This is a genomic window from Serratia sp. PL7, from assembly GCF_945957435.1.
The window spans coordinates 1-57,671 of the sequence record NZ_CAMFLB010000005.1; the positions used below are offsets into that span (position 1 = coordinate 1).

A 57,671-nucleotide genomic window follows, 5' to 3' on the forward strand; every position below is an offset into this window, starting at 1 on the left:
AACTTCTTGCCCTGATTGTACATCACGAGTCAGGCGTAAAATCTCCTGTTGCGTTTTAGGCATTCCTCCAACACGCTTGTTCAACTTATCGCGCTCTTGCTCTAGGGTATTTCTTTTCTCCATTAAGGCTCTGTAGGCGGGATGTTCTTTCGTATATAGCTTTGAAATCTCAGCCTCTTTGAACGTTAACTCATTCAACTGAGACTCGACAGCAACCATTGTCTCTAGTACTGACTTTGCTTCTAATGATAGATCGACAGACTCATTCTGCTGACGGAATAAATTCAGTTTATTTTCCGCATCATTTAGTGAATTACGTACGTTAGGCAACTGTTCCTCTAAGAACTCCAGGCTTTTTCCTGCCTCTTCAGATTTTCGCTCAACATTCTGTTGCAAATAATTTTGGCTAATACTATTTAGTATTTTCTTAATCTCAGCAGGATCGCTACCTTCAAGGCTCAGCTGTAAAACCCCTGTATCCCTCCCCTTATCAGCAACAATAAGGGCATCTAAAAGTTTATTTATCGCTGAAAGCTCACTTGATTTTTCTGCCCAAAAAATCGTACCAACTGGCGCATTAATATCACTAACTAATAGTGTAATACCACCTTCACTTTCTAATTTTCCAACCGTACCAGAAAAATTTACAATATCGCCAGCACTAACTTCATACGTCGTTTTACTTAATACCTTTATTTCTATTGTTTCATCATCCCACGATACTGGAACGTCTAGTCTTGATAAAGCGATTCCCCCAGGTTTGTTATTTAATATTCTCGCCATGCCTTTACCAAAAATAGGAAAATATTTTTGTTCTACAATTGTATCCAATGAAAGGTCCCGAACAGTTTTACCTATAACCATTCGTGACTTAATCAGTTCAATTTCAGCACCTGATTCAGGCTTAGCTTCCGGTAGCATGCTAGATATTCCATTTAGAAGCTTGTTGCCAGAACTTTGCTCAACTTGTATCATGGCATCAGCTTTGTAAATCGGCGTAGCAAACAAAACATAAAGTAAGCTTAGCGTTGTGAAAATTGATGTAACACCAATAATCAACCATCTGTTATCAAGCAATATGCCTAATATACGGCCAAAATCAATTTCATCTGAATTTGCTTCAGATGACTTTACAGAAATTTTATCTGTCATAGGTTTCTCTAGCTTTTTCACTTATGGCTCAATGCATGCACCCATTTATGGGCAGATTGTTCAAGTTGAGAGTAAACTAATTCAAAGAATTCTCGGCTTTTACGATACGGATCAGCTATGTCTTGCTGCCCCAGCCAGTGGCCAAACAACATTGTTTTACCTCTTACCTCAGGAGCTAAACGACAAACTGAATCAATATGGCCTTTTTCCATAACCAAAATCAAATCATGTGTACGGCACATCGCTGCCGTTAGTTGTTGTCCCTGATGCCCCTCAAGGGAAAGACCATGTTGATTAGCTACATCCCTTGCAACTGAGTCTGCAGGTTTTCCAACCATAGCTCCGAGTCCTGCAGAATTAATTGTCTTACTTGGGAGAGAATCAATTAACAGCCGCTCCCCTATCGGAGAGCGACAAATGTTACCAACACATACAACCAAAATTGAATTAAACATAATTGTGACTCAGTCTAACGATTATGACGATTATGACGACTATGGCCAGTTACGAACACGCAGTACGCCTTCGCTGAGATTATTGAAACCATTAATTGTTGGTACTAACTGACTGATCAAACGGTTCCAACGCGCAACAGGTGCCGTTGTAACATAAACAATATCATAAGGTTGCAAATGGAATTCTGTACCCATTACCAAAGCAGTCGCGTCAGAGGCATTTAGCTGATAAATGCTGGCAAGCTTGCTTCCTTCGGTACCACGTAGTGGGCGGATAACAAATATCCCCGTAGCATCGGAAACCGCCTGATCCATACCCTGAGCATTACCTAGCGCTTCAGTCAACGTCATGCCACTACGATCCATCTTCAAGGTAGTCTGCTGCTTGACTTCACCCATCACGAAAACTTTCAGATCGTCATTACGCGGAACATAAAGAATATCACCAGGGTAAAGCAGATGGTTCTGCATCAGGTCGCCCTTCTGCATTAGTGCCTGTAGCGATATACGCTGCTCTTTGCCATTGTGTGTTAACACGACGTTACGCCAATCTGCATTCTCTGCAAGCCCACCAGCTGCGTTGATTGCATCCATAACGGTTAACGGCACGTTGGTAATCGGTTGTTGGCCTGATTTTGCCACCTCACCCGTCACATACGCTTTTTGCGAACGGAAGGCCGCAATGCTCACATCTACCTGCGGGCTTTCAATATATTGCGCCAACCGACTGGCAATATCGTTACGCACCTGGCTAGCAGTTTTCCCTACAACCTTCACCTTTCCAATGTAAGGATAGAAGATGGTTCCGTCGGCATTCACCCAGTTGCCAGTATCGCTAGCACTGCGGTATTGGCCTGCAGGAGTAGTCAGCTCTGGGTGATCCCAAACAGTCACCATCAGCACATCGCCGACACCGATACGGTACTCATAGCTCTGCAGGTCACGTTCCAAGGCAGGGTTGATTTGCGCAGAGACCGGCTTTGGTCGCATTTTATCAACCAGGCTAGGCGTCATCGGGTAGATATTGACCAGTTTATTCAGGTTAAAATCGCTGTCTTCCTGCTTAACAACGTTTTTCCCGCTGGTTGAGAGGTGGGTACCAGGGACCACGGTACAACCGCTGATCACACTGATGGATACCAGGAGCGGTATCAGCTTCCATTGTTTCTTTGCCATCGAATTTTCATCACTTTCAAAGTAAGTAAACTTGCAACACTAAACACCTGGCCAACCGTGGCCGCCTGGGGTGGTGTTCAGCAAAATTTTATGTTTGCGCTATGTATTGGCATCCTGCGATACACGCATGAAAGCACTCATTGAGCAAGCGTTGAGCCTGGGTTTGCTAAGATGTCTCTCAAACTCGTGGTGAGTGGCGCATGCACCAGGAGTGTTTTCATGTGCGAACTGTCTCAGACAAGTCAAAAGGCCCGCTGAGATTTCCGCAGGCCTCTAACTATAAAGATTTTTCCGCTCTTTTTCAGTACAAATTACTACAGTTTTAGCTGCTCGGCCCATTCACGGAAGGCTTTGCCCTGCGTTGGATGGCGTAGGCCATAGGTCACAAAGGCCCGGAGATAGCCAAGTTTTTCACCGCAGTTGAAAGATTCCCCCACCAGTTCCATCGCTTCTACCGTCTGTTGTTTCATCAGGTCAGCAATCGCATCGGTCAGTTGAATTCGGCCCCAGGCGCCTGGCTGAGTTTTTTCCAAAATCGGCCAGATGTCGGCAGAGAGCACATAACGGCCAACAGCAGAATAATTGGATTTCAGTTTCACTTCACGGCTTGGCTTCTCAATGATCGACGTCATGCGTGAACTTTCCCCTGGTTGCAGGGTAGTAGTCTCACATTCTGCCACCGAGTAGTCATGCAGCACATTTTCATCTGCAGGCTGCACCAGTACCTGGCTTAGCCCGTTATCTTCGAAGCGGGCAATCATATGCGCCAGGTTGTCTTTGTGCATATCCGCCTTGGCGTCATCCAGTAGCACGTCCGGCAGCACCACCACGAAAGGTGAATCACCTACCAACGGTTTGGCACACAGTACCGCATGCCCTAACCCTTTCGGCTGCCCTTGGCGGATGTGCATCAGGGTTACGCCCTTCGGCGTGATGGATTTAACTTCATCCAGCAACTGACGCTTCACGCGCGCTTCAAGCATTGCCTCAAGCTCATAAGACGTGTCGAAATGGTTTTCGATCGCGTTCTTGGAGGAGTGGGTAACCAGAATGATTTCCTTGATCCCGGCAGCCACGCATTCGTTGACGATATATTGAATCAACGGCTTATCAACGATCGGCAGCATCTCTTTTGGGATCGCCTTGGTCGCAGGCAACATGCGCATACCCAGACCAGCAACAGGAATGACGGCTTTCAACTTCTTCGACATGGTGTTCCTCTTAAATCTTGTGGTCGTGCTAACCGGCTAGGGCAATTACTTGCTGTTCAGGGTCTGTTTCATCCACTGGGTGAAGTTTTCACCTTCGGAAGGGTGGCGCAGGGCATACTGTACAAACGCCTTCATATAGCCCAGTTTGTCACCACAGTCATGGGATTTGCCGCTCATATGGAAGGCTTCAACCGTTTCCTGCTCCATCAGCATGGCAATGGCGTCGGTCAGTTGGATTTCATCACCAGCTCCCGGAGGAGTTTTCTCTAACAACGGCCAGATATCGGCAGAGAGGACATATCGCCCAACCACGGCCAAGTTAGAAGGTGCATCTTCCCGCGCGGGTTTCTCTACCACCGCAGTCATTGGCGTACTTGCACCTGCGGCTAACGCCACACCACCGCAATCGACCACACCGTATTTTGAAACGTCCTCTTCTGGCACTGGCTCAACCATAATCTGGCTAAAGCCGGTTTGCTCGAAGCGCTGGATCATTTTGGCCAGGTTTTCTTTCTGCAGATCGGCGGTAGAGTCATCCAATAACACATCCGGCAGCAGCACCACAAATGGGTTATCCCCAATCATCGGCTGAGCACATAACACCGCGTGCCCCAGTCCTTTGGCTTGCCCTTGACGTACCTGCATCACCGTTACATCTGGCGGGCAGATACTTTGAACTTCGGCAAGCAGTTGGCGTTTTACCCGAGCTTCCAACATCGCTTCCAGCTCAAAGGAAGTATCAAAGTGGTTTTCGATCGCGTTTTTCGATGAGTGCGTAACCAGTACGATATCCTTGATGCCAGCCGCAACGCATTCGCTCACGATATACTGAATCAATGGCTTATCGACCACTGGCAGCATTTCTTTAGGGATCGCCTTGGTTGCGGGCAGCATACGGGTGCCCAAACCTGCTACTGGGATCACGGCCTTCAATCTTTTTTGCATAAATTTTTTCCACCGACAAATAACAAGTAAGTGTAACAGAGCCAGGAAAAGTGGTTACCCCTAACGTCTAACTGAATTTTTAACTATAAAAATCAATAGATTAATATCTTAAATTGACGTTTTAGGCACGCTACCGCCCTTGGCTTGCAGCTACCAATGCACTGTAGACAATGTTTGAACTGACAAGCGTGCAATCGACTCCACGCATGTAGATGAACCTTGGGTTCTGCTCAGAATTTAATGAGAGGCAAGTCGCAAAGTAGGGAAAAGGCTGTGCCTTCCTGGCCAAGTGGTCAGTCTTGCTATCATTTATAGGATGCTAAGATTCTTATACTATTGACCCGGTGAAACAAGTCTTAGTGGCCTCATTAAGACCTTTTCAGAATAAGACTACTAAGGATACTCGGTTTTTAAGATTTTACTTGTTTAACTACTCCATAACAAATTGATTATAATCATAATTATCTAAGTGCAGGATTTATAAGCAGCTATTTGTTCTCTGTTTTCTGGTGTTAGCCTCCTAATGACAAGATCCTGGCACAGTTAAAATATTCTACTAACATGGACTACCCGCACTCAGTGCGGATTTAGTGTTGAAATCCCCTCCCTCAGCGTCCATCATTCTCAATGCGGCATAAGCCGTCGAACTAAAAGGTGAAATTAGGCGTATGGAATGGATCGCAGATCCAACAATTTGGGCCGGCTTGGCCACCCTGGTTGTACTGGAAATCGTACTGGGCATTGACAACCTGATCTTTATCGCCATTTTGGCGGAGAAATTACCTAAGAAACAACGTGATAAAGCCCGCATTGTCGGTCTTTTACTGGCGCTGGTGATGCGCCTGGCGCTGCTTGCCTCAATATCCTGGCTAGCTACCCTGACCAAACCGCTGTTTGTGGCCATGGGGCACGCTTTCAGTGGCCGCGACCTGATAATGCTGGTCGGTGGTATCTTCCTGCTGTTTAAAGCCACCATGGAGCTGAACGAACGGCTGGAGGGTAAAGACGAGGAACACCATGGGTCACGCAAAGGAGCGCGTTTCTGGCCGGTGGTCGCGCAAATTGTGGTGCTGGATGCCGTCTTCTCGCTGGATTCGGTGATCACCGCAGTCGGGATGGTCGATCATCTGGCCGTGATGATGATCGCGGTGTGTATCGCCATTGGTTTGATGTTACTGGCCAGCAAACCGCTCACGCGCTTTGTGAATGCCCACCCCACCATTGTTATTCTGTGCCTCAGCTTCTTGCTGATGATTGGTTTCAGCCTGGTGGCCGAGGGCTTTGGCTATGCCATTCCGAAGGGTTATCTCTACGCGGCGATCGGTTTCTCGGTAATGATCGAAGCCTTGAACCAGTTTGCCCAGTTTAACCGCCGCCGTTTTCTCTCCAAGGTGCGGCCTTTACGTGAGCGTACCGCAGAAGCCGTATTGCGCATGTTGAGCGGCAAGCACGAAGAGGCCGAGATTGACAGCCATTCGGCACATCTGCTGGCAGACAGCTATAACGATAATGGTGAAATCTTCAACCAGCAGGAACGCCATATGATCGAGCGGGTGCTTGGCATGGCACAGCGCACCGTCAGCAGTATCATGACTTCGCGTCACGATGTGGAATACCTTGGGCTTAACGGCCCGCTGGATAAGTTGACGCAGCTGTTGGAGAAAAACCAGCATACGCGCATCGTGGTAACAGAAAATAGCGCCAGCGATGAGCCATTAGGGGTGATCCACACCATCGACGTGCTGAAACAGCAGTTGCAGCAATCACCGCTGGATTTGCGAGCCTTGGTGCGCCAGCCGCTGATCTTCCCGGAGCAGTTAACGTTGCTGTCTGCGCTGGAGCAGTTCCGCCAGGCCAAAACCCACTTTGCGTTTGTGGTGGATGAGTTTGGTTCGGTCGAAGGTGTGGTGACGTTAACCGACGTGATGGAAACCATCGCCGGTAATCTGCCAGAGGCCGATGAAGAGGTTGATGCACGCCATGATATCCAGCAAACCAGTGAAGGCTACTGGATTGCCAATGGCCATATGCCGCTGGAAGATCTGGTGCTGTATGTGCCACTGCCGATAGAAGAAAAGCGGGAATATCACACCTTGGCAGGGTTGCTGATGGAGCATTGCCAGCGCATTCCACGCGAAGGGGAACAGCTGAAGATTGGCGACTATCTGTTTGAACCGTTGGAAATCAGTAGCCACCGCATCGTGAAGGTGAAGATCACGCCGTTAGTGACACCTAACGAAGAGGACGAAGAGTAAATCTTTGCTGGGCACCCGCTTGAGGTGCCCAGCATTGATGTCAAACGGGGCTGCATGCAGCCCCACCTGCATAGCTTACAGGTGCACAGGCACCAGCAACTCCGTAGCCACAATCACCACCACCAGACCGACAATCACCGGTACCGAGGTGCGTTTCACCACTTCGAACGGTGAGATTTTTGCCATACCGGAAACCGCAACAACCACGCCAGAAACCGGCGAGAGCGTACGGCCCAGGTTGGAAGCTTGCAGCATCGGGATCACCAGGTAAGCCGGGTTAACCCCCATCTGTGCCGCCAATTTTGGGATCAGCTCCACAAACGCATAGAACGGCGCATTACCAGAGCCGGTCGTCATCGCTGCCAGCATGGTGATCACCACCAGCACCAACATCATGATGATGCCGCCGGTGCCAAACGACTGTGCCAGGCTGATCAAGCCGCTGATAAAGCCAACGGTGCTCAAGCCTTGGGCAAATACCCCAGCCGCGACCAGCAGCATCACCACGCTGGCAAACGCATCGGCCATGCCACGGTAAGCCACTTCTAAACCAGCAAACACCGTTTTGGCATTGAAGCTGCGGATGAACTCGATCACCGCGGCCATGAACATACAAATCACCAACACGGTAATGATGTGCAGCTCCGGCCCCCATTTACCATCAAAGACCAACACCCCCAGGATCGGGGTAAACGGCAAGATGGCGTAAAAGCCAGGGGCGTTGGTGGTGATTTCACTCACGTCCATGATGTGGTGCTGTTCGTTGGCTTTACGGTCGAGATAGCGCTGCCAGAAGAAGTGGGCAATCGCCATACAGATAATGGCGGCGATGGAGATCGGCAGCGTGGTTTTGAAGGCGAAATCCACCAGCGGCATTTCGGCCGCCTTGGCTGCCAGCACTACATCACCTGAAGTGGGCGAAAGGATAATAGCTGCTGGAGAAGCACAGATAGCCGCAGCCGCGCCACGGCTGATCCCGACGTTAACCATCAGCGGGAACAGCGTCGCCATCAGTAACACGCCCAGCCCTGTCGCCGAAGAGACGGCCAGTGACATCAGGCAGGCAACAAAGTAGGCCGCAATCATCAGCAAATACGGGGAGTTGATCATCTGCAATGGGCGGGAGGCCAGCTTGACCACCACGTCATTGGCACCAATGTGTGTCATATAGGCGGCGAAGCCACACAGCATCATGATCATCATGCCGAGATCGCCACCGCGGCTCATCAGCAGGATTTTGACATATTCGAAAATATCGGTGGCGCGCCACCCGGTCGAAGTCGCACTGGCGGGCAGCAGATTTTTGCCCATAAATGCACTCACCGCCAGCAGCACCAGGCCGCCAACCATTAATACCCCAGTGGCAGAATAGCCCTTGATGATGTAACGGCCAACGAACACCGCTACCAAGGCTCCAATCAGAAGTTCCATTGTTATTCCTCGATTTAATTATTTTACTTCAGCTCATCGCCCGATAGCAGCCGAATAACGCCACACTCTGCCGAAAAGCACTACAAGATATTATGACATTCATCAATGTTACGGGGGGAAACTATCAACAAATCGTGAAATTCCAAGCCAGCTCGCTTTGGCGATCCCCTTCCTCCTGGCCAGTAGATACCGCAAGCCGCAGCCAGACAGTCCAGATCTGGTAAACATGCCATCAAGACGGAAAATAATTGATTTAATTTCAATAAATTAAATGACTCACCTCGCCCCTTACCTTACATACAACCGACATAACATTGTGATCATGATCTGAATTTGTAGAATCTTTACGCCAGATGTTAACGATGTGTGAGTTTGATCAAACAAATGTTTTCTCTAGTTTGGTTATATGATCGCGAATGTTCACGTTGTCATTTTTAACCAAGAGTTAAAATAAATTCATAAGATCATGAATAATATAACTTAAATAAAAACACACCTTTTTATTTTCTCAAAAATGACAACGTCAACATTTGTTTCGTATCGCTATCTAGCCTGATAATGGAGAGGAAAATGAGTCAGTTACCCGAAAAGATGAGCGCGGTAGTTTGCCATGGCCCGCAGGATTACCGGTTTGAACAAGTCCCTACCCCACTACCTAAAGCCAAGGAGTTGGTGATCAAGGTCGAAGGCTGCGGGATCTGTGCCGGCGATTGTAAATGTAAAAACGGTGCCCAGATGTTTTGGGGGGAAAACCCTTGGGTAAAACCGCCGGTCGTGCCCGGCCACGAGTTTTATGGCCGCATTGTTGCCATGGGGGAAGGCACAGAGCAGAAGTACAAGATTGGCGAACGCGTCATTGCCGAGCAGATCGTACCCTGCTGGGAGTGCCGTTACTGTAAGTCCGGTAGCTATTGGATGTGCGAAACGCACAATATCTACGGCTTCCAAAAGGACGTTGCCGAGGGGGGAATGTCGGAATACATGCGTTTTTCCGCCAATGCCATCGTGCACAAAATCCCGGAAAGCCTCAGCCATGAAGATGCCGTGCTGATCGAGCCGATGGCCTGTGCCATTCACACCGTTGCCCGTGGAGATATCCAGCTAGACGACGTTGTGGTACTGGCCGGTGCTGGGCCGTTGGGTCTGTGTATGGTACAAGTTGCCAAGTTGAAGACGCCGAAAAAGCTGATCGTGATCGACGCCATCGACGAACGTTTGGAACTGGCAAAAGCGTTCGGTGCCGACGTGGTCATCAACCCGCTCAAGGAAGATGCCGATAAAATCGTCAAGGCGTTAACCGACGGCTACGGTTGTGATGTTTACATCGAAGCGACCGGCGCACCGATCGGCGTGACCCAAGGATTGCAGATGATCCGTAAGCTCGGCCGCTTTGTCGAGTTCAGCGTATTTGGCAAAGAAACCACCGTAGACTGGTCAATCATCGGCGATCGCAAAGAGTTGGATATTCGCGGTGCGCACCTGGCACCTTACAGCTATGAAATTGCCATCGACCTTTTTGAACGCGGTCTGGTGACCTCCAAAGGTGTAGTAACCCACAGTTATTCATTAAACGAATGGGATCAGGCATTCGCCCTGGCTGATTCAACGGATTCCATCAAGGTTATTTTGGTTCCTTAATATTGAGTGATTAGTTTTAAGCAAATAATGATAACGCGCTTTTATAGCGAGGCCGACTTCTGGCCGATAACCACCTAATTATTATAAATAACACTGAAAGAAAAACATCGCCCCTACAACAGGAGAATAAACTATGTTTTCATTATTCAAGAAAACCTTACCCGTAATGCTCGCCGGTGGCATGCTGCTGGCCAGCCAATCGGCATTAGCCAAACAGATCACCATTGGCGTTTCATTCCAGGAAATGAATAACGACTATTTTGTCTCCATGAAACAGGCATTAGAACAGGCCGCCGGTGATATTGGTGCCAAGCTGTATATTGCGGATGCCCATCATGACGTCTCAAAGCAGATTAATGATGTGGAGGATATGCTGCAAAAGAAAGTCGATATTTTACTGATTAACCCGACAGATTCGGTTGGCGTGCAGTCGGCGGTGATCTCGGCCCACAAGGCCGGAGCGGTAGTCGTGGCAATCGATGCCCAGGCCGAAGGCCCGTTGGATTCCTTTGTCGGTTCGGAAAACTATGATGCCGGTTTCCAGGCGGGTGAATACCTGGCCAAATCCCTGGGCAACAAGGGCAAAGTAGCGATCCTGGACGGTATCCCGGTGGTGCCGATCCTGGAACGCGTACGTGGTTTTGAGGATGCCATTAAAAAGCACCCAGAAATGCAAATTGTCACTAAGCAGAACGGCAAGCAAGAGCGTGATACCGCACTGACCGTAACCGAAAACATGCTGCAATCCACTCCCGATCTGGCCGGTATCTTTAGCGTCAACGATGTAGGTGCCTTGGGTGCCTTGGCAGCCATTGAGAGTAACGGTGCCAAGGTCAAGTTAGTCAGCGTCGATGGCCAGCCTGAAGCGATTAAGGAGATCCTGAAACCTGGCTCACCGTTTATCGCCACCTCAGCACAGTTCCCTCGCGACCAGGCACGTATTGCCTTGGGGATTGCCCTGGCCCGCCATTGGGGTGCCAACGTACCGAGCACCATTCCGGTGAAAGTGAAACTGATCGACAGCAGCAACGCCAAAGGTTTCAGCTGGTAAACGCCCGGCCTCGAGTTTGATGACCACGCGGCAATGCTGCTGAATGTGTAGGGGCGAATATATGTTTGCCCCAAACCAACGCATTGATTATCAAAGCGGGCGCAGAATACGGCGCCCCTATAACACAACGAGCCGGTTGAGGTTTGTACCCGACCCATTTTGCAACGGTGGGTATAAAACCCGAAGGAGTTAACCGTGACGGCGTTATTAGAATTAAAACAGATCAAGAAGTCCTTTCCGGGCGTGAAGGCGTTGGACGGTATTGACCTCACCATTCAACACGGCCAAATACACGCCTTGCTAGGGGAAAACGGAGCTGGTAAATCGACGTTGGTGAAAATCCTGTGTGGTATTCACCAACCGGACTCTGGCGAAATAATCATGGAGGGTACCAGCCGCCAGTTTGATAATTATCGGCAGGCCATTAACGCCGGAGTGGGGATCATATTTCAGGAATTCTCGCTTATTCCTTATATGAACGCCCTGGACAATATTTTCCTCAACCGGGAAATCAAGAACCGCTGGGGATTATTGGATCGTAAAGCCATGCGCAAAAAAGCCGAGGCTATTTTCAAACGGCTGACGGTGAATATCAATCTGGATTGCCCGGTGGCGCAGTTGAGCGTGGCGCAGCAACAGTTTGTCGAGATTGCCAAGGCGCTGTCACTGGACGCCCGCGTGCTGGTGCTGGATGAGCCTACCGCCACCCTGACGCCGGGTGAAGCCGATCACCTGTTCAGCGTCATGAACGATCTTAAACTGCTGGGCGTCGGCATGATTTTCATCTCGCACCACCTGGATGAAATCTTCACCATCTGCGATCAGATCACCGTCTTGCGCGACGGCACCTATGTGCAAACGCTGCCCACGGCCGATACCAACGTGGATGAACTCGTGAAGCTGATGGTCGGGCGCAAAATCGAAAATGCCTTCCCGGTGAAATCGCACCCTGTCGATACCTCGGTTCGCCTGCTGGAAGCCACCATTCAGCGCACCAAGCATCAGCAGGAAGATCGCTTCCACCTGTTCAAAGGCGAGATCCTGGGATTTGCCGGATTAGTGGGCTCGGGCCGTACCGAGACGGTCTCCGCGCTGATCGGTGCCAGCGCCTGCTATCGCAAGCAGGTCAGCCTTAGTGGGCAACCAACCACGCTGCGTAACCCGGCTTTGGCATTGAAGCAAGGCATTGGCCTGCTGCCGGAAAGCCGTAAAACCGAGGGGTTGGTGCTGCCCTTTTCCGTGGCGCAGAACATCACTCTCAATCGCCATGAGCGGTTCGGCAAGATATTCGTTAACGCCCGCAAGGACGACGATATCGTTCAGCGGCTGATCCGTGCGGTAGGCGTGAAAACCCCGGATGCGGATACCGCCGTCAGCACCCTGAGCGGCGGCAACCAGCAAAAAGTGGTCATTGCCCGCTGGCTGAACAATGACTGCAACATCCTTATTTTTGATGAGCCTACCCGTGGCATTGACGTCGGCGCCAAATCCGAAATCTATCAACTGATGCAACAGCTCACGCAGAAAGGCATTTCTATCATCATGATTTCATCCGAATTACCGGAAATTATCGGCGTTTGCGATCGCGTGCTGGTGTTCCGTGGCGGCCACATTGTTGCCGAATTGGCAGGGGATGAAATCGAATCTCATAACATCATGCTTCATGCAACCGGGAGTGCATTATGATCGGAATTGAACAATCCCCACCTACCCACGCGGCCCAGAAGCAGAGCCTCGGCAAGCGCTGGGAGAAGTTGCTGCACCACCCCGCGATGCTGCCTTTTATCGGCTTCGCCATTCTGTTCCTGCTGATGAGCGGGCTTAATGACAGCTTCCTGACGGTCAACAACCTGACCAACGTGGCACGCCAGGTGTCGATCAACGCCATTATTGCCGTGGGCATGACTTGCGCAATCCTGACCGGGGGCATCGATCTCTCGGTCGGGCCAGTGATGGCATTGTCCGGTTCGATTGCCGCTGGCCTGATGCTGGGAGGCATCCCTATTCCACTGGCGATGGTTGCCGCGTTGGTGATTGGCGCCCTGTTTGGTCTGGCCAACGGTGCCTGCATTGCCTATCTGCGCATGCCACCGATTATCGTCACCCTCGCCTCAATGGGTATCGCCCGTGGTTTGGCGTTGCTGTACACCGGCGGCTATCCGATTTCTGGCTTACCAGACATGTTCTCCTTCTTCGGCCGCGGTTCCGTATTGGGTATTCAAGTACCGGTGCTGATCATGGTCGGCGTTTATATTCTGGCCTACCTGATGCTTAATCACCTGCCGTTTGGCCGCTATGTCTACGCCATAGGCGGCAACGAAGAGGCCGCGCGCCTGAGCGGTATTCGCGTACCTCGCTACAAAGTCCTGGTGTATGTGGTGAGCGGAACAACCGCCGCACTCGCTGGCTTGGTACTCACTTCACGCCTGATGAGCGGGCAGCCCAACGCCGGTGAAGGTTTTGAACTGGATGCCATCGCCGCCGTAGTGCTTGGTGGGGCCGCCATCTCCGGAGGCAGAGGCGCCATTATCGGCACGCTGGTAGGCGCCATGATGCTTGGCGTACTGAATAACGGCCTCAACCTGATGAGCGTATCGCCTTACATCCAGAACGTGGTCAAAGGTGGCATTATCCTCGCCGCTATCTACCTCAGTTCCAGCCGCCGTAAATAAGCTAGGGAGAATCGATATGGGATATTTTCTGGGCATTGATATTGGCGGCACGCTAATCAAGGCGGGGCTATACCGGGCTAACGGTGAGGAAATTGCCGTAGCGGAATGTGATGGGGAAACCGTATCCCCACAGCCTGGCTTCTCTGAACGCGAGATGGAGCCCTTGTGGCGTGACCTTTGCCAGACCATTCGCCAGGTACTCAGCTTCGCGGAGATAACCGGCGATCGGGTGCGTGGCGTAAGCTTCTCTTCACACGGCAAAGGGCTATATGCCATTGATAAAAAGGGCCAGCCGGTCCGCAACGGCATCGTTTCTTCAGATACTCGTGCCGGGGCGATGGTGGTTGAGTTACAGCAGCAAGGTATCGAAGCCGTCACCTACCCGCGTAGCCTGCAACCCATCTGGAACAGCCATCCGGCAGTGCTGTTACGTTGGTTGAAACAGCATGAGCCCGCGCAATATGAGGCGATTGATCGGGTGCTGATGGCTCATGACTACCTGCGTTTCCGCCTGACGGGCGAAGCGACGGCGGAGATCACCAACATCTCCGGCAGCAACCTGTTCAACCAGCAAACGGCCGACTACGACCCAGTATTGATGGCGGCATTCGGTATTGAGGAAGTGGCCGATAAAACCGCGCCGCTGCTAGGTTCCGCCGAGCTTGCCGGGCAAGTGACCGCCACTGCCGCCGCCCAATGCGGATTACCAGCCGGAACGGCGGTGTATGGCGGCCTGTTTGATGTGGTTGGTGCGGCCTTGTGCTCGGGAGTGGTCGACGATCGCACCCTGAGCGCCGTGGCGGGTACCTGGTCGATCGCTACCTGCGTAACGGAGAACCTAATCCCCTCCTCCCATCCTTTTGCCTGGGGTCGTTATTGCATGGAGGGCCGCTACTTTGTTCACGAAGGCAGCCCAACCTCAGCGAGCAATCTGGCCTGGTTCTTACGGCAGTTTTGCGACAACGATCATCAGCGCTATGCACAGTTCAATCGTTGGGTACAAGAACGCAGCAAGCAGCCGAGCGACATCACATTCCTGCCCTACCTGTTCGGCTCCAACCTCGGTAGCAACCTGCCGGGCGGGCTGATTGGCCTGAGCGGGCACCATGACATGGCCGATATCGTCCATGCGATCTATCAGGGCATCGTGTTCTCTCATCTGGTTCATCAGGATCGCCTGGTGGCGCTGAATCCACGCGTAGAACGTATTCGCATGACCGGCGGCCCCACGCAGTCCGACGTTTGGATGCAGATGTTTGCCAACGCCGGTAATTTGCCGCTGGAAGTGGTGAATATCCAGCAAAGTGGCTGCCGTGCCGCAGCGATCTGTGCCGCCGTGGGTGCCGGGGAGTACAGCAGCTTTACCGAGGCCGTGCAGGTTATTCAGCCTGAAGTACATACCTATTATCCCGACGCGGCAGATAACCGACGCTTACGCGATCGCTTTGAAGGCTACCTGAATATCGCCCAAGCATTAAATGAGGCCAACCAGCATGCAAACCACTAATAATGTCTCACTTGGGCTGTATGAAAAAGCCTTGCCGGCAGATCTTGATTGGGCACAACGCCTGGGTATCGCCAGCGAACTGGGTTTCCAGTTTATGGAGATCTCCATTGATGAGCAGCCGGAACGCCAGCTGCGCCTGGACTGGGATCGTCAACAGCGGCTGGCGCTGATCAACGCCCGTTTTGACAGTGGTATCACGGTGCCCAGCATGTGTTTATCCGCCCACCGTCGTTATCCGTTTGGCAGCCATGATGCCGCCATCCGCCAACAGGCGCGCACGTTGATGGAAAAGGCGTTGGATTTCGCCGTCGACGTCGGGATCAGGAATATTCAGCTAGCGGGTTATGACGTCTATTACGAAACTGCCGATCGCCATACACGCCAGCGTTTTATCGAAGGTATGCAATGGGCGGTAGAGCTGGCGGCCAAGGCACAGGTGATGCTGTCCGTGGAGATCATGGATACCACCTTTATCAACAGCATCAGCAAATGGCGCGAGTTTGCCAGGCAGATTGAAAGCCCATGGTTTACCGTCTATCCCGATATCGGCAACCTCAGCGCCTGGGGCAATGACGTCGATTTTGAGCTGGAGCAAGGCATCGACAAGATCACCGCCATCCATTTAAAAGACACCCTGCCGGTGCTGCCGGGCACTACAGGGCAATTCCGCGATGTGCCTTTCGGCAGCGGCTGCGTCGACTTTGCCCATACGTTTGCCGTGTTAAACCGGCTCAACTATCGCGGCCCATTCCTGCTGGAAATGTGGACGCGCAACGATGGCCAGGATATCCAGCATATCACCCAGGCCAAGAGCTGGATCGAGCAGCAGATGAAACAGGGAGGCATCACATGTTAAGCGAGTTGAAGCAGCAGGTGTTGGCGGCCAATCTCAGCCTGCCGGGTTATGGTTTGGTGACCTTTACCTGGGGTAACGTGTCGGCGATCGATCGCCAGCAGGGGCTGGTGGTGATCAAACCTTCGGGGATCGCCTATGAGGTAATGACGGTGGATGACCTGGTGGTGGTGGATTTGGACGGTGTGATCCAAGAAGGGCAGCGTAAACCGTCCTCGGATACCGATACCCATTTGGCTCTGTATCGTGCATTTCCTGCTATCGGCGGCATCGTCCATACCCATAGCCGTAATGCCACCATCTGGGCACAGGCTGGCCAGGCGATCCCGGCTCTGGGCACCACCCATGCCGACTATTTTTATGGTGACATTCCCTGCACCCGCCCCATGCGTGAGGACGAGATTGCTGGCGACTATGAGCGGGAAACCGGCCAGGTGATTATCGAGACGTTCCAACAGGCGAAGCGCGATCCACAACAGGTGCCGGGGGTGTTGGTCTATTCTCACGGGCCTTTCGCCTGGGGAAAAACGGCGGCGGATGCGGTGCATAATGCGGTGGTGATGGAGGAAGTGGCGGCCATGGCGATGGCCACGCGGCAATTGACTCCGACGATCCCGCCAATGCAACCCGCGCTGCTGGATAAACACTTTTTACGCAAGCACGGTAAAAATGCTTACTACGGGCAGTAATTGGGTGGGATTAGCCTGATATTTCAACCAATTGCCCCTCACCCTAACCCTCTCCCACAGGGAGAGGGGACCGAACGTGCCACAGATTAATCCAGGATGCCTACTTTGGCTAGGTCAGAACATAGCCCCTGCTCGGTACTAATTAGGCCACAGACAGCCCCTAAACCTGACTGGCTACCCTTTTTTGGGATCACAGATTAGCTTCCGTACCCAATAACATCGCCGGAGCAACTCCCTCTCCCTGTGGGAGAGGGTTGGGGTGAGGGGCCACATCACTCGACAAGCAACATCCCGGTAAAGAATTCACGCCTTAACGGCTGATCGCTGTGATTATTTTTAATCGCATTAAATAATAACTCCGCCGCGATTTCCCCTAACACCTGCGTATCGTGATAAACCCCGGCAATATGCTGCCCATAATCCCGCGCCTTGGGCGGTTCATCGATCGAGAAGAATTTCACCCGATGGTAAATATCCAACTGATGGCATAAAGAAATAGCACCCAACGTGATAATACCGTTGAGGCCCACGATATAATCCGGTTGGTGCTGTTCATCGGCAAGATATTCTCTCACCCGTGCCGCCTGTGAAATAAAATCATAGTCACCATTGATAATGGTGACTTTACTCCCCTTCTCCTCCAGAGCATCAATAATCCCCTGGGTTCGGGCCAAGGTAATCTCCGAGTCTGCCGGGCCACCCAGGATCAGGATATTACTTTCCGGTTGCTCGGCCAAATATTTCCCGGCCAGTTTGCCAATCTCTTGGTTGTTGAGAAATACGCCGCTAAGCTGTTGATTATAAATATCTCTGTCGATCAGGATCAGCGGAGTGTGGTAGCGTTCGGCCTGATCAAGGTAGGCGGGTTGATAATGCCGATCGTCGCGTACCGCAGAGAGCAAGATGCCCCGCGCTTTATAACCGAACAGCGCCTGCACCGCCTGCATTTCAGCCTCTTCGCTACCGTCGGTATCAAACAGCATAATCTGATAGCCCTGCATTCGGGCAATACGCGAGACGGTTTGGATCAGGTTAGAGTAAAAGGGGTTATACATGCTGCTGGTAACAATGCCGATAATTTGGCTGCTGCTTTTCTTTAATCCCTGAGCGAAAGCATTGGGAACATAATTAAGCTCTTTGGCAATAGCATGAATTTTCTCGAGCGTTTCAGACTTTACCAGTTCAGGTTTATTAAAAGCACGGGAGACAGTGATATTGGTCACGTTGGCTCGGCGGGCAATATCCACAATGGTGGCATTAGAATTCGCTTTTGACACCGTCAATCCTTGCTTTATTCATTAACAGATCCCTTATTGTAGGGAAGCCATCAGCAGTATGCCAGATGAATGTGAGCGGAGTTGATTTTGTCTATCGGAGGGGCAAACCCGCGCTCATCCAACCTAATGAGAGCGCGGGCAGTGTTTGATAAGGTTTACAGCTTATCGAGCAGCTTTTTCAGATCCTGGCCATCCTGGGAGCCTTTATTCTTCTCGGCCCACTTGTTCAAGGCGTCTTTGGCACGATCTTGCAGCTTTTTACGCAAGAGTTGATCGACCTGCAGTTGATAATTGAGCTGCTCCCAAGGGCCATAGACGCGCAGTGGGATCGGCGTTTCGCGCAGCTGTGCGATCAGCGCATTGTTGCCCTGCCAACCTCCCGTGACCAGTACGTTCATGGTTAAATCGCACTGTTTGCCAGGCATATTGACCGTACCGCTCCCGGTCAGGCTCATCACCGGAGACTCTGCCTGTAGCTCGCTGAGCGTGATCTGCCCCTTGCTCAAACTGGCCTTGGCGCTCATTTGTTGCAACGTGGTGTAGCGCTGGTTGTTATCCTCACCGCGCACGCTACTGTCATTACGCGCCACGGCTTGCTGGATAAGCTGTTGAATATTCAAACCATGAAGCTGCGCATTCTGCATGGACAGTTCCGCCGTCCCTTGCCAGCGACGCTCAAACGCCGTGGCGTTGAGGCGATCGCCACTCAAGTCGCCCTGCATGTTGAACGTGCCGGTCAGAGCCAATGGCATGTCGAAGGCCTTGAGTACCTCACCCAGCTCTATGTGCCGTAACTGCGGCTGCAGATTGATCAGCGGTTTATCAGCCCGCACATCCATCGAGCCAGGCAGGGAGAAATCACCGCCAGCCAACTTGCCAGACAGCGTAGTCACCGTCATTAATCCCTGTTGGTTGGTTGCCTGCACCGCCAACTGATTAATCGACATCCCACGATAAATGACCTGATCCGCCTTCAGCTTGAGCTGCGCATTAAAGTCACGTAACACCTGTAAATTCTGTTGCGGATCGTCCGCCTGATTGGCGATCACTGGGGATGCGGTCACCGGCTGCGGCAGCTTCTCCTCATCAGGGTTTTTTGTCTGCCAGCCGGAGAGTGTATCCAGATTGAGCTGTGTGGCACCGAGATCCAGGATATAGGCAGGCACTGGCCCCAACTGCGCGCTGACACTCCCCGTCAACTGGCTATCATTGGCACTGAGCATCAGTTGGCTCAAGGCAATCTGCTGCGAAGCCTGCTGATAAACCGCCTGTACGCTCCCTTCCCCCTTGATGGCACCGGCAAGAATATCTGCCCCCTCAAGCTGGTAGCTAAACTGCGTGACCTGCGCGCCTATCTGGCGGGGAAACTGTTGCAGATCGAGATTGGCCGCCAGGTTGAAGCTCAGATCGCGTTGGTCGCGATTCACCCGGCTGGAAAGCTCTATTTGCGCCTGATGCTTTTCATTCTGCTGCAAAGTTAAATTGATATCGCGAACGTTAATCTGCTCGTTGTTGGCCCGCTGCCAGATAAGCAGGCTATCCACCACCCGCAGGTTGTCGATATCAAATTTCCACAAGGATCCCGAGCTATCATCCGCCTGGTTACCACCGGGGGCGATAGGGGCATCGGGTTGGCTTTGCTCTGCGCTATCGGGGGTCAGGCGGATGACGGCATTTTTCAGCATCACCTGCTTGACGTAAAGCTGGTGGGAAAGGAGCGGCAGCAGTTTGACATCCAGACGCATATTATCTGCGCTGACCGCAGGAGCCGCTGCCCCAGGCGCCGTCAGCGTCATTCGCCCGGCAAGAATGCTCAATTGCGGCCAGACATGCCAACGAAGGTCGCCTTCCAGCGTCAGATGATAGCCACTGCTCTGCTCAACCTTCTTGATCATATAGCTGCGGAAATCATTCGGATTAACCAACAGCACCAAGGCAGACATTCCCGCCACCAGCACCACCAGCAAAATCACCAAAGTCGTCAGTAGTCTTCTCATGCCATCCTCGTGTCAGCGTAATACCGGTTCGCTGTTAATCCTTGTCAATACGACTGGCCACGGCCCCTTGCTGATCCCTGTATTTCGCGTCCTGGCGGCTATTGTATGGCCGTGCAGCAGGCCCGGAAAGCGGTTCGAAACTCAGCGCACCGATCAACATGCCAGGGCGTAATGCCAACGGCAGCTTACCTGAATTATAGAACTCCAGCACAATACAGCCTTGCCAACCGGGATCGATACGGTGTGCGGTAACGTGCACCATCAATCCCAGGCGGGCTAACGAAGAGCGGCCATCGAGCCAGCCAACCAGATCGTTAGGGATGGTGACCGACTCCAGCGTCACCGCCAGCGCCAGTTCCCCCGGATGGAGGAAGAAGGCTTCGCCTTCCGGCAGCACGATTTCATCGCTCATTACGCGGTCGAGGGCAGCACTCACTTCATCCTTTGGGCCACTGAGATCGATAAAGGCAGCGGTATGGCCACGGAACACGCGGAACTGATTGCCCAGACGGACATCCACTGTGGCCCCGTTAATACGCTCAATGGGAGGACGCGGTGAAATCACCAGTTTTCCGTTATCCAGCCAGGCTTCGATATCGCGGTCGCACAGTCTCATTATTTTCTCCATTCCATCAAGGCGCATAAACTTATACGAAAATTGCCACACAACGGGCTCAAGGTCTATGTCGGGGCTCAAATAGTTCGTTAAAGGCCAGCAAAAACAGGCTGGCCTGTTAATGACTTATTCAAAGAATTGGCTGATTTTTGCCTTCAGGATATCTATCGCGATACGGTTTTTACCCCCGCGCGGTACGATAATATCGGCGTATTGCTTTGAAGGCTCAATAAACTGCAGGAACATTGGGCGGACGGTTTTCTGATACTGCGCCATCACGGAATCCATGGAGCGGCCACGTTCATTCACGTCGCGCTTCATACGGCGCATCAGGCAAATATCCAGCGGGGTATCGACAAAGATCGAGAAGTTCATTTCCTGGCGCAGGCGGATATCCGTCAATAACAGGATCCCTTCCAGGATGATGACTTTCTTGGGTTCGAGATGGATCGTCTCTTTCTTACGCGTATGTTCGGTGTAGCTATACAGCGGCAGCTCAATCGCCTGGCCGGATTTCAGCATTTGCAGATGCTGGAACAGCAGATTGTGATCCATGGCGCTGGGGTGGTCATAGTTGGTTTTGACCCGCTCTTCCATGGTCAGGTGCGTCTGGTCTTTGTAGTAACTGTCTTCCGGGATCACACCGATATGTTGATCGCCAACCTGATCGCGGAGTTCGCGGTATAACGTACTGGCAATAAGGCTTTTTCCGGAGGCTGATGCGCCAGCTATACCAATAATGACGCACTGATGCGACTTGTCAGTCATAAAATTAAAGACCTGATTTCAATGTGGGGAAAGGGGTGTAAAACACGCCAATTATAGGGAGTTAGCGCCTCAGGCGCCAGCGTTTAGACGGTAGGACGGGAGATAATCCCCAGATTAACGCTCAGATTTTCTTTGGCCGGGGGATTTAAGATTTTTTACGCTACTGCAAATCGGCGACTCAGGGTACAATTCACGCCATCATCAAGACCGTCTTCGATCCTATTTCTTAGAGTACAACCGCACATGAACTGGCATTTTCTGACTTTTTTTGGTGACAGCATGCTGCTGCTGCCCTGCGCAGCCATCGTCTTTATTATTCTACTCCTGTCCCCTACCAGCAGAAAACCAACCTGGCAATGGATGCTGCTGTTTGGCGGCGTGGGTGCCGTAGTCTGCGTATCGAAGCTGGCGTTTATGGGCTGGGGCATCGGCAGCCGCCACTGGGATTTTACCGGGTTCAGCGGCCACTCGGCTCTGTCTGCGAGTATCTGGCCGGTTTTGCTGTGGTTACTCTGTGGGCGTTTCTCGTCGCCAGTCAGGCGTACTGCGGTGATCGTCGGCTATCTGTTGGCCGCCGTAGTCGGTTATTCACGTTTGGTGATCCACGCCCATTCCACTTCTGAGGTGATCACGGGTCTGGCGCTCGGCTTTATCGTCAGCAGCACCTTCTTGATGCTGCAACGTGGCACGCAACCACCGCGGCTGTCCTACCGCAAAATCGCCGTTACGCTGGCGCTGCCCATTGTCCTGATCAATTCAGGCACTGCGGCACCGACCCAGGGGTTACTGGAAAGGATTGCCGTGACCATTGCGCCGGTAGAAAAACCTTTTGTCCGGGCTGATTTGCACAAAAACCCACAGGTTTCAGCACCTCTGAGCCGTTAATGGCCCCTCACCCTAACCCTCTCCCACAGGGAGAGGGAACCGATCGAGTTAGGTTGAAAGTGTAGTGATTCTTCATCAGTACCAGCTGACTGACCCTGCTCATCCTGGTTAAAGTGACGGTCGAGCTGCCTGATCACCTTATTACTTCCAAAAGAGCAGGGGCTATCAGCTCCCTCTCCCTGTGGGAGAGGGTTGGGGTGAGGGGGAGACGAGAACACTAAACTAACAATTTAATGCAGGGCAATCACAGAGCGCGGAAGGAGATCTCGGTAGGGATAGCTTCCCCTTGCCAGTACATCTGAGCCGCGACACGCCCCGCAAGTTGACGGTACATCTCGGCAAACTCGCTGTCCGGGCGGCTGACCACGGTCGGTTGCCCGCGATCCAGATCTTCTCGCAACGAGATATGCAACGGCATCTGCCCCAACAGGCGGCTATGGTATTTCTGCACCAGCTTCTCTGCCCCACCGGTGCCGAAAATTGGCTCGTGATGCCCACAGTTGCTGCACACATGCATGCTCATGTTCTCAACGATGCCCAATACCGGCACATGCACCTTTTCAAACATCACAATGCCTTTGGCGGCATCAAGCAGGGCGATATCCTGTGGTGTCGTCACCACCAGCGCACCGGTCACCGGGATATTCTGCGACAGGGTCAGTTGGATATCCCCGGTGCCTGGCGGCATATCCAGCACCAGATAATCCAGGTCCGGCCACAGCGTATCCTGCAACAGTTGCAGCAGCGCCTTGCTGGCCATCGGCCCACGCCACACCATGGCGTTGTCGTCGGTCACCAGGTAGCCGATAGAGTTGGTCGCTAAACCGTGCGCCATGATCGGAGCCATATGCTGGCCGTCCGGCGAGGTTGGGCGCTCATGTTCAGTGCCCAGCATGTTAGGGATCGACGGGCCATAAATGTCCGCATCCAGGATCCCCACTTTGGCACCTTCGGCGATCAGCGCCAGTGCCAGGTTGACTGCGGTACTGGATTTCCCCACACCGCCTTTGCCGGAGCTGACGGCAATAATGTTACGCACACCTTTCACACCGGCCTGGTCGTTGGCACGCTTCAAGGTGGTGATATCGTGCTTCAGCTTCCATTCGATAGCCTGAACGCCGGTCACACGCAGCAGTTCGGCGCTCACCGATTCTTTCAGCGCCTCGAACCCGCTTTGCCAGGCAAACGGCATGACCAATTCGATATGCAGGACATTGTCCAGCAACGTGCAGTGGTGAATGGCTTTCAGTGCGGTCAGATTGTTTTTTAACGTCGGGTGTTCGAAGGCGGCCAATACTCCGGTCACCAGGGCGCGCAGAACTTCAGGGTTGGTCTGCTCAGGGGATTTGGCGTTCATCCCGGCTCCTTGATTTTGAATGGGTAGCAACCCGATAAGCATATCAGAACTGCAGGGTAACTCGCTCGTATAACCCGAAAGAAACCGCCCTAGCAGCAGAGAGCGCGATCGGGTAACATCAAAGACCCTTTTCACTCATTAAAGAAAGCAACTTTTCATTATGGCTCAAGTCGCGAAAAAATTATTGGTGACGTGCGCGCTACCGTACGCAAATGGTTCCATCCATCTCGGCCACATGCTCGAGCACATCCAGGCAGATATCTGGGTTCGTTACCAACGAATGCGCGGCAACGAAGTTCATTTCATCTGTGCGGATGACGCGCACGGTACGCCAATCATGCTCAAAGCACAGCAGATGGGTATCCCGCCAGAAGAGATGATCGCGGAAATGAGCCGCGAGCACCAACAGGATTTCGCCGGTTTTGGCATCAGCTATGAGAATTATCATTCGACCCATAGCGAAGAAAACCGTGAACTGTCAGGTGTGATCTATGGCCGCTTGAAAGAGAACGGCCATATCAAGCGACGCACCATTTCTCAGCTTTACGATCCCGAGAAAGGCATGTTCCTGCCGGATCGTTTTGTGAAGGGCACCTGCCCGAAATGTAAATCTCCGGACCAATATGGCGATAACTGCGAAGTTTGTGGCGCAACTTACAGCCCAACCGAGCTGATCGATCCTAAATCCGTGGTTTCCGGCGCTACCCCGGAAATGCGTGATTCTGAGCACTATTTCTTCGACTTGCCCGCTTTCAGCGACATGCTGCAAGCCTGGACACGCTCCGGCGCACTGCAAGAGCAGGTGGCAAACAAGATGCAGGAATGGTTCGAATCCGGCCTGCAACAGTGGGATATCTCCCGCGATGCGCCATATTTCGGCTTCGAAATTCCGGATGCGCCAGGCAAGTATTTCTACGTCTGGCTGGATGCACCAATCGGTTACATGGGCTCGTTCAAGAACCTGTGCGATAAACGCGGCGATCTGGATTTCGACGAGTTCTGGCGTAAAGACTCCACTACCGAGCTGTATCACTTCATCGGTAAGGATATTGTCTACTTCCACAGCCTGTTCTGGCCGGCAATGTTGGAAGGCAGCGATTTCCGCAAGCCTACCAGCCTGTTTGTGCACGGCTATGTGACGGTGAACGGCGCCAAGATGTCCAAGTCGCGCGGTACCTTCATTAAAGCAGGCACCTACCTCAAGCACCTGGATGCCGATTGTCTGCGTTATTACTACGCCGCCAAGCTCTCTTCACGCATCGACGATATCGACCTGAATCTGGAAGACTTCGTGCAGCGCGTGAATGCGGATATCGTGAACAAAGTGGTCAACCTGGCTTCCCGTAACGCTGGCTTTATCAACAAGCGTTTTGCCGGGCAGTTAGCCGACCACCTGGCCGACCCTGCGCTGTACCAGACCTTTGTTGATGCTGCCACCAGCATTGCGCAGGCCTATGCCAGCCGTGAAACCAGCCGGGCGATCCGCGAAATCATGGCGCTGGCCGATCTGGCCAACCGCTATGTCGATGAGCAGGCCCCTTGGGTAGTAGCGAAAGAAGAAGGCCGCGACGCCGATCTGCAGGCTATCTGTTCGATGGGCATCAACCTGTTCCGCGTGCTGATGACCTACCTGAAGCCGGTACTGCCTGCGTTGACCGAACGTGCCGAAGCGTTCCTCAACTGCGAACTGAGCTGGGATGGCATTGAGCAGCCGCTGCTGGGCCATCAGGTGAGCACCTTCAAAGCGTTGTTCAACCGTATCGATCTCGACAAAGTGAATGAAATGGTAAATGCATCAAAAGAAGATCTGGCCGCCAGCCAGAAAGTTGTCAGCGGCCCGCTGGCAGACGATCCGATTCAGGACACCATCAGCTTTGACGATTTCGCCAAGGTCGATATGCGTATCGCGCTGATCAAGAGCGCCGAGTTTGTTGAAGGTTCCGACAAGCTGCTGAAGCTGCAGTTGGATCTGGGCGGTGAATCACGCCAGATCTTCTCCGGTATTCGCTCTGCCTACCCTGATCCTTCACTGCTGGAAGGGCGTTTGACGATTATGGTGGCCAACCTGGCGCCGCGTAAAATGCGCTTTGGCGTTTCCGAAGGGATGGTGATGGCAGCTGGCCCTGGCGGCAAGGAAATCTTCCTGCTCAGCCCGGACAGCGGCGCACAGCCTGGTATGCAGGTTAAATAAGTTTTTGTAATATCAAGCAAAGTCCCCTCACCCTAACCCTCTCCCGCAGGGAGAGGGGACTGATCGAGTTCGCTGGTTTCTCTGAGTCATACCCAACCTTTCTTCTTACCCCATAATTTCCTAAGCTACCGAAGCAGCACGGGCTAACTATATGCTCCGGACAGCTCCCTCGCCCTACGGGAGAGGGTTGGGGTGAGGGGTATCTCAGAAGCTAGAATGAGGGGAAACACGATCCTGCAAATGCCATAAAATCACCTGCCTCACTCCCTCCCAATTGCGCAATACTTCATCGTTCCAAAAACGAATCACGGTAAAACCCTGCTGCTCTAGAAAGCTTGTGCGCTGCTGGTCATAAGCCACCTGTCCAGAATGCTGGCCACCATCCAACTCAACAATCAGCTTCGCCTGCCAACACGCAAAGTCGACAAAGAAAGGCCCAACCGGAAATTGCCGCCGAAACTTAAACCCCGCCAAGCGGCGATCGCGCAGCTGTAGCCACAAGGCTTGTTCTGCCTCGGTCATATCAGATCTTAAACGGCGCGCCTTAATCAGCGTGATTGCATTCTTCATCAGCCAAGATTACTGCTACCAGCACCGTCGATCTCCCGGCTTCTGCCAAAACTGCGTACCTCATCCAAACCAATCGTTATAACACCTGAGAAAAATTCATAAGCCGGTGGATTCCCAATTGCCGGGCATCTGGTTATGATGCTGCATCGCACAGAATAGACATCCAGACATAAAGACAGCCATACATCCAATTTTACCAGGAACTCTTCACCTGCTTCGGAGCCAATAATGAAAATGATAAAGACCTCACTGCTCGCCCTCAGTCTGCTGACCTGCCTGCCCCTGCTGGCCGCTGAAGCCACGCTTGCCCCCGTTCCTGACGCTATTGCCCAGCATCAAGGGCAGATCCGCGTCGCGGTGATCCGTAACCTGGGTTCCGATGACAACACCACCCAGTTTTTGGCCGGAGCAATCCAGGAGGGGCGCAAGCTCGGTTTCAAGGTGGATACCTTCCTGAGCAACGGTGATGACGCGCGTTTTCAGGACTTCGTTAACCAGGCCATCAGCCAAAAGTATGACGGCATCATTCTTTCTCAAGGCCGCGCGCCCTATTCCACCGATCTGGTCAAGCGCATCGCTGCGGCAGGTATCGCGGTATCGGCCTTTGATACCGACGTTAGCGGCGAGATCCCCGGCGTCACCGTTTCCCAACAGGATGATGTCTCGCTGGCCAATGAATCCTTCGGCCAGCTGATTAAAGACTTCGATGGCAAGGCCAACATTATCAAGCTGTGGGTTGCAGGCTTCCCGCCGATGGAGCGCCGCCAGGCCGCTTACCAGCAGTTACTCAAGCAAAATCCGGGTATTCATGAGTTGGAATCGATCGGGGCGGTATCTTCCGACGTCCAGGGCGATACCGCCAATAAAGTCGGTGCGGTGCTGGCCAAATACCCGAAAGGTAAAATTGATGCCATCTGGGGCACCTGGGATGCCTTCAGCCAGGGAGCCTATAAGGCGCTGCAAGAAAATGGCCGCACCGAGATCAAACTCTACAGCATCGATATCTCCAACCAGGATCTGCAACTGATGCGCGAAGCCGGTAGCCCGTGGAAGGTCAGCGTTGCGGTAGATACCAAGCTGATCGGGGCCGTCAACCTACGCCTGATTGCCAACAAGCTGGCGGGTGAGCCAACGCCTGCCACCTATCAGTTTAAAGCCGCCGCCATCCCGCAGGCCCTGCTGGTCAGCCAGACCGGTCCGATCAACGTAGCTTCACTGAGTAAAATTATTCCAGGCTGGGGCAGCAGCGAAGATTTCATCCAACCCTGGTTTGCTACCCTGCAGGCTAAATCCGGTAAATAATGCTGTTTTACCGAGGGGCTACAGACGTAGCCTCTTTTTTTTAAACAATTTTTCCGTTCCCCCCTTCTCTGCATCACAAAATAAGCTACTGTAGTTGCACTGGCGTAATAACTGTATGCATCAACAGGTTTGGTTATGAAGGGATTCCCCCCACTGATTAAGATATTGCTGGCAAGTTCGCTGGTGCTGACCATAGGCCGTGGCGTCACGCTGCCCTTTATCACCATTTACCTGACCGAGCACTTCCACCTGCTGCCGAAAAGCGTGGGCATTATCTTGGGCGTCAGCCTGACTATCGGTATCATCAGCAGCTTTTATGGAGGCTATCTGGTCGATCGCTTTAATAAAAATCCGTTGATCCTGCTCGCCATCCTGCTATTTTCGCTGAGCTTTTTTGCTATCCCATGGGTCACGCACCCCGCTGGCGTTATCTTGGTGCTAGCCATCTTACATACCGCCTATGCGGTGCTCAGCATCGCCATCAAGGCCTGCTTTGCCAGTTGGCTGCCGGTAAACCAACGTATCAAGGCCTTCTCGATCAACTATACGCTGGTGAACGTTGGCTGGGCCGTCGGCTCATCATTGGGCGTGATGGTAGCCGGTTACAGCCCACTGCTGCCATTCTACCTGTCCGGCGGGTTGGCATTACTGACGGTGATCACCCTGAGCTTCCGCCTGCGCAACTATCCATCGCCACCGATAGAAGACACCGGCAACACTCCACCGTCGGTTCTCAACTTCCGCCAGACGTTGAATGTGCTACGCGGCGATCGGCGGCTGATTTATTTCACCCTTGGCAGCACGTTAGGCGCGGTGGTGTTTGGCCAATTTACCGGCTATCTGTCGCAGTATCTGATCATCGTTAGCGATGCCGAATTTGCATACAAAGTGATTGGCGTGGTGATGATCGTCAACGCCTGCATCGTAATCGCCCTGCAGTATCTACTGAGCCGCGGTATGCGCCAGGACAACATGCTGCGCTGGCTGATGCTGGGCACGCTGTTCTTCGTCCTGGGGCTGATCGGCTTTATGCTGGCAGGCCTTTCGATATGGCTATGGGTGCTGGCCATGGCGATTTTTACCCTGGGGGAAATCATCGTCATTCCGGTCGAATATATGTTTATCGATTTTATCGCCCCGCCGCACCTGAAAGGCAGCTATTACGGCGTGCAGAGCCTGAGTAATCTGGGGGGAGCCATCAACCCGGTGATGTGCGGCTTCCTGCTGAGCTATGCGCCACCGCCGGTAATGTTCCTGGTGTTGATCGCCGCTGCGTTGTTCAGCCTGCTGTTCTTCTTCCTCGGCCATCGGTTGGCGGAACAGCAAAAGCCGCTTGCCAGCCTGAGCAGCGCGGAATAGCCTGGCCCGCTACACTTAAAGCGGGCCACAATCTTGCCAAAATGGCATGATAGGCATAGCGAGAATTCATGATGCGTTTTGTGGCGTAGCTCACAGTTTAATTGTATGATGAATGCGTCAACATCAACGAGAATGCACTATGGGCAACCTATTTAACCTGTGTTGGAAATATGTCAGGGCGATCGTGCTGATCTACCTCAGCCTGTTCGCCGGTAACGCCATTTCGGCGCTGCTGCCGATCGCCATCCCCGGCAGCATTATCGGAATGTTGATCCTGTTTGCCCTGCTCTCCTCACAAATTCTCCCGGCCAAATGGGTCAAGCCTGGCTGCCATCTGTTTATCCGCTATATGGTGCTGCTGTTCGTGCCAATCGGCGTCGGTATCATGAAGTATTACGACCAGATAGTTGACGATCTGGCTCCGCTGATCGTGTCTTGCCTGATCAGTACGCTGCTGGTGTTTGTGGTGGTTGGCTATACTTCACATTACTTCCACCGCGAGCGTCCCATCCTCGGTAAAGCAAAAGATGCGGGGGATGAGCAATGATGCAAAATATCTGGTGGTCCTTGCCGCTGACCCTGGTGGTGTTTTACGCGGCACGCAAGCTGGCGCAAAAGCTCCATATGCCGTTGCTGAACCCATTATTGGTCTCGATGGCGGTGATTATCCCGCTGCTGTTGCTGACCGGCATTCCTTATGAACGCTATTTTCAAGGCAGCAAAATCCTCAACGATCTGCTGCAACCGGCGGTGGTCGCCCTTGCCTTTCCGCTATACGAGCAGATCCATCAGATCCGCGCGCGTTGGAAATCCATCATCACCGTCTGCTTTATTGGCAGCATGACCGCGATGATCAGCGGCGGTGCCATTGCCCTGCTGATGGGGGCCAAGCCCGAAATTGCCGCCTCGATCTTGCCAAAATCGGTGACGACCCCGATAGCCATGGCGGTAGCCGAGTCGATTGGCGGCATCCCGGCCATCAGCGCGGTGTGCGTGATTTTTGTCGGTATTCTGGGGGCGGTTTTTGGCCATTCGCTGCTTAGCCTGTTGCGGATCAACACCAATTCATCGCGCGGTTTGGCGATGGGGACCGCCTCCCATGCGTTGGGTACCGCACGCTGCGTAGAAATGGATTACCAGCAGGGCGCCTTCAGTTCGCTGGCTCTGGTTATCTGCGGGATTATTACCTCGCTGACTGCGCCGTTCGTGTTCCCGATACTGCTGCGGCTGTTTGGTTAACGACTAAAAACCCGCGATACATCTCGCATTTATAAGTTTCATTGCATCTGTTTCATTAAAAAATAGATATTAGTCACACTTTATTGTGGGCCGGTTGCCTAGAATGTTAACCCGTTAACTTGTAGAGAGACTTCTTATGCACTCGCGCTTTCAAACTGCCTACGGCGAATTGCCAACGGCCCTGCAATCCGCCCTGCTGCCTTATTTAGATGCGCCTGATTTCGCAGCCATGTTCAAGGCCGAGCAGATTGCGGCGATCAAGCAACAGTGCGGGTTGGATGACGATGCTCTGGCCTTTGCTCTGCTGCCATTGGCGGCGGCCTGCTCGTTAACGCCGATTTCGCATTTCCACGTTGGGGCTGTCGCTCGTGGCGTCAGTGGCAACTGGTATTTTGGTGGCAACATGGAATTCCGTGGTGCACCTATGCAACAAACCGTGCACGCGGAACAGTGTGCTGTCACTCATGCCTGGTTGCGTGGCGAAGCCAAACTGGTTGCGGTCACCGTCAACTACTCACCCTGTGGCCACTGCCGCCAGTTTATGAATGAGCTTAACAGCGGCACCGAGTTGGAGATCCACTTGCCTGCACGGGCGACCGCCACGCTGGGTGATTACCTGCCTTACTCCTTCGGCCCGAAAGATCTGCAAATCAGCGAGTTGCTGATGGATCCGGTCGATCACGGTTTCCAACTTACGCTGGATGATGAATTGGCGAAAGCTGCCCTGGATGCCGCCAACCGCAGCCATGCTCCTTACAGCACCGCCCATAGCGGCGTAGCGCTGGAAGCCGAAGACGGCAAGGTTTACGCTGGCCGCTATGCAGAAAACGCCGCATTCAACCCTAGCCTGCCGCCATTGCAGGCCGCACTGATCCTGATGAATGTCTCCGGTGGCGATTGCCAGAAAATCCACCGTGCCGTATTGGCAGAAGCAGAAGGCGCAATTCTGACCCAGTGGGATGCTACAACGGCCACCCTGGCGGCCTTGGGTTGCCAAGACGTCCAACGCATCACCTTCTGATCCCTCAGGCGGAGCCATCGTGCTCCGCCGCAATCCGGCTAAAAAACCAGCAACAAACGACAATTCCTCATTATTTACTAACAAATGCTGTACATATTTTGCCGATATCTTAGGATCGGCAGTAATAAGCTTACCCTAGGCAAAGAGTAAAACTGATGGAACTGGAATACGAAAGCAAACGCCCTCTCTACATCCCCTACGCTGGCCCCATTCTGTTGGAGTTCCCGTTGCTGAATAAAGGCAGCGCCTTTTCCGAAGAAGAACGCAGTAACTTCAACCTGCACGGCTTGCTGCCGGAAGCGATAGAAACCATCGAAGAACAGGTGGAACGCGCTTACCGTCAGTATCAGGATTTCAAGAACGATAACGACAAGCACATCTACCTGCGTAATATCCAGGACACCAACGAAACGCTGTTCTATCGCCTGCTGGATTCGCATCTGAGCGAGATGATGCCCATCATCTATACGCCAACCGTGGGTGAAGCCTGTGAGCATTTCTCCGATATCTATCGCCGCGCACGTGGGCTGTTTATCTCCTACCCGAACCGCGATCGCATCGACGATATGTTGCAAAACGCCACCAAGCAGAACGTTAAGGTGATTGTGGTCACCGACGGTGAACGCATCCTTGGCCTGGGCGACCAGGGCATCGGGGGCATGGGTATTCCGATCGGTAAACTCTCCCTGTACACCGCCTGTGGCGGCATCAGCCCGGCCTATACCTTGCCGGTGGTGCTGGACGTCGGCACCAACAACCCGCAACGCCTGAACGATCCGCTCTACATGGGGTGGCGGCATCCGCGTATTTCTGGCGATGAATATCACGCCTTTGTGGAAGAGTTCATCCAGGCGGTGAAACGCCGTTGGCCAAACGTGCTGTTGCAGTTTGAAGATTTCGCCCAGAACAACGCCACGCCGCTGCTTAATCGCTATCGTGATGAGCTGTGCTGCTTTAACGACGATATCCAAGGCACCGCCGCCGTGACGCTGGGCAGCCTGATTGCCGCCAGCCGTGCCGCTGGCAGCCAATTGCGCGATCAAACCGTTGCCTTCCTGGGGGCCGGTTCCGCAGGTTGTGGTATTGCCGAGCAGATCATCGCCCAGATGAAATCCGAAGGGTTGAGCGAAGAAGAAGCCCGCTCTCGCGTGTTTATGGTTGACCGTTTTGGCCTGCTGACGGATAAGTTGCCGAACCTGCTCGATTTCCAGAGCAAGCTGGTGCAGAAAAGTGCCAATCTGGATCAATGGCAGGTAGAGAGCGATGCGATCTCCCTGCTGGAAGTGGTGCGCAACGCCAAGCCGACCGTGCTGATCGGCGTCTCCGGCCAGCCGGGGCTGTTTACCGAAGAGCTGATCCGTGAGATGCACAAGCATTGCCCGCGCCCGATCGTGATGCCGCTGTCCAACCCAACCTCCCGCGTGGAAGCCCGGCCAGAAGATATCATCAACTGGACCGACGGTGCCGCACTGGTCGCCACTGGCAGCCCATTCTCACCGGTAACCTATAAAGACCAGCTATTCCCTATTGCCCAGTGCAACAACTCCTATATCTTCCCGGGGATTGGCCTTGGCGTACTGGCTGCTGGGGCAAAACGGGTCACCGATGCCATGCTGATGGCCGCCAGCCGTGCCCTGGCCGACTGCTCTCCGCTGGCTACCGACGGCCACGGCGCACTGCTGCCGAATATCGATGATATTCAGGGCGTATCCAAATGCATCGCGATGGAAGTGGGCAAAGCCGCTCAGTTACAGGGTGTAGCAGTGGTGACGTCGGAAGAAGCGTTGTCTAAAGCCATTGAACATAACTTCTGGCGCCCGCAGTATCGTATCTACAAGCGTACATCGTTCTAAGTTCCTCACCGGGCCTGTTAGTCAGGCCCGGTTATCACGCCAAGACCAGATTTTGCTGAAAAATGCAGCGTAATACCTGCGCTAAACGGCACGCCGCTTGCGTCTGCCGAGCAGGTAAAGTAGCCTTGAGTCTTACTTTAGCCCTCGTTCGCGCAAGGCATCAACATGTGGAAACGCCTGATAATTAGCCTGTTCATCATCATTTCGGTGCTGATGCTGTCGGCTATCGCGCTCGATCGCTGGATAAGTTGGAAAACCGCGCCTTACATTTACGAAGAAATGCAAACGCTACCACACCGTCAGGTGGGGGTGGTGCTTGGCACCTCCAAATATTACCGTACCGGCGTGCTTAACCAATATTACCGCTACCGTATTCAAGGGGCGATCAACGCCTATAACAGCGGTAAGGTGAAGTACCTGCTGCTGAGCGGCGATAATGCCCAGCAAAGCTACAACGAACCGATGACCATGCGCCGCGATTTGCTGGCCGCTGGCGTTGCGCCTAGCGATATCGTGCTCGACTATGCCGGTTTCCGTACCCTCGACTCCATCGTCCGTACGCGCAAGGTGTTCGATACCAACGACTTTATCATCATCACCCAGCGTTTCCACTGCGAGCGCGCCCTGTTTATCGCCCTGCATATGGGCATCCAGGCGCAATGCTATGCAGTACCTTCGCCAAAAAACATGATGACAGTACGCGTGCGCGAGATCTTTGCCCGCCTGGGAGCCTTGACCGATCTGTATATCCTCAAGCGTGAGCCCCGCTTCCTTGGCCCATTAATCCCGATATCTGCGATGCATAAGGTGCCGGAAGATGCCCCGGGTTACCCGGCGGTGTCTCCGGAGCAGTTGGTGGAGTTGGAGCACAAGCTGGCGGCAGAAAAGCTTAAGGCTCAGCAGCAGAAGAAGAGCTGAAGTGAATGCCCCTCACCCTAACCCTCTCCCAAAGGGAGAGGGAACCGTACGTGCCACAGATTAACCCCCTGCGTCTGACTACAACACCAAATGCTTAAGCGAGAGCAGCATGGCCACAAATAAACTCCTGTCCCTGAACGCAGCTCCGTTCTGCCCCCTCTCCTTTTTGGGGAGAGGGCTAGGGTGAGGGAGAACAGCGACGACTGGAATAACAATAAGATGGCATCTCTGCCGTGTGACATAGCAAAAGCAAACGGCCAGCAGATGCTGGCCGTTATCGTAAAGCATAAAACAGACTTATTTTTTCTTGGCGTACTTCAGGGAGTCCAGCGCTACCGCGAAGATGATAATGCTACCCTTGATGATGTACTGCCAGTAAGGGTTCACGCCGATATAGGTCAGGCCGTAGTTGATGACGGTAAAGATGATCACCCCGGTCACCACGCCCAGTACCGTACCTACCCCACCGGCGAACGACACCCCGCCGACCACACAGGCCGCGATAGCATCCAGTTCATACATAAAGCCGAGGTTGTTGGTGGCGCTACCGATACGCCCCGCTTCCAGCAAGCCACCAAAGGCATAGAACACCCCAGACAGCGCATAAATCATGATCAGGTTCAGCGGGACGTTGACGCCAGAGACTTTCGCCGCTTCCGGGTTACCACCGATGGCGAAGATATTCTTGCCGAAGCGGGTTTTATTCCACAGCACCCAAACAAAGGCAATCGCAATAATGGCGTAGAAGGTGATATATGACAGCTTGAAGTCACCGAATCGCAAGAACCCTTGGGCAAAGGTGGAGAATTTCGGATCGAAACCGGCCACCGGTGAAGCGCCCACGTAATCGTAATACAGGGAGTTAATCCCATAAACGATGATCATGGTGCCCAACGTGGTGATAAACGGCGTCACGTTGAGGTAGGCGATAATCAAGCCGTTGACCAGGCCAATCACCGCGCCCACGGCGCAAACCAGCAAGATCACCAGCGGGATCGACCAGGTTTCCATATGCGGGAACACTTTGTTGACGTTATCCATCGATTGCAGCAGGGTCGCGGCAATTACCGCTGCCAACCCTACCTGACGCCCGGCGGAAAGGTCTGTCCCCTGCGTGACGATCAGCCCGGCCACGCCCAGCGCAATGATAATACGCACCGAGGACTGGGTCAGGATATTACTCAGGTTCATCAGGCTTAAAAAGGTCGGGTCCTGGATAATAATAATCGCCAGTAACACCAACAGGACCAGATAAATGCCACCTTCTTTAAAATAGGTGAACAAGGTTTTTTTATTCAGTGCGCTCATAATTACGATCCTTAAAGATGCAAGGAGGCTAGCCGCAATATTTCATTTTGCGAGGTCTGTTTGGTATTCACAATGCCCGCAACCTGACCATTACTCATCACCAATATTCTGTCGGTAATTCCCAAAAGCTCCGGCATTTCGGAAGAGATTATAATGATCCCCTTGCCCTTCTTCGCCAACTCGGTCATTAACTGGTAGATTTCAAACTTGGCCCCCACGTCGATACCGCGCGTTGGCTCATCCATCATCAGGATTTCCGGCTGTGTCAGCAGCCAGCGGCCAATGATCACCTTTTGCTGATTACCGCCGGAAAGCGAACCGATATTGGTATGGTGGCCCGGCGTTTTCACCCGCATGGCATCGATCACCCATTGGGTGTCGCTTTTCATCCGGCTGTTATCCAGCAGGCCCATTTTGTTCTTGTATTGACGGATATTGGAGATCAGCGAGTTAAAGCCAATATCCAGATAGGCATAAATACCGGTGGAACGACGTTCTTCTGTCACCAGGGCAAAACCGTGGTTGATGGCTTCGTTCGCACTGTTATTGTTGATATTTTTACCGTGCAGCTTGATGGTGCCAGCCACCTTCTCGCGGATGCCAAACAGGGTTTCCACAATGTCGGTACGCTTGGCGCCCACCAGCCCGGCAATGCCCAGGATCTCCCCTTGATGCAGATCGAAAGAGATATCGCGGATCGAAGGCTGGCGCAACGAGGTCAGGCCTTTCACCTCTAAAATCACCTCACCCGGCGTATTCTGACGATCGGGGAAACGCTGGCTCAGCGAACGCCCAACCATCATCGAGATAATCTTGTCCATATCCAGCCCTTCCAGGGGCTGGGTGGCGATCCATTGGCCGTCGCGCAGAATGGTGATTTCATCGCATAGCTGGAAGATCTCTTCCATCTTGTGCGAGATATACACGATGCCGCAGCCACGCTCTTTCAGCTTACGGATAATGGTGAACAGATGATTCACCTCCTTATCGGTCAGAGAAGAGGTTGGCTCATCCATAATCACAATTTTAGCGTTGTAGGAGAACGCCTTGGCAATTTCGATCATCTGCATCTGGGATACCGAAAGCGTACCGACTTTGGCGCGGGGATCGATATCGATATCCAGTTCGTCGAAAATTTCCTTGGTGTCTTTGTACATCTTGTCCTGATCGACAAACAGCCCTTTGGTGGGGTAGCGCCCCAGCCACATGTTGTCCATCACGGTACGTTGCAACACCAGGTTCAGTTCCTGGTGCACCATCGAAACACCCTGCTCCAACGCCTCTTTGGAACTTTTGAAATCGACTTCCTGACCCTGAAACAGAATACTGCCGGAGTCTTTTTTATAAATGCCAAACAGACATTTTAATAAGGTGGATTTTCCGGCGCCGTTCTCCCCCATTAGTGCATGAATGGAGTTTGGACGTACGCGTAAATTCACTTTGTCTAATGCCTTTACGCCAGGAAACGACTTACTGATATCCGTCATTTCCAGTAGCCACTCACGAGAGTTTTCGGCCATAAATAGTCCTGGCTAATTCTGGAACCAGCACTCTCCCAAGCTGGCTTGCAGCAGTGGAGAATTAACGGGTTCTTCTAATAAGTTCCCCCACTGAGAAAACAGTGGGGGCATTTCTCTCTATCTCGGTTTATTTCACGAACTGAGACAGGTTATCTTTATCTACACCCACGTAAGGAATACGCACGATTTTATCGACGATCTTCCATTGGGTGCCGTCGGCAGCAGGTTTGCCCGCGGCCAGGTTCTTCGCCAGATCGAAGGTCGCCTTCGCCTGATTGTCGGCATCGTTCAGCACGGTACCGGCCATCGCTCCGGATTTCACCATTGCCAGTGCTTCTGGCAGGGCATCGACACCAAAGACCGGAATGCTGCTCTTGTTATGAGCTTTCAGGGCTTCAACCGCCCCCATGGCCATCGCATCGTTGTTGGCGATTACCACTTCGATCTTGTTGGCATTAGGGCCAGATAACCAGGCGTCCATCTTGTCTTTAGCCTGAGCGGTATCCCACATCGCGGTGTCCATCTGCAGTTGCTGAGTCTTATCGCCTTTTTCATTCAGCGTTTTGATCACGTAGGTGGTACGCGCTTCTGCATCCGGGTGGCCCGGCTCACCTTTCAACAGCACATATTGGATCTGGCCGTCTTTGTTCAGATCCCAGGCTGGGTTGGCTTTCCAGTGTTTGGCAATCAGTTCGCCCTGGATCACGCCAGACTCTTTAGAGTCGGTACCAACGTAATAGGCTTTGTCGTAGCTATCCAACGCCTTGCGGGAAGGTTCTTTGTTGTAGAACACCACCGGGATATCGTTGGCACGTGCCTTGTCAATCACCACCGGTGCGGCGGCTGGGTCCACCAGGTTGATTGCCAGCGCTTTTACGCCTTTGGCAATCAGTACGTCGATCTGGTCATTCTGCTTGGACTGGTCATTCTGTGAGTCATTCATCAGCAGCGTGACATCCGGAGAAGCTTTGGCATCTTTCTCGATCGCCTTGCGCACCACCGACATAAAGTTGTCGTCATATTTGTAAATCGTGACGCCAATGCGGGTATCAGCATGCGCAGCTGCGCCAAACATCATGCTTGCGGCCAGCGCGGCCAGGGTGAAAACCTTCTTATTCATTGTCTGTCTCCGGTTTGTAGAGGGTCGTACTCGGTATTAAGCCTTTAGCCACAATGCACACAGTTGGGCGTGGCAGTTTCAAAAGAATTCCTGTCATCCGTGTTGCTTGTTATTCCTGTGATGCTGTGTCAGCGCCAGATTAAAAGCTTGGCTGGCAAGAGCCTTTGCGCTGGAAAACGACTAGAGCATAGACGGCACTATGTTAATAATCTGTGAATTTTCTCACAGATTGAAAACGGTTACACAATATTAAATGTTCAGAGAGTGACCGAAGCCTCACTTTGCCACGGCGCGACAGAATGGCGGCGTACCAGCGTCGGCATAAACAGGTGTGAAGCCTGAGGCTCAAGCTGCCCGGCAGCGCCCTTAAGCGCCAGCTCGGTAGCCAGGGTGGCCATTGAAACGATCGGATAACGGATGGTGGTTAGCTTGGGGCTGGTATAGCGGGCAATCGGGATATCATCAAACCCCACCAGCGAGAAATGCTGCGGTACCGTGATACCGTTTTCTTTCAGCACCGCCATGGCGCCAGCTGCCATGGCGTCGTTATAGGCGAACACGGCGCTCAGGTGCAGGTTGCGGCCCAGCAGTTCAACCATTGCCGCTTCACCGCCTTGCAGGTCCGGTGAACCGTAGGCCCGCCAGCTATCCGGTGGGGAAAAACCGGCTGCGGCCATCGCCTGGCTATAGCCTTGCTGGCGCAGCGGGCCGTCTTCGATAGGGTGATCGGAGCCCAGATAACCGATCCGCTGATGCCCCTGCGAGAGCAGCAAGCGCATGGCAACTTCAGCACCAAACACATTGTTCAGACCAACGCAGCGGTGCTCATAGCCCGTTACAATTCTGTTAATTAACACCATGCCCGGGATCTGATCCATAAAGGCGATCAGTTCTGCGTCATCTAACGCTTTTGCATGAACAATCAAGGCATTGCAGCGTTGACGGATCAGCACCTCGATGGCATGACGCTCTTTGTCCGCCTGATGGTAACTGTTGCCGATCAGCAGATATTTATGGTTTTGCTGCGCCACCGTGTCTACCGCTTTCACTAACGCGCCGAAGAACGGATCGGAGACATCCATCACCACCACGCCCAGCGTTTCACTGCTCTGGGTTGCCAATGCCTGCGCGTTGGCGTTTGGCCGATAACCCAGTTCCGCCACCGCCTTCAGCACCTGTTCACGGGTCTCTTTGCTGGTCAGGGCGCTGTTGTTCAGCACTCGCGAGACGGTAGCGACGGACACACCCGCACGCTTCGCCACATCGCGAATGGTGGTTGAATGCACAGAATTCATGAAACGTCCCGAGGTCGACAGAGTAGACAGTGGCGTTATCCTACCCCGTTTGTCATCCTCCTCAGCGTGAATTCCGTCACAGGAAAGAAAACGTTTACATACAATTTTTTAACCTACCTGCGCCAGATCTCATTTTGTCGGCTGACGGAGACTTTCGCCCGCGGCAAGGGAAGTCAGCTTGCGCCATAGCCATTCCATCGGGCCCTGTGCGAAGTAACGCAGCCACAGCGTGGAAAACAGCAGGTTAGCCAGCCACACCAGGGGGACGACCGCCAATAGCTGCAAACGGTCGAGTTGTTGATAGAGGCCAAAACGAAAGAACAGCGTGCTGCAAATCAGGGTTTGTAGCAGGTAATTACTTAGCGCCATCCGCCCGACCTGGGTTAGCCAGTGGCTGATACGCAGGCGGGAAAGCGTTGGCCAAAAACCGTAGACCAGAGCCAGATAGCCAATGGCCTGCAGCGGCGAGCCCAACTCACGCGGCACCTGCAGCAGAAAGCCACTCCAGCGATACTCCCAATTCAGCTGCCACTGCAGCAGCACACCGGGTAACTGGATCAGCAATGAAAGCGGTATCAGCCAGGCGGCCTGGCGGCGGTAGTAAGCAGGTGAATAGCTGTTACGCAGCCAACCGCTACGCATCATGCCTGCACCAAACAGCATCAGCCCGGCCAGTTGCCAGCCATACTGCGCACCGATGGCTATCAGGCTGGAAGAGAGCAGACCCAGGCGGCTGCGCCAGGCTTCCGGCCCACCTTGCAGCTTCCAGAACGTCTCATACTGCAATTCGGCCACGCTCGGCTGCCAGAAACTGCCCGGTTCACCGTGAGAGATAAACCCTAGCAGCAGCAACACCGCCACGCCGATCAGATACAGCACCGCACCGGTTTTCAACAGAGTGAAGGTATTCTGCGCGTCACGGATCATCCTCCAGCACACCAGGCCGATCAGCCCGTAGGCCAGCAGGATGTCCCCATCCCATAAGAAAATGGCGTGCCCAAGGCCAATCAGAACCAACCAGGATAACCGGGCGCGGATCCAGACTTTGCCCCGCCGTAGCAACAGTTGCAGACCGGCACCAAACAGCAGAGCGAACATGGCCAGGAACTTGACCTGAGCGAACAGATCCAACAGTGCCCAGGTCCAGACATCGCGTGTGGAGGGCATCCCCAGATAGGCGGGGTTGAGGTAGGCGGCTTTCGGCAGGCCAAATGCGCTGATATTCAGCAGTAGAATGCCAAGGATGGCGATACCGCGTACGCAGTCCAGCGTAGCAATGCGTGGTAGCCGGGGAGTTTCGTTAGCGTTCATGTTATTCCGCTGTATTTCAATCAGTAACAAGACCCCTCACCCTAACCCTCTCCCACAAGAAGAGGGGACCGATCGAGTGTGCTTGAAATTAGTGTGATTCACTTTCGATGAGGAGGTTGATTGAGTTTGTATTCAAGTCTAGTAAAAGTAGAAACCCCATTAAGCAGCAGCCTCGTATTCATTTGCTGATATGACCCTTTTGCTTCCAAAAGAGCAGGGACTTATCAGCTCCCTCTCCCTATGGGAGAGGGTTGGGGTGAGGGGCAGCTATCAACCGTGATGGTGACGCACCGCACGCAGGAACTCCTGGCGCGTATTCTGGCTGGACTTGAACAGCCCGCCCAGCGACGTAGTGGTGGTAGCACTGGTAGCGTCACGAATACCGCGAGCTTTGACGCAGTAATGCACCGCATCGATCGAGACCGCCACGTTGTTGGTGCCTAGCAGCGTTTGTAACGCCACCAGGATCTGCTGAGTCAGCCGCTCCTGTACCTGTGGGCGGCGGGCAAAGAACTGCACGATGCGGTTGATTTTCGACAGGCCAATCACCGAGTCTTTAGGAATATATGCCACGGTGGCTTTACCATCGATGGTGACGAAGTGATGTTCGCAGGTGCTGGTCAAGGTAATATCACGCACCGTCACCATTTCGTCCACTTTCATCTTGTTTTCGATGACGGTGATCTTCGGGAAGTTGGCGTAATCCAGGCCGGAGAAGATCTCATCGACATACATTTTCGCAATACGGTGCGGCGTTTCTGCCAGGCTGTCGTCGGACAGATCGAGGTTCAACAGCTGCATGATTTCAGTCATGTGCTCTTTGATACGGCGCTTGCGCGTCTCGCGATCCAACACTTCCCCACATAGCGGAGTTTCCAGGCCGCGCGCTTCAAGCGCCGCGTGCACCAGTGCAGCTTCATTACTTAACGATGTCATGGCGATTTCTCTCCAGCAGGCGGCCCCGGCAATATCCCCGTAGTCTTTCAAATTACAGCTGCTGGTTACTCGCCCCTATCAATCCAGGGGAGGAGCTGGCTGCGGCTTGAAAGACGACGGATAGATAACGTGAACCCGATCAATATTTTCCCCCACTCTAGATGAGAGTGAGACGTTTATCCAGTGATTGTGTTTCATCCCGGTATGAAAAATCCGCATCCAGCCCGTAGCAGGCTGGCTGCGGCTATCCCACATTTTTTGTATGTATTTTACTCAAGATAACGTTGGCTTGCTGGCCGCGGCCCGCGCCGGGGTATTGATCACCAGCACACCGGCGATCAGCAGCCCCAGCACCGCCACATACAGCGCGGGTTCCAGGCGATGTGTCAGCGCAGTTGACACCGCCGAGAGCATCGGGCCAACCAACTGGCCGATGGCATACCCCGTGGTCAACAGCCCGGCCATATAACGTGCGTGATTCGGAGCCAATTCCCTACCGTGCTGGATAGATAGTTGTACCACGCTGAGGAACCCACCACCGGTTAGCATGGCCCCTAATGCCAGACCGGTAACACCTGGCACCACCTCGGCACAAAGCACGCCCAGTGCCTGTACCCACAGCGTGATTGCCAAACGGGTCTGCGTGGTGAGCCGATGACGGGTTGCTATACCGATGATAATTCCCAACACCGCCGCACCGCCAAAAATCGGCCAGACAAACTGGGCAAACAGGCTGGCAGGGAAACGGGCCGCCGCCATCTGTGACAGGAAGGTCGCAGGCAGGATATAGCCAAAGCCCGCCAGGCTGTAGCTCCATACCAAGCGCTTTAAGGCCGAAGTGAGCACCAGAGGCTCAGGCTTCACATCGGGACGATGCAGCTCCCCTGCCCTTGGCAAATTAATGCTGATCGCGGCAATTAACACCAACGCCAATGCACCATACACCAGCCAGGCCTGCGAAGCGCTCAACCCCCAGCTGTTGATCGCCACCGCCAGCATGCCGCTGATGAATATCCCGGCGCCAGGTCCGGCAAAGACCGCAGCACTCAGCGCGGGACGGCCATAATGCGCCAACCGCTCGTTAGTCCAGGCCGCCACCAGCACCATCGACCAACCGCTGGCCCAGCCAATCGCAAAGCGCACTGTACCGTGCAGCCACTCCCCCGATACCAAGGCAGACAGCAGCGTCAGCGCTACCGCTCCCCATACGCCAAGCCACAGGCGGCGCTCCACATGGCGGCTGGCACGCATCGCATCATAGGCACCGCACAGGTAGCCCAGGTAGTTGACCGCCGCCACCAGCCCGGCCCCGGTCAGGGTGAACTGGTGCTCAGCAATCATCAGCGGCACCTGCGGGGTAAAGGCAAACCGGCCAATCCCCATCGCCACGATCAAAGCAATAAAACCACTCAAGGCTATTTTTAGCGCCATCGCTGTATCCAACCTGTTAAAAGAAAGTTGCGGCTAGCATGCCGCAGTATTACACTCACAAAAACTGAATAATACTCACCAAGTTCATCACGAAAAGAGAAAGCTATGGATCTCACCCAACTGCGCATGTTCTGCTGCGTGGCCGAAACCGGCTCCGTCGCCCGTGCCGCCGAGCAACTGCACCGCGTGCCGTCAAACTTGACCACGCGCCTGCGCCAGCTCGAGCAGGAACTGGGCACCGATCTGTTTATCCGTGAGAAGCAGCGCCTGCGCCTCTCGCCGATGGGCCATAACTTTCTCTGCTACGCCCACCGCATTCTGGCGCTGAGTGAAGAAGCCATGAGCATCACCCATGCCGGGGAACCGGCCGGTAACTTTGCGCTTGGCTCGATGGAAAGCACCGCCGCCACCCGGCTACCTACCTTGCTGGCAGCTTATCATCAGCGATTCCCACAGGTTTCCCTTTCGCTGGCTACCGGCACCTCAGGAGAAATCATCGAGCGTGTACGCGCGGGAACCTTGGCTGCCGCCTTGGTAGATGGCCCGTTGCAGCATGATGAACTGAACGGTTGCGTCGCTTTCCCCGAGCGGATGGTGGTGATCACCTGCCTGGATCATCCGCCCATTCACAGCGCCCAGGATGTCAAAGGGGAAACCCTGTTTGCCTTCCGCGCCAGCTGCTCTTATCGCCTGCGCCTGGAGTCTTGGTTCAAGCGTGACGGTTCATTGCCAGGCACCATCATGGAGATCCAGTCTTATCACTCCATGCTGGCCTGCGTGGCCAGCGGTGCCGGGTTGGCGATGATCCCGTATTCGGTGCTCAACCTGCTGCCCGGCTACAAGCGGGTCAAAGTTCATTCACTCCCTGCCGACATTGCCGAAACGGCCACCTGGCTGTTATGGCGGCGTGATGCGTTTGGGCCAAACGTCCGCGCGTTAAAACAACTGATTATAGAACAGGCTGAAAGTACGGAGATGGATGCAGAATCCATCCTCCTGACAGAGTAGCCAAAATCTGCACCACTAGAATTTAATGAGGAGAAAATCATGGAATTTATCAAAACCCGTGCTGCCGTAGCTTGGGGCCCGAACCAGCCGCTGAAGATTGAAGAAGTCGATCTGATGCCGCCACAGAAAGGTGAAGTACTGGTGCGCATCGTCGCTACCGGCGTTTGCCATACCGATGCCTATACCCTGTCAGGCAAAGATCCAGAAGGCGTGTTCCCGGCGATCCTGGGCCACGAAGGCGGCGGCATAGTAGAAGCGATCGGCGAAGGCGTGACCAGCGTGGCCGTCGGCGACCACGTGATCCCGCTGTACACCCCAGAATGCGGCGAGTGCAAATTCTGTAAATCCGGCAAAACCAACCTGTGCCAGGCCATCCGCGCCACCCAGGGCAAGGGCCTGATGCCAGATGGCACCACCCGCTTCTTTAAAGACGGCAAGCCGATTTTCCACTACATGGGCACCTCCACCTTTGCTGAACGCACCGTAGTACCAGAAATCTCACTGGCAAAAATCAGCAAAGAAGCGCCGTTGGAAGAAGTTTGTCTGCTTGGCTGTGGCGTCACCACCGGCATGGGTGCGGTGATCAACACCGCCAAGGTCAAGGCTGGCGATACCGTGGCGATTTTCGGCCTGGGCGGTATCGGGCTATCGGCGATTATCGGGGCTCAGATGGCCGGTGCCAGCCGCATCATCGGTATCGATCTCAACACCAGCAAGTTTGAGCTGGCTCGCAAGCTGGGCGCGACCGATCTGATCAATCCAAAAGATTACGATAAACCTATCCAGGACGTGATCGTCGAGCTGACCGACGGCGGCGTCGACTTCTCCTTTGAATGTATCGGCAACGTCAACGTGATGCGTTCTGCACTGGAGTGCTGCCACAAGGGTTGGGGTGAATCGGTCATTATCGGCGTTGCCGGTGCCGGTGAAGAGATCGCGACCCGTCCGTTCCAACTGGTGACTGGCCGCGTCTGGCGCGGTTCCGCCTTTGGTGGCGTGAAAGGCCGCAGCCAACTGCCGGGGATCGTGCAGCGTTATCTGGACGGCGAGTTCGCGCTGAACGACTTTATCACTCATACCATGGGGCTGGAGCAGATCAACGAAGCGTTCGATCTGATGCATGAAGGCAAATCGATCCGTTCTGTGATCCATTTCGATAAATAAGCCAGGAGGCAGAGGATGACGATGTCATTAGAACTTCTCGAAGAGCACCGCATGTTCGGTGGTTGGCAACAACGTTACCGTCACGCGGCGCAGAGCCTGAATTGCAACATGACGTTCAGTATCTATCTGCCACCACCGCGCGACGATAACCCGCCGCCGGTGCTGTATTGGCTGTCGGGGCTGACCTGCAATGATGAAAACTTCACGTTGAAGGCCGGTGCCCAGCGCATTGCCGCAGAATTAGGGTTGGTGCTGGTGATGGCGGATACCAGCCCGCGCGGCGATGAGGTGCCGAATGACGAAGGTTACGATCTGGGCCAGGGGGCGGGGTTCTACCTCAATGCCACTCAGGCACCTTGGGATCAACACTTTCGCATGTATGACTACATCAGCGATGAGCTGCCAGCGCTGATCAAGCAGCATTTCAGCGTCAGCGATCGGCAATCCATTGCGGGCCACTCGATGGGCGGCCATGGTGCGTTAATGATGGCAATGCGTAACCCGCAGCGTTTTCGTTCGGCGTCGGCCTTTGCACCGATCGTCAACCCTTGCCAGGTGCCTTGGGGCCGTAAAGCCTTTGCGGCCTATCTGGGGGATGATGAAACGCAGTGGCTGCACTATGACAGTTGCCATTTGCTGGCCAGCGGGGCGGAGCAGTTGCCGATGTTGATTGACCAAGGAGATGGGGATCAGTTTCTGGCGGATCAGCTGCAACCGGCCAAGCTGGCGGAGTTGGCACGCCAGCGTGACTGGCCGTTAACCCTGCGCATTCAACCGGGTTACGACCACAGCTACTTCACCATCGCTACCTTTATTGAAGATCATCTGCGTTTTCATGCCGAACATCTGTTCCGCTGAGTGATTTGCCCCTCACCCTAGCCCTCTCCCACAGGGAGAGGGGACCGATCGGACTCGCTGTTTTTTCTGTGTAATACCCTGACTTTCGTTTTACTTACCACACACTTACCGAAGCAGCACGATCCCATCAAAGGCTCCGGGCAGTTCCCTCTTCCTGTGGGAGAGGGTTGGGGTGAGGGGTCATCCTTTCAGTTTCGGATCCAATGCATCACGTAACCCATCGCCTAGCAGGTTAAACGCCAATACGGTGAAGAAGATTGCCAGGCTGGGGAAGATCGCCACATGCGGGGCTATCACCATATCCGCCCGCGCTTCATTGAGCATCGCGCCCCATTCGGGCGTTGGCGGCTGCGCCCCCAATCCCAAGAACGACAGGCTGGCAGCGGTAATGATTGAAGTACCGATACGCATGGTGAAATAGACCACGATCGACGAGATGGTGCCCGGCAAAATATGCCGCAGGATGATGGTCCAGTCCGAAGCGCCGATGCTGCGCGCCGATTCAATGTAGGTCAGATGCTTCAGCACCAGAGTATTACCACGCACCAGGCGCGCAAACGCCGGAATGCTGAAGATGGCCACGGCGACAATCACGTTCGCCATGCCGCTGCCCATGATCGCCACCACGCCAATCGCCAGCAGAATACCAGGGAAGGCAAACAGCACGTCGCTGATGCGCATTACGATGCGATCCCACCAGCCTTCGTAATAGCCCGCCAAGAGCCCGAGCACCGTGCCAATCACGCTGCCAACCAACACCGAGAACACCCCGGCAGCCAAAGAGATCCGCGCGCCCATCAGAATACGGCTGAAAATATCCCGGCCCAACGAATCCACCCCGAGCCAGTGCACCAGCGAAGGCCCTTTATTGAGCCGATCGTAATCAAAGAAGTTTTCCGCATCATAAGGCACCAGATGCGGTGCCAGCAGCGCTGCGGCCACCAGCAGCAACACAAACACGCCGGCCACCATTGCGACCTGCTGGCGACGAAAGCGCCGCCAGAACTCATGCCAAGGCGTACGCACCGCGTTGGGATTAATCACCGGCATTGCCTTGAGCGCGGCGTTACGCCGCCAATACTTCATCATACGGCCTGCCTATTGGTAACGAATCGAAGGGTTGATGGCCGCATACAGCATATCCACCAACAGATTAATCAGAATAAATTCCAGCGAGAACAGCAGCACTTCGGCCTGGATCACCGGGTAATCGCGCATTTCTACCGAATCCACCAGCAAGCGCCCCAACCCCGGCCAGTTAAACACTTTCTCGACCACGATTGAGCCACCCAACAGGAAACCAAACTGTAGGCCCATCATGGTGATCACCGGGATCATGGCGTTGCGTAGCCCGTGTTTGACGATCACCAGAGACTCCGGCACGCCCTTGGCGCGAGCGGTGCGCATGTAATCTTCCTGCATCACCTCAACGAACGAGGCGCGGGTGAAGCGGGCCATCACCGCCGCTACCGCAGCACCCAGCGTGATTGAAGGCAGGATGTAATGCTGCCAGGTATCCGCTCCCACCGTCGGCAGCCAGCCGAGATTGACTGAGAACACCTGCATCAGCAGCATCCCCAACGCAAAGGCCGGGAAAGAGATACCCGACACGGCCAGCGTCATCCCCACCCGATCCGGCCAGCGGTTGCGCCACACGGCGGAAATCATGCCGATCGCCATGCCAAAAATCACCGCCCACACCATGCTGGCGATGGTCAGCCAGAAGGTTGGCATAAAGCGCGAGGCGATCTCTGCACTGACCGGGCGTTTGGACACCATCGACGTGCCGAAATCACCCTGCAAAATATTGACAAAGAAATGCACAAACTGCTGTGGCAACGGCTTGTCCAGCCCCAGATCCTGACGCACCAACTGGACGACGGCTTCGTCTGCCTCCGGCCCCGCGGCCAACCGCGCCGGATCGCCCGGCAGCATATGGACAAACAAGAACACCAGCACGGCCACGATCAGCAGCGTCGGGATCAGGCCCAGCAGGCGTTTTAGAAAATAATTAAGCATTCCCCTCACCCTAACCCTCTCCCACAGGGAGAGGGGACTGAATGTGCTACCGATTAAGTTCCGTTGTTAACCTCACCACCGGAACAGTGCCATAAATTAACGCCTGTAACTGTTCACAACACCCATCTGCCCTCTCCCACAGGCAGAGGGGACTGAATGTGCTACTGATTAAGTTCCGTTGCTAACCTCACCACCGGAACAGTGCCATAAATTAACGCCTGTAACTGTTCACAACACCCAACTTCTCCCTCTCCCTGTGGGAGAGGGTTGGGGTGAGGGCTTATTTCAAATCTGCGTTATCAAAGTTAAACGAGGTGTCCGGCATCACGTAGAAACCGCTCAGCTGTTTGTTGTTGGCAGACAGCAGGCGCTCCGTCACCAGGAAAATCCAAGGCGCATCGGCCCAAATGCGATCTTGTGCATCTTGGTACAAAGCCTGCTTCTGGGCACGATCGGTGGTGGCTAACGCATCAGCCAGATCCTTGTCAACCTGTGGATTGCTGTAGAACGCGGTGTTGAACTGCTTAGGCGGTGCGGATTGGGTGGCAAACAACGGCGTCAGCGCCCAGTCAGCTTCGCCGGTCGAGGCAGACCAGCCGGTATAGAACATACGCACGCCAGTGTCCTTCACGCCCACGCTCTCCACCTGCGCCGCACGTTGGCCAGCATCCATCGCGGTAACGGTCACTTTGACCCCAACCTGCGCCAGCTGCTGCTGAGCAAACTGCAACACTTTCTGCGCGGTGCTGTGGTTATGGGAAGACCACAGCGTGGTAGTAAACCCGTTCGGATAGCCCGCTTCTTTCAGCAATTCACGCGCCTTGGCTGGATCGTATGGCCAAGCGTTGTAGCGGGTAGCAAAATCAATGGCCGGAGGCACCGGGCCTTCTGCCGGAACGGCAAACCCAGAGAACGCCACCTTAATCAGCGCGTCCTTGTTGATCGCATAGTTCAGTGCCTGGCGCACCTTCGGGTTATCGAACGGTTTCTGCGTCACGTTCATGCTGATGTAGCGTTGCAGGATCGACGGCGCGGCCACCAGATCCAGCTTGCTGTTCTTCTCCAGCACCTTGGCTTGCTCATAAGGGATTGGGAACGCAAAGGTCGCTTCACCGGTTTGCAGCATCGCCGCACGGGTGTTGTTATCCACTACCGGCCGCCAGGTGATGCTGTCCAGCTTCGGTAAGCCCGCTTTCCAGTAACCGTCGAATTTCTTCACTTTCACATAGTCGGTCTGGTTCCAGGTTTCAAACTGGTAAGGGCCGGTCCCCACCGGATGGAAACCGATCTCCTTGCCATACTGCTTAAGGGCCGCCGGGGAAATCATCGCCGCAGCCGGGTGCGCCAGGTTATTGATAAACGCCGAGAATGGCGCTTTCAGCACGATCTTGACCGTGGTGGGATCGACCACTTCGGTTTTATCGATCATCTTGAACAGGTTGTAGCGTTTCAGGCGATTATCCGGGTTACTAGCGCGATCCAGGTTAACCTTGACCGCTTCGGCATCGAACGCGCTGCCGTCGTGGAATTTTACCCCCGGCTGGAGCTTGATGGTGTAGGTCAAGCCGTCTTTGCTGACGTCGTAGCTGTCTGCCAATACGTTCACCAGCTTCATATCCTTATCAAAGCCAAACAGCCCCTGATAGAAGGATTTGGCGACCGCCTGCGACAAGGTGTCGTTGGCATCGTACGGGTCGAGCGTGGTGAAGTTGGACGCTACGGCAATCACCGCATCCTTGGCAGCCCAAGCCGGGCCAGCAGCGGCGGCCAGCAGTACGGCGGCCAAAACATTACGCTTGAATGTGTGCTTAGTCATAGTGCTTAACTCTCCTGAGGCAAGGCTAAAAGGCACCGGCAATAGGGTGGCGGGCCACAAAGTGCCCTGGCCCTACCTGCACTAAAGGTGCGGTAACGGGTTCATCATCCAGCCCACGGATCGGGCTGGGTATTTCATCCACCAGCAACGGCTGGCGTTTATGCGCATGGGTGGGATCGGCCACCGGCACGGCGGCCATCAGCTTACGGGTATAGGCGTGCTGCGGGTTTTCAAACACCGCCCGGCGTGGGCCGATCTCCACAATCTGGCCCAGATACATCACCGCGACGCGATGGCAGACTCGTTCCACTACCGCCATATCGTGGGAAATAAACAGAAATGCGATGCCCAATTCACGCTGTAAATCGAGCAGCAGATTGACAATTTGCGCCTGAATCGACACGTCCAACGCGGAGACCGCCTCATCGGCAATCACCACTTTCGGGTTGAGTGCCAACGCGCGGGCAATGCAAATACGTTGGCGTTGACCACCGGAGAACTCATGCGGATAACGCCGCGCATGTTCCGGCTTCAGCCCCACCCGCTCCAATAACCAGGCCACCCGTTTTTCGGCCTCCGCCCCGCGAGCAACGTTGTGCACCAGCAAAGGCTCCATGATGGAGAAACCAACGGTGAGCCGTGGGTCCAGGGAAGCGTAAGGGTCTTGAAAGATAAACTGAATATCACGGCGTAAATGCTGTAAGGCAGAGCCTTTCAAGCGATTGATCTGTTGGCCGTTGAAGGTAATGGTGCCGCGTTGGCTATCGACCAGCTTCAACAGTGAACGGCCAGTGGTGGATTTGCCACAGCCAGATTCGCCGACCAACCCCAGCGTTTCGCCGGGATAGAGGTCAAAGCTGATATTTTCCACCGCATGCACACGGCGCGTGACGCGGTTGAGAATGCCGCTGCGCAGATCGAAGCGCGTGACCAGATTTTCTACCTGCAAGATCGGCGTAGCTCCCGCGGGTATGGTGTCTTGCGGCTGGTCATTATCGTCAACGCCAGCTAACGGAAATTTTGCCGGGAAGTCTTTATCTGCCATCGCGCCCAGCTGCGGTACGGCGGCCAACAAAGCTTGAGTGTAAGGCTGCTGCGGAGCGGCAAACAACGAGCGCACCTCCCCTTGTTCCACCTTTTCGCCTTGGTGCATCACCAGTACCCGATCGGCAATCTCCGCCACCACGCCCATATCGTGCGTAATGAAGATCACACCCATGTGCATTTCCTGCTGCAACACGCGGATCAGCTGCAGGATTTGCGCCTGAATGGTGACGTCCAGCGCGGTGGTAGGTTCATCGGCAATCAGCAGTGCCGGTTTGCACGACAGCGCCATGGCAATCATCACCCGCTGGCGCATCCCGCCAGACAGTTGATGCGGATAGCGGCCAAGGACGTTTTTGGCCTCGGGAATACGCACCAGATCGAGCATACGCAGTGCTTCACGTTTGGCACTGCGGTGATCCATACCCTGATGCAGACGCAGAGATTCGGCGATCTGCTCCCCCACCGGAAACACCGGGTTGAGCGAGGTCATCGGTTCTTGAAAAATCATCGCCATATCAGCGCCGCGTAAAGTTCGCAAGGTGCTCTGTTTAGCCTTGGCCAGATCGAGCACCTGACCGTTACGCCGGCGAAAATGCATCGCGCCGCTGGTCAACTCACCGCCGCCCTGCTCGACCAGACGCATCAACGCCAGTGAGGTGACCGACTTGCCGGAACCAGATTCTCCAACGATTGCCAGAGTTTCGCCACGATCGACGTCGAAATCCAGATGGCGCACCGCCTCAATGACGTCGCCTTCTTGGCGGAATTGTACGCACAGATCGCTCACCGCCAAGACGCGCTCGGGCGGTAAAATCAGCCCACGTTCTGCCTGTGGCTGGATGGCCGTATCGGTCATTTGCCCTCCCGGCAAGCATTCAGCGGTAGATACCTACGGAAGGGGCATCGCCGACATAGCCGAAACCGCGATACATTCCTTCACTGTTAAACGGCAGTGCGACGTTGCCAAAACGATCGATGGCAATCAGCCCGCCGCTACCGCCCAGTGCCAACAGCTTTTCCATCACCACTTTATCGCAGGCCTGTTGCAGGGTTAGACCGGCATATTCAATCAGTGCAGACACGTCGTAGGCCGCGACAGTGCGCATAAAGATTTCGCCGGTACCGGTGCTGGAGACCGCCACCGTGGCGTTGTTGGCATAGCAACCGGCGCCAATAATCGGCGTATCGCCAATGCGCCCTGCCGCCTTATTGGTCATGCCGCCGGTTGAGGTGGCCGCTGCCAGGTTGCCCAGAGCATCCAGCGCTACCGCCCCCACAGTGCCAAATTTGCGATCGGGATCCAGAGGGTCACCGCTGAGCGCCGCCGCACCGTCGTGATCGAGTAACACCCGGCCCTGCTCTGCCTGAGCACGGTGCAGTTGGTCAAAACGTTCCTGGGTAAAGAAGAAATCGGGATCGACCATTTCCAGGCCGTGATTGGCGGCAAATCTTTCTGCCCCTTCCCCGCCAAACAGCACATGAGTGCTGTTTTCCAGCACCGTACGCGCGGCAAGTACCGGGTTACGTATCCGGCTGACCCCGGCGACCGCCCCGGCATCACAGGTACGGCCATCCATCACGCAGGCATCCAGCTCATGAGTGCCTTGGTGGGTAAATACCGCGCCTTTGCCTGCGTTGAACAACGGGCACTCTTCCAGCAGCCTGACTGCCTCCGTGACCGCGTCCAGTGCGCTGCCGCCTGCAGCCAAAATAGCCTGCCCGGCAGCCACGATGTCGGAAAGCGCCTGGATATAATCTTGTTCTTTCTCTGCACTCAATGCCGCACGGGTAATTGCGCCCGCACCACCATGAATGGCAATCACTGGTTTGCTCATTGACCTGACACCTGTGTCTATCCGCGGTAATTCAAGCAGGTACCGCATGAAAATGGAGAGAAAATTATTATTTAGTCTTTTTCGACTATATTTAGCCCGGCAATCGATGTAAAGCACAAACTCGTCGCCAAGCATTAAGCGTAGCCTGCTTAGACTATTTTGTGCATTGAAAGAGCCAAATGTTATAAAAACAGTGGGTTATCTAGCTTTTCATTTACCACTGACGGATTTAACCGGCCTATTGTCGGCGTCAGGAAATAGCCCGATTTGGCTCAGGTTTAATAAGCGGTGGCCATGCCCTTCTCCGCTATTCCCCGCTTACACGCCAATGAAAAATATTTAGAAACCCGATCCCGGTTGTTGCAGAAATTCCTGCTCCTCAAGCGTAGATTCCCGGCCTAATATCTCGTTACGATGGGGATAACGTCCAAAACGATCGATTATGGCTTTATGACGTATTTCAAACTCCAACTGGTCACCATTATTTAATTGGCGAAACAGCTCCAACGCCTGCTGGTGGATCAACGCGGATTCGGAATGCATAAAAGGTAAATAAAGGAAGCCGCGCTGCTCGACCGTCAGGTTTTCACATAGCCCAGTGGCGATCGCTTCCTGAGCCAGCACCAGCGCCATTCCGTCACAAGCAAAGGAGCGTGGCGTGTTACGGAACAGATTACGGCTGAACTGATCGAGCACGATGATTTCCGCCAGTCTTCCTTTGATGGTTGCACGCCAATGTGCCAGTTCTCCTTGGGACGCCGCCTGCCACAGTTGGCCAAAGCGGGTGCGCAGTACACGATCAAACTCATCGTCCTTTTTAAACCACATGACTGGGTCGATCTCTTCGAACCAAAAATCCAGTACGTGCTGGTGCATAACTGTCTCCTGTTATTGATTTCAATACGTTAACCTGGTTTCTCCACCACGGCGTTATCTGCCATAATAGCCCTACTTTGCCGAAAAATTCGCGCACGCCGATTACGGAGTTTTGTTTATGGATCACTGTCATACTTCTGACCTCATTTCTCTTGAGCAGGCACTGGAGAAAATGCTCTCCCAGATCGCGCCACTGCAACAGAGCGAATCTATCGCCTTGACCAGCGCAGCCGGGCGCATTACCGCCGCCCCGGTGGTCTCCCCTATCGATGTCCCGCCCTTCGCCAACTCGGCAATGGACGGCTACGCAGTACGTCTAAGTGACCTGAACGGCAACTCTCCTTTACCGGTAGCGGGTAAAGCCTTTGCCGGTGCTCCGTTTACGGATACTTGGCCTGCTAACACCTGCGTACGCATCATGACCGGAGCACCCATTCCAGCCGGTGCGGATGCGGTGATCATGCAAGAGCAGGCTGAAGTGACCGAGGCTGGAGTACGTTTCAACGCCCCGGTAAACGCAGGGCAAAATATCCGTTTGGCGGGGGAAGATATCCTGCGCGGGGCGAGCGTGCTACCCGCTGGGATCACCCTGGGGGCAGCACAGCTGCCATTACTGGCCTCATTGGGCGTGGCCGATGTCCAGGTGATGCGTAAATTGAAGGTGGCGGTATTCTCTACCGGTGACGAATTGCAGCCGGTCGGCCAGCCACTGCAAGCCGGGCAGATCTACGACACCAACCGCTTTGCCGTACGCCTGATGCTGGAACAGCTCGGCTGCACGGTGATCGATCTAGGGATTATTCGTGATAATCAGGAAGCATTACGCGCGGCCTTTATCCAGGCGGATAGCGAGGCCGACGTGGTGATCAGCAGCGGCGGCGTTTCCGTCGGTGAAGCCGATTACACCAAGCAGATGCTGGATGAACTGGGCAAAGTCAGCTTCTGGAAGCTGGCCATCAAGCCGGGCAAACCTTTTGCTTTCGGCAAGCTCCAGCACGCCTGGTTCTGTGGCCTGCCTGGCAACCCGGTCTCTGCTGCTTTGACTTTCTATCAACTGGTGCAACCGCTGCTGGCCAAGCTGGCCGGTCATACCGAATGGCAACTGCCACCCCGCCTGAAAGCTCGCGCTCTGACGCCACTGAAAAAGTCGCCGGGTCGCCTCGATTTCCAGCGCGGTATCTTCACCAGCAATGCCCAAGGCGAGCTGGAAGTGAGCACCACCGGCCATCAGGGTTCCCACGTGTTCAGCTCATTCAGCCAGGGTAACTGCTTTATCGTGCTGGAGCGCGAACGTGGCTCGGTGGCCGCTGGTGAGACAGTAGAGATCGAACCTTTCAATGCGTTGCTGAGGAACTGAACATGCTGCCGGAATTAACCGATGCACAAGCGCTGCGCTACAACCGCCAGATCGTACTGCGGGGTTTCGACTTCGACGGTCAGGAAAAGCTGCAGGCGGCGCACGTGCTGATCGTTGGGCTTGGCGGGCTGGGCTGTGCGGCTGCGCCTTATTTGGCTGCCGCTGGCGTCGGCCATCTGACGCTGGTTGATTTCGACACGGTTTCCCTCTCCAATCTACAGCGCCAGATCCTGCACCGGGATGATCGCATTGGCATGGCGAAGGTCGAATCTGCGCGCATTGAGCTTAGCGCCATTAATCCTCATATCCGTATTGATACCCTAGACACACAGCTGGATGACGAGCAAATGGCGGCGCAGATTGCCGCTTGCGACGTGGTACTGGACTGTACCGATAACGTGGCGACCCGCGATATGCTCAACCGCCTGTGCCATGCACAGCGTAAACCGCTGGTATCAGGGGCCGCTATCCGCATGGAGGGCCAGCTCAGCGTCTTTACCTATCAACCGGAACAGCCCTGTTATCGCTGCCTGAGCAGGCTGTTTGGGGAAAATGCGCTGACCTGTGTTGAGGCTGGCGTGATGGCCCCTTTAGTCGGCACTATCGGTACGTTACAGGCGATGGAAGCCATCAAGCTGTTGGTAAACTATGGCCAGCCTTTGGTAGGGAAGTTGTTGATGTTTGATGCGATGAGCATGCAGTTTCGCGAGATGAAGCTGCCGAAGGATCCGCGGTGTGAGGTGTGTGGTAAAGATGCTGCCCCTCACCCTAGCCCTCTCCCACAGGGAGAGGGGACAGATCGAGTTCGTTAATTCTTCTGCGTAATACCTATCTTTCTCTACTCATCACGTTCCGAAGCAGTACGGGCTAACCAATCGCTCTGGACTGCTCACTCTCCTTATAGGAGACGGAACGGATTGAGTTCGTTAATTCTTCTGCGTAATACCTATCGTTCTCTTACTCATCACGTTCCGAAGCAGTGCGGGCTAACCAAGCACTCTGGACTGCTCCCTCTCCTTATGGGAGACGGAACGGATTGAGTTCGTTAATTCTTCTGCGTAATACCTATCTTTCTTTACTCATCACGTTCCGCAGCAGTACGGGCTAACCAAGCACTCTGGACTGCTCCCTCTCCCTGTGGGAGAGGGTTGGGGTGAGGGCCGACTCGAAGGGATCAGTTGATACCCTGGCTACGCAGGTAGTCTTCGTAGTTGCCGGTAAAGTCGATCACCTTGCTCGGGGTCATTTCCAGAACGCGTGTGGCCAGCGAGCTAACGAACTCACGGTCGTGGGAAACGAAGATCAAAGTCCCTTCGTACATTTCCAACGCCATGTTCAGTGACTCGATGGATTCCATATCCATGTGGTTGGTTGGTTCATCCATGATCAGGATGTTCGGGCGCTGCATCATGATCTTGCCGAACAGCATACGGCCCTTCTCACCACCGGACAGCACTTTTACGCGCTTCTTGATATCGTCCTGGCTGAACAACAGGCGGCCAAGAATGCTGCGTACCGCCTGCTCATCGTCCTTTTCCTGCTTCCACTGGCTCATCCAGTCGAACACGCTCAGGGTTTCATCGAACTCGTATTCGTGATCCTGTGCGTAGTAACCGATCTTGGCGTTTTCAGACCATTTCACGGTGCCGTTATCCGGTTGCAGGTCACCCACCAGCGTTTTCAGCAGGGTAGATTTACCGATACCGTTGGCACCCAGGATCGCCACTTTCTCGCCCACTTCAACCATCAGGTTGAGTTTGCTGAACAGCGGGCCGTTGTCGAAGCCTTTGGCCAGCGCTTCCACTTCCAGCGCGTTACGGAACAGTTTCTTGTCCTGTTCAAAACGAATGAACGGGTTCTGACGGCTAGAGGCTTTCACCTCTTCCAACTGGATCTTGTCGATCTGGCGGGCACGGGAGGTAGCCTGCTTGGATTTGGATGCGTTGGCACTGAAGCGGCTAACGAAGGACTGCAATTCGTTAATCTGCGCTTTCTTCTTGGCGTTGTCAGACATCAGGCGCTCACGAGCCTGGGTAGCCGCCGTCATGTATTCGTCGTAGTTACCTGGGTAGACACGCAGTTCGCCGTAGTCCAGATCCGCCATGTGAGTACAAACCATGTTCAGGAAGTGACGGTCGTGCGAAATGATGATCATGGTGCTGTTACGTTCGTTCAGCACCTGCTCCAGCCAGCGAATGGTATCGATGTCCAGGTTGTTCGTTGGTTCGTCGAGCAGCAGGATTTCCGGATCGGAGAACAGGGCCTGAGCCAACAGGACACGCAGTTTGAAGCCGGGAGCGATCTCGCTCATCGGGCCATAATGCTGTTCTACCGGGATCCCCACGCCGAGCAGCAACTCACCGGCACGTGCTTCTGCGGTGT

48 protein-coding genes (1 of these 48 running past the window's edge) are annotated in these 57,671 nt (G+C 54.0%); 22 read left to right on the forward strand and 26 right to left on the reverse strand.

What is annotated here, in order from left to right:
• The 5 genes from N6G83_RS22335 to galU (N6G83_RS22355) form a co-directional block, all read right to left on the reverse strand.
• Positions 1 to 1,152, reverse strand: a 1,152-nt coding sequence (locus N6G83_RS22335) for a Wzz/FepE/Etk N-terminal domain-containing protein (RefSeq protein ID WP_260524036.1), incomplete at its 3' end; no start/stop codon positions are given.
• A gap of 17 nt (positions 1,153 to 1,169) precedes the next feature.
• Positions 1,170 to 1,607: a protein tyrosine phosphatase gene (locus N6G83_RS22340; protein WP_211135873.1), complete on the reverse strand. Its 438-nt coding sequence runs from the start codon at positions 1,605 to 1,607 to the stop codon at positions 1,170 to 1,172.
• 39 nt (positions 1,608 to 1,646) lie between these two features.
• Entirely contained in the window at positions 1,647 to 2,783 is a 1,137-nt protein-coding gene (locus N6G83_RS22345) for a polysaccharide export protein (protein ID WP_211135874.1), read from the reverse strand.
• A 314-nt stretch (positions 2,784 to 3,097) separates the two neighbouring features.
• Positions 3,098 to 3,994, reverse strand: coding sequence for a UTP--glucose-1-phosphate uridylyltransferase GalU (gene galU, locus N6G83_RS22350; protein WP_161739093.1), 897 nt, complete (start codon positions 3,992 to 3,994; stop codon positions 3,098 to 3,100).
• Positions 3,995 to 4,039: 45 nt separating this feature from the next.
• Positions 4,040 to 4,939, reverse strand: coding sequence for a UTP--glucose-1-phosphate uridylyltransferase GalU (gene galU / locus N6G83_RS22355; RefSeq protein ID WP_211135875.1), 900 nt, complete (start codon positions 4,937 to 4,939; stop codon positions 4,040 to 4,042).
• 668 nt (positions 4,940 to 5,607) lie between these two features.
• Here galU (N6G83_RS22355) and N6G83_RS22360 point away from each other — a divergent pair.
• Complete coding sequence (locus N6G83_RS22360) at positions 5,608 to 7,194, forward strand: TerC family protein (RefSeq protein ID WP_074028815.1); 1,587 nt, start codon at positions 5,608 to 5,610, stop codon at positions 7,192 to 7,194.
• A gap of 75 nt (positions 7,195 to 7,269) precedes the next feature.
• On the opposite strand, the gene dcuC is transcribed toward N6G83_RS22360, so the two are convergent.
• Positions 7,270 to 8,625 (reverse strand): anaerobic C4-dicarboxylate transporter DcuC, encoded by a 1,356-nt coding sequence (gene dcuC, locus N6G83_RS22365; RefSeq protein ID WP_024528573.1) that lies wholly within the window; start codon positions 8,623 to 8,625, stop codon positions 7,270 to 7,272.
• A gap of 570 nt (positions 8,626 to 9,195) precedes the next feature.
• On the opposite strand from dcuC, the gene N6G83_RS22370 reads away from it, so the two are divergent.
• The 7 genes from N6G83_RS22370 to araD all read left to right on the forward strand — a co-directional run bounded on the left by N6G83_RS22370 (position 9,196) and on the right by araD (position 17,035).
• Complete coding sequence (locus N6G83_RS22370) at positions 9,196 to 10,263, forward strand: zinc-binding dehydrogenase (protein WP_024528572.1); 1,068 nt, start codon at positions 9,196 to 9,198, stop codon at positions 10,261 to 10,263.
• Positions 10,264 to 10,396: 133 nt separating this feature from the next.
• Positions 10,397 to 11,314, forward strand: a complete 918-nt coding sequence (locus N6G83_RS22375; RefSeq protein ID WP_024528571.1) for a substrate-binding domain-containing protein — start codon at positions 10,397 to 10,399, stop codon at positions 11,312 to 11,314.
• A gap of 195 nt (positions 11,315 to 11,509) precedes the next feature.
• The gene (locus N6G83_RS22380) at positions 11,510 to 13,000 is read left to right on the forward strand and encodes a sugar ABC transporter ATP-binding protein (protein WP_211135876.1); all 1,491 of its coding nucleotides are present in this window, start codon (positions 11,510 to 11,512) and stop codon (positions 12,998 to 13,000) included.
• A complete protein-coding gene (locus N6G83_RS22385) occupies positions 12,997 to 13,986 on the forward strand; it encodes an ABC transporter permease (RefSeq protein WP_024528569.1) in 990 nt (329 codons plus the stop codon). Before N6G83_RS22380 ends, N6G83_RS22385 begins: the two co-directional genes overlap by 4 nt.
• A 16-nt stretch (positions 13,987 to 14,002) precedes the next feature.
• Positions 14,003 to 15,493, forward strand: coding sequence for an FGGY-family carbohydrate kinase (locus N6G83_RS22390; protein WP_211135877.1), 1,491 nt, complete (start codon positions 14,003 to 14,005; stop codon positions 15,491 to 15,493).
• Positions 15,480 to 16,349 (forward strand): L-ribulose-5-phosphate 3-epimerase, encoded by an 870-nt coding sequence (locus tag N6G83_RS22395; protein ID WP_024528567.1) that lies wholly within the window; start codon positions 15,480 to 15,482, stop codon positions 16,347 to 16,349. The genes N6G83_RS22390 and N6G83_RS22395 overlap by 14 nt, the downstream gene beginning before the upstream one ends.
• Positions 16,343 to 17,035 (forward strand): L-ribulose-5-phosphate 4-epimerase, encoded by a 693-nt coding sequence (araD, locus tag N6G83_RS22400; RefSeq protein WP_024484885.1) that lies wholly within the window; start codon positions 16,343 to 16,345, stop codon positions 17,033 to 17,035. The genes N6G83_RS22395 and araD overlap by 7 nt, the downstream gene beginning before the upstream one ends.
• 272 nt (positions 17,036 to 17,307) lie before the next feature.
• On the opposite strand, the gene N6G83_RS22405 is transcribed toward araD, so the two are convergent.
• The 4 genes from N6G83_RS22405 to udk form a co-directional block, all read right to left on the reverse strand.
• Entirely contained in the window at positions 17,308 to 18,312 is a 1,005-nt protein-coding gene (locus tag N6G83_RS22405) for a LacI family DNA-binding transcriptional regulator (protein WP_024528565.1), read from the reverse strand.
• 155 nt (positions 18,313 to 18,467) lie between these two features.
• Positions 18,468 to 20,309 (reverse strand): outer membrane assembly protein AsmA, encoded by a 1,842-nt coding sequence (asmA, locus tag N6G83_RS22410; protein ID WP_211135878.1) that lies wholly within the window; start codon positions 20,307 to 20,309, stop codon positions 18,468 to 18,470.
• A 34-nt stretch (positions 20,310 to 20,343) separates the two neighbouring features.
• Entirely contained in the window at positions 20,344 to 20,925 is a 582-nt protein-coding gene (gene dcd, locus N6G83_RS22415) for a dCTP deaminase (RefSeq protein ID WP_024484888.1), read from the reverse strand.
• Positions 20,926 to 21,051: 126 nt separating this feature from the next.
• Positions 21,052 to 21,693, reverse strand: coding sequence for a uridine kinase (gene udk / locus N6G83_RS22420; RefSeq protein WP_021180590.1), 642 nt, complete (start codon positions 21,691 to 21,693; stop codon positions 21,052 to 21,054).
• Positions 21,694 to 21,936: 243 nt separating this feature from the next.
• Here udk and N6G83_RS22425 point away from each other — a divergent pair, with 243 nt between their 5' ends.
• Positions 21,937 to 22,578, forward strand: a complete 642-nt coding sequence (locus N6G83_RS22425; protein ID WP_211135879.1) for a phosphatase PAP2 family protein — start codon at positions 21,937 to 21,939, stop codon at positions 22,576 to 22,578.
• A gap of 244 nt (positions 22,579 to 22,822) precedes the next feature.
• Here N6G83_RS22425 and apbC read toward each other — a convergent pair whose 3' ends face one another.
• Positions 22,823 to 23,935 (reverse strand): iron-sulfur cluster carrier protein ApbC, encoded by a 1,113-nt coding sequence (apbC, locus tag N6G83_RS22430; protein ID WP_021805051.1) that lies wholly within the window; start codon positions 23,933 to 23,935, stop codon positions 22,823 to 22,825.
• Positions 23,936 to 24,095: 160 nt separating this feature from the next.
• Between apbC and metG the strand changes: the two genes are divergently transcribed.
• Positions 24,096 to 26,126, forward strand: coding sequence for a methionine--tRNA ligase (gene metG / locus N6G83_RS22435; protein ID WP_024528561.1), 2,031 nt, complete (start codon positions 24,096 to 24,098; stop codon positions 26,124 to 26,126).
• A 204-nt stretch (positions 26,127 to 26,330) separates the two neighbouring features.
• Here the strand turns inward: metG and N6G83_RS22440 are convergent, their stop codons facing one another.
• Positions 26,331 to 26,696, reverse strand: coding sequence for an endonuclease domain-containing protein (locus tag N6G83_RS22440; protein WP_211136479.1), 366 nt, complete (start codon positions 26,694 to 26,696; stop codon positions 26,331 to 26,333).
• A gap of 228 nt (positions 26,697 to 26,924) precedes the next feature.
• Between N6G83_RS22440 and N6G83_RS22445 the strand changes: the two genes are divergently transcribed.
• From N6G83_RS22445 to sanA, 7 genes are all read left to right on the forward strand, one after another.
• Entirely contained in the window at positions 26,925 to 27,998 is a 1,074-nt protein-coding gene (locus N6G83_RS22445) for a sugar ABC transporter substrate-binding protein (RefSeq protein WP_024528559.1), read from the forward strand.
• Positions 27,999 to 28,133: 135 nt separating this feature from the next.
• On the forward strand, positions 28,134 to 29,357 hold the full coding sequence (locus N6G83_RS22450) for an MFS transporter (protein WP_024528558.1): 1,224 nt from the start codon (positions 28,134 to 28,136) through the stop codon (positions 29,355 to 29,357).
• Between the two features lie 139 nt (positions 29,358 to 29,496).
• Positions 29,497 to 29,904 (forward strand): CidA/LrgA family protein, encoded by a 408-nt coding sequence (locus N6G83_RS22455; protein ID WP_024528557.1) that lies wholly within the window; start codon positions 29,497 to 29,499, stop codon positions 29,902 to 29,904.
• Complete coding sequence (locus tag N6G83_RS22460; protein WP_021180583.1) at positions 29,901 to 30,596, forward strand: CidB/LrgB family autolysis modulator; 696 nt, start codon at positions 29,901 to 29,903, stop codon at positions 30,594 to 30,596. The genes N6G83_RS22455 and N6G83_RS22460 overlap by 4 nt, the downstream gene beginning before the upstream one ends.
• A 136-nt stretch (positions 30,597 to 30,732) precedes the next feature.
• Positions 30,733 to 31,617, forward strand: a complete 885-nt coding sequence (cdd, locus tag N6G83_RS22465; RefSeq protein WP_024528556.1) for a cytidine deaminase — start codon at positions 30,733 to 30,735, stop codon at positions 31,615 to 31,617.
• Positions 31,618 to 31,772: 155 nt separating this feature from the next.
• Entirely contained in the window at positions 31,773 to 33,470 is a 1,698-nt protein-coding gene (locus tag N6G83_RS22470) for an NAD-dependent malic enzyme (RefSeq protein ID WP_021805059.1), read from the forward strand.
• Between the two features lie 165 nt (positions 33,471 to 33,635).
• Positions 33,636 to 34,388 (forward strand): outer membrane permeability protein SanA, encoded by a 753-nt coding sequence (sanA, locus tag N6G83_RS22475; RefSeq protein ID WP_074028798.1) that lies wholly within the window; start codon positions 33,636 to 33,638, stop codon positions 34,386 to 34,388.
• A 297-nt stretch (positions 34,389 to 34,685) separates the two neighbouring features.
• Here the strand turns inward: sanA and mglC are convergent, their stop codons facing one another.
• From mglC to N6G83_RS22510, 7 genes are all read right to left on the reverse strand, one after another.
• Positions 34,686 to 35,696, reverse strand: coding sequence for a galactose/methyl galactoside ABC transporter permease MglC (gene mglC / locus N6G83_RS22480; protein ID WP_021805061.1), 1,011 nt, complete (start codon positions 35,694 to 35,696; stop codon positions 34,686 to 34,688).
• 11 nt (positions 35,697 to 35,707) lie between these two features.
• On the reverse strand, positions 35,708 to 37,216 hold the full coding sequence (gene mglA / locus N6G83_RS22485) for a galactose/methyl galactoside ABC transporter ATP-binding protein MglA (protein WP_260524026.1): 1,509 nt from the start codon (positions 37,214 to 37,216) through the stop codon (positions 35,708 to 35,710).
• Between the two features lie 127 nt (positions 37,217 to 37,343).
• Positions 37,344 to 38,336 carry a galactose/glucose ABC transporter substrate-binding protein MglB gene (gene mglB / locus N6G83_RS22490; RefSeq protein ID WP_021180577.1) on the reverse strand — a complete coding sequence of 331 codons (993 nt, stop codon included), beginning with the start codon at positions 38,334 to 38,336 and terminating at the stop codon, positions 37,344 to 37,346.
• 257 nt (positions 38,337 to 38,593) lie between these two features.
• A complete protein-coding gene (gene galS, locus N6G83_RS22495; protein WP_024528553.1) occupies positions 38,594 to 39,631 on the reverse strand; it encodes an HTH-type transcriptional regulator GalS in 1,038 nt (345 codons plus the stop codon).
• A 129-nt stretch (positions 39,632 to 39,760) separates the two neighbouring features.
• Complete coding sequence (gene yeiB / locus N6G83_RS22500) at positions 39,761 to 40,942, reverse strand: DUF418 domain-containing protein YeiB (protein ID WP_211135152.1); 1,182 nt, start codon at positions 40,940 to 40,942, stop codon at positions 39,761 to 39,763.
• A 270-nt stretch (positions 40,943 to 41,212) separates the two neighbouring features.
• Entirely contained in the window at positions 41,213 to 41,878 is a 666-nt protein-coding gene (gene folE / locus N6G83_RS22505; RefSeq protein WP_021180574.1) for a GTP cyclohydrolase I FolE, read from the reverse strand.
• 273 nt (positions 41,879 to 42,151) lie between these two features.
• Entirely contained in the window at positions 42,152 to 43,309 is a 1,158-nt protein-coding gene (locus tag N6G83_RS22510) for a YbfB/YjiJ family MFS transporter (protein WP_211135137.1), read from the reverse strand.
• Positions 43,310 to 43,414: 105 nt separating this feature from the next.
• On the opposite strand from N6G83_RS22510, the gene ptrR reads away from it, so the two are divergent.
• The 3 genes from ptrR to fghA are packed head-to-tail and all read left to right on the forward strand — an operon-like array spanning position 43,415 to position 46,339.
• Positions 43,415 to 44,317, forward strand: coding sequence for a putrescine utilization regulator PtrR (gene ptrR, locus N6G83_RS22515; RefSeq protein ID WP_024529303.1), 903 nt, complete (start codon positions 43,415 to 43,417; stop codon positions 44,315 to 44,317).
• A 39-nt stretch (positions 44,318 to 44,356) separates the two neighbouring features.
• Entirely contained in the window at positions 44,357 to 45,481 is a 1,125-nt protein-coding gene (locus tag N6G83_RS22520) for an S-(hydroxymethyl)glutathione dehydrogenase/class III alcohol dehydrogenase (RefSeq protein ID WP_024485753.1), read from the forward strand.
• Between the two features lie 15 nt (positions 45,482 to 45,496).
• Positions 45,497 to 46,339: an S-formylglutathione hydrolase gene (fghA, locus tag N6G83_RS22525; RefSeq protein ID WP_065686893.1), complete on the forward strand. Its 843-nt coding sequence runs from the start codon at positions 45,497 to 45,499 to the stop codon at positions 46,337 to 46,339.
• 180 nt (positions 46,340 to 46,519) lie between these two features.
• Here the strand turns inward: fghA and gsiD are convergent, their stop codons facing one another.
• The 6 genes from gsiD to N6G83_RS22555 form a co-directional block, all read right to left on the reverse strand.
• A complete protein-coding gene (gsiD, locus tag N6G83_RS22530; protein ID WP_211135156.1) occupies positions 46,520 to 47,425 on the reverse strand; it encodes a glutathione ABC transporter permease GsiD in 906 nt (301 codons plus the stop codon).
• Between the two features lie 12 nt (positions 47,426 to 47,437).
• Complete coding sequence (gene gsiC / locus N6G83_RS22535) at positions 47,438 to 48,358, reverse strand: glutathione ABC transporter permease GsiC (RefSeq protein ID WP_024531414.1); 921 nt, start codon at positions 48,356 to 48,358, stop codon at positions 47,438 to 47,440.
• Between the two features lie 280 nt (positions 48,359 to 48,638).
• Positions 48,639 to 50,174 carry a glutathione ABC transporter substrate-binding protein GsiB gene (gsiB, locus tag N6G83_RS22540; protein WP_024531261.1) on the reverse strand — a complete coding sequence of 512 codons (1,536 nt, stop codon included), beginning with the start codon at positions 50,172 to 50,174 and terminating at the stop codon, positions 48,639 to 48,641.
• A 25-nt stretch (positions 50,175 to 50,199) separates the two neighbouring features.
• The gene (locus N6G83_RS22545) at positions 50,200 to 52,077 is read right to left on the reverse strand and encodes a dipeptide ABC transporter ATP-binding protein (RefSeq protein ID WP_098927993.1); all 1,878 of its coding nucleotides are present in this window, start codon (positions 52,075 to 52,077) and stop codon (positions 50,200 to 50,202) included.
• 19 nt (positions 52,078 to 52,096) lie between these two features.
• Positions 52,097 to 53,056 (reverse strand): isoaspartyl peptidase/L-asparaginase family protein, encoded by a 960-nt coding sequence (locus N6G83_RS22550; protein ID WP_024485985.1) that lies wholly within the window; start codon positions 53,054 to 53,056, stop codon positions 52,097 to 52,099.
• 339 nt (positions 53,057 to 53,395) lie between these two features.
• Positions 53,396 to 53,932 (reverse strand): DUF924 family protein, encoded by a 537-nt coding sequence (locus tag N6G83_RS22555; RefSeq protein WP_024531258.1) that lies wholly within the window; start codon positions 53,930 to 53,932, stop codon positions 53,396 to 53,398.
• Between the two features lie 118 nt (positions 53,933 to 54,050).
• Between N6G83_RS22555 and moeA the strand changes: the two genes are divergently transcribed.
• Together moeA and moeB are read left to right on the forward strand one after the other, a co-directional pair.
• Entirely contained in the window at positions 54,051 to 55,289 is a 1,239-nt protein-coding gene (moeA, locus tag N6G83_RS22560; RefSeq protein ID WP_211136293.1) for a molybdopterin molybdotransferase MoeA, read from the forward strand.
• 2 nt (positions 55,290 to 55,291) lie between these two features.
• A complete protein-coding gene (gene moeB / locus N6G83_RS22565) occupies positions 55,292 to 56,101 on the forward strand; it encodes a molybdopterin-synthase adenylyltransferase MoeB (protein WP_074032449.1) in 810 nt (269 codons plus the stop codon).
• Between the two features lie 362 nt (positions 56,102 to 56,463).
• Here moeB and N6G83_RS22570 read toward each other — a convergent pair whose 3' ends face one another.
• Positions 56,464 to 57,671, reverse strand: the 3' portion of a protein-coding gene (locus tag N6G83_RS22570) for an ABC-F family ATPase (protein WP_074423417.1). It continues 385 nt past the right edge of the window; only the last 1,208 of its 1,593 coding nucleotides appear in the window; its start codon lies beyond the right edge, outside the window — the gene reads right to left on this strand; its stop codon occupies positions 56,464 to 56,466.

Coding starts and splice junctions, on each gene's coding strand:
- N6G83_RS22345 (WP_211135874.1), bottom strand. CDS start 2,783: ATGGCAAAGAAACAATGGAAGCTGATACCGCTCCTGGTATCCATCAGT.
- araD (WP_024484885.1), top strand. CDS start 16,343: ATGTTAAGCGAGTTGAAGCAGCAGGTGTTGGCGGCCAATCTCAGCCTG.
- mglC (WP_021805061.1), bottom strand. CDS start 35,696: ATGAGCGCACTGAATAAAAAAACCTTGTTCACCTATTTTAAAGAAGGT.
- folE (WP_021180574.1), bottom strand. CDS start 41,878: ATGACATCGTTAAGTAATGAAGCTGCACTGGTGCACGCGGCGCTTGAA.
- N6G83_RS22455 (WP_024528557.1), top strand. CDS start 29,497: ATGGGCAACCTATTTAACCTGTGTTGGAAATATGTCAGGGCGATCGTG.
- metG (WP_024528561.1), top strand. CDS start 24,096: ATGGCTCAAGTCGCGAAAAAATTATTGGTGACGTGCGCGCTACCGTAC.
- N6G83_RS22460 (WP_021180583.1), top strand. CDS start 29,901: ATGATGCAAAATATCTGGTGGTCCTTGCCGCTGACCCTGGTGGTGTTT.
- N6G83_RS22555 (WP_024531258.1), bottom strand. CDS start 53,932: ATGCACCAGCACGTACTGGATTTTTGGTTCGAAGAGATCGACCCAGTC.
- gsiD (WP_211135156.1), bottom strand. CDS start 47,425: ATGAAGTATTGGCGGCGTAACGCCGCGCTCAAGGCAATGCCGGTGATT.
- N6G83_RS22385 (WP_024528569.1), top strand. CDS start 12,997: ATGATCGGAATTGAACAATCCCCACCTACCCACGCGGCCCAGAAGCAG.
- N6G83_RS22440 (WP_211136479.1), bottom strand. CDS start 26,696: ATGAAGAATGCAATCACGCTGATTAAGGCGCGCCGTTTAAGATCTGAT.
- N6G83_RS22390 (WP_211135877.1), top strand. CDS start 14,003: ATGGGATATTTTCTGGGCATTGATATTGGCGGCACGCTAATCAAGGCG.
- sanA (WP_074028798.1), top strand. CDS start 33,636: ATGTGGAAACGCCTGATAATTAGCCTGTTCATCATCATTTCGGTGCTG.
- N6G83_RS22370 (WP_024528572.1), top strand. CDS start 9,196: ATGAGTCAGTTACCCGAAAAGATGAGCGCGGTAGTTTGCCATGGCCCG.
- N6G83_RS22395 (WP_024528567.1), top strand. CDS start 15,480: ATGCAAACCACTAATAATGTCTCACTTGGGCTGTATGAAAAAGCCTTG.
- gsiC (WP_024531414.1), bottom strand. CDS start 48,358: ATGCTTAATTATTTTCTAAAACGCCTGCTGGGCCTGATCCCGACGCTG.
- N6G83_RS22375 (WP_024528571.1), top strand. CDS start 10,397: ATGTTTTCATTATTCAAGAAAACCTTACCCGTAATGCTCGCCGGTGGC.
- dcd (WP_024484888.1), bottom strand. CDS start 20,925: ATGAGACTGTGCGACCGCGATATCGAAGCCTGGCTGGATAACGGAAAA.
- galU (WP_211135875.1), bottom strand. CDS start 4,939: ATGCAAAAAAGATTGAAGGCCGTGATCCCAGTAGCAGGTTTGGGCACC.
- apbC (WP_021805051.1), bottom strand. CDS start 23,935: ATGAACGCCAAATCCCCTGAGCAGACCAACCCTGAAGTTCTGCGCGCC.
- yeiB (WP_211135152.1), bottom strand. CDS start 40,942: ATGAACGCTAACGAAACTCCCCGGCTACCACGCATTGCTACGCTGGAC.
- N6G83_RS22545 (WP_098927993.1), bottom strand. CDS start 52,077: ATGACCGATACGGCCATCCAGCCACAGGCAGAACGTGGGCTGATTTTA.
- gsiB (WP_024531261.1), bottom strand. CDS start 50,174: ATGACTAAGCACACATTCAAGCGTAATGTTTTGGCCGCCGTACTGCTG.
- fghA (WP_065686893.1), top strand. CDS start 45,497: ATGACGATGTCATTAGAACTTCTCGAAGAGCACCGCATGTTCGGTGGT.
- moeA (WP_211136293.1), top strand. CDS start 54,051: ATGGATCACTGTCATACTTCTGACCTCATTTCTCTTGAGCAGGCACTG.
- mglB (WP_021180577.1), bottom strand. CDS start 38,336: ATGAATAAGAAGGTTTTCACCCTGGCCGCGCTGGCCGCAAGCATGATG.
- N6G83_RS22510 (WP_211135137.1), bottom strand. CDS start 43,309: ATGGCGCTAAAAATAGCCTTGAGTGGTTTTATTGCTTTGATCGTGGCG.
- N6G83_RS22550 (WP_024485985.1), bottom strand. CDS start 53,056: ATGAGCAAACCAGTGATTGCCATTCATGGTGGTGCGGGCGCAATTACC.
- N6G83_RS22425 (WP_211135879.1), top strand. CDS start 21,937: ATGAACTGGCATTTTCTGACTTTTTTTGGTGACAGCATGCTGCTGCTG.
- cdd (WP_024528556.1), top strand. CDS start 30,733: ATGCACTCGCGCTTTCAAACTGCCTACGGCGAATTGCCAACGGCCCTG.
- ptrR (WP_024529303.1), top strand. CDS start 43,415: ATGGATCTCACCCAACTGCGCATGTTCTGCTGCGTGGCCGAAACCGGC.
- galU (WP_161739093.1), bottom strand. CDS start 3,994: ATGTCGAAGAAGTTGAAAGCCGTCATTCCTGTTGCTGGTCTGGGTATG.
- udk (WP_021180590.1), bottom strand. CDS start 21,693: ATGACTGACAAGTCGCATCAGTGCGTCATTATTGGTATAGCTGGCGCA.
- asmA (WP_211135878.1), bottom strand. CDS start 20,309: ATGAGAAGACTACTGACGACTTTGGTGATTTTGCTGGTGGTGCTGGTG.
- N6G83_RS22470 (WP_021805059.1), top strand. CDS start 31,773: ATGGAACTGGAATACGAAAGCAAACGCCCTCTCTACATCCCCTACGCT.
- mglA (WP_260524026.1), bottom strand. CDS start 37,216: ATGGCCGAAAACTCTCGTGAGTGGCTACTGGAAATGACGGATATCAGT.
- N6G83_RS22520 (WP_024485753.1), top strand. CDS start 44,357: ATGGAATTTATCAAAACCCGTGCTGCCGTAGCTTGGGGCCCGAACCAG.
- galS (WP_024528553.1), bottom strand. CDS start 39,631: ATGAATTCTGTGCATTCAACCACCATTCGCGATGTGGCGAAGCGTGCG.
- N6G83_RS22360 (WP_074028815.1), top strand. CDS start 5,608: ATGGAATGGATCGCAGATCCAACAATTTGGGCCGGCTTGGCCACCCTG.
- N6G83_RS22340 (WP_211135873.1), bottom strand. CDS start 1,607: ATGTTTAATTCAATTTTGGTTGTATGTGTTGGTAACATTTGTCGCTCT.
- N6G83_RS22450 (WP_024528558.1), top strand. CDS start 28,134: ATGAAGGGATTCCCCCCACTGATTAAGATATTGCTGGCAAGTTCGCTG.
- moeB (WP_074032449.1), top strand. CDS start 55,292: ATGCTGCCGGAATTAACCGATGCACAAGCGCTGCGCTACAACCGCCAG.
- dcuC (WP_024528573.1), bottom strand. CDS start 8,625: ATGGAACTTCTGATTGGAGCCTTGGTAGCGGTGTTCGTTGGCCGTTAC.
- N6G83_RS22445 (WP_024528559.1), top strand. CDS start 26,925: ATGAAAATGATAAAGACCTCACTGCTCGCCCTCAGTCTGCTGACCTGC.